The organism is Amycolatopsis sp. NPDC114478 (assembly GCF_055633805.1).
The window spans coordinates 110797-164227 of the sequence record NZ_JBVKDO010000014.1 but is presented as its reverse complement, the minus strand read 5'-3'; the positions used below and the strand labels follow the sequence as shown (position 1 = coordinate 164227).

The following is a 53431-nucleotide window of genomic DNA, read 5'->3' as shown; positions in this document are numbered from 1 at the left end:
GACCTGATGGGGCGCAAGAAGACCTTCCTGACGTTCGCGCTGCTCTCGGCCGCGCTGATCGTCGCGTACACGCAGATCCCCAAGGGCGCCAACGGGCTCGTGCTCGTCCTCGGCTTCCCGCTCGGCTTCTCGATGTCCGCGATCTTCAGTGGTTTCGGGGCGTACCTCGCCGAGCTGTACCCGACGGCGCTGCGCGGGACGGGACAGGGCTTCACCTACAACTTCGGCCGCGCGGTCGGCGCGATCTTCCCGACCGTCGTGGGCTTCCTCGGCGCGGGCGGCGCGATCGTGTTCGGCGCGCTCGGCTACGGCATCGCCGTACTCGCACTGCTGGGGCTTCCGGAGACCCGGGGCATCGAACTCGTTGACTGAGGGGGAACTCATGACGACCTTCGACGAGCCGGCCACGTACACGCCCGCGCAAGCGCGAGCGGCGTTCCGCACCGGCACCGCCCGCCCCACCACGGGCTGGGCCAGCGGCTTCACCCAGACCAACCTGATCGCCGTGCCCGAGGACTGGGCCTACGACGTCCTGCTGTTCTGCACCCGCAACCCGCAGCCGTGCCCGCTGCTCGACGTCACCGACCCCGGCGACCCGGCCACCCGCCTCGCCGACGGCGCGGACCTGCGCACCGACCTGCCGCGCTACCGGATCTGGCAGAACGGCGTGCTGGCCGGCGAGGTGTCGGACGCGACCGGCCTCTGGCGCAGCGACATGGTCGCGTTCTCGATCGGCTGCAGCTTCACGTTCGAGACGGCGCTGGCCGCCGAGGGCGTCCCGCTGCGGCACGTCGACCAGGGCCGCAACGTCGCGATGTACGTGACGAACCGGCAGTGCGAACCCGCCGGGCGGCTGTTCGGCCCGATGGTCGTGTCGATGCGGCAGATCCCCGAAGACCGCGTCGACGACGCCGTCCGGATCACCCGCGCGATGCCGGCCGTGCACGGCGCGCCCGTGCACATCGGCGACCCGCGCGCGCTGGGGATCGAAGACCTCTCCCGGCCGGACTTCGGCGACCCGGTGGACGCGGAGCCGGGGGACGTCCCGGTGTTCTGGGCCTGCGGCGTCACCCCGCAGGCGGCGCTGATGGCGTCGCGGCCCCCCTTTGCGATCACCCACGCGCCGGGGTACATGTTCATCACGGACCGGCTCGACAGCGAATACCGGGTGGGCTGAAATGGATCTGAACAGCGATCTCGGCGAGGGCTTCGGCGCCTGGAAGATGGGCGACGACGAAGCCATGCTCGACATCGTGACCAGCGCGAACGTCGCGTGCGGCTTCCACGCCGGCGACCCGTCGGTGATGCGGCGGGTGTGCGACCTGGCGGCCGAACGCGGCGTCGCGATCGGGGCGCACGTGGGGTACCACGACCTGGCCGGGTTCGGCCGGCGCGCGCTCGACATCGCACCGGACGACCTGGCGAACGAGGTGCTCTACCAGATCGGCGCGCTGGACGCGTTCGCCCGCGCGGCGGGCAGCCGCGTGACGTACGTGAAGCCGCACGGCGCGCTGTACAACACCGCGGCGGTGGACGTCGAGCAGGCGGCGGCGATCGTCGACGGCCTGCGCCGGTACGACCCCGCGCTCGCGCTGCTCTGCCTGCCGAACTCGGAAATGCAGCGGCAGGCGGAAAAAGCGGGTGTGGTGGCGTACGCGGAGGCGTTCGCCGACCGGGCGTACACCGCCGACGGCAAGCTCGTCTCGCGCAAGGAGCCGGGCGCGGTGCTGCACGACGGTTCGGCGGTGGCGGAGCGCGCGGTGGGAATGGCCACCGGCGGCGGCGTCGTGACGGCGGACGGCGGGCAGCTCGACCTGCTCCCGGACTCCTTGTGCGTGCACGGGGACACGCCGGGCGCGGTCGACCTCGCCCGGCGGATCCGCGAGGGCCTGACCGCCGCGGACGTCCCGCTGACCGCGTTCACCGGATGACCGTCCGGCTGCTGCCGTGCGGGCGGCGCGCGGTACTGGTGGAGCTCGACGACGTGCTCGGCTTCCAAGCGGCGTTGACGCGGTTGTCCTTGGCCGGCGTCGAGGAGCTGGTCCCGGCGGCCCGGACGTTGCTGGTCCGCTTCGACCCCGCGGTGACGGACGCGGACCGGCTCAGCGCGGCGCTGCGTGAAGTGTCCCCTGTGGACACTGCGGTGTCCGCATCGGCCGAAGTGGTCGTCCCGGTGGTGTACGACGGCGAGGACCTCGCCGATGTCGCGGCCGAAGCGGGCTTGTCCGTCGACACGCTGATTTCCCGGCACAGCGCGGGTTCGTACGTCTCGGCGTTCTGCGGGTTCGCGCCCGGCTTCGCGTACCTGTCCGGTTTGGACCCGGCGCTGCACGTTTCGCGCAGGTCGACGCCCCGGACGCGGATCCCGGCGGGCTCGGTGGCGATCGCCGGCGAGTACAGCGCGGTCTACCCGAGCGCGTCGCCGGGTGGCTGGCGGCTGCTCGGCCGGACGAACGTGCCGGTGTGGGACGTCGAACGCGACCCGCCGAACCTGCTGCCGCCGGGCACGCGCGTGCGGTTCGAGGCGGTGCGGTCGTGAAGCTCGAAGTGGTGCGGCCCGGGTTTTCGACGACGGTGCAGGACCTCGGCCGCCCCGGCCACGCGGCGCTCGGCGTCTCCCGCTCCGGCGCCGCCGACCGCGCGTCGTTCGAGCTGGCCAACCGGCTCGTCGGCAACCCGTCGGACGCCGCGGCGCTGGAGGTGACGCTGGGCGGTCTGGTGCTGCGCGCGTCGAGCGTCACGACGGTGGCGGTGACCGGAGCTTTGTGCGCGGTCTCGCCGGGCGGCATGAACGGCCCGATCACGCTGCGGCCGGGCGACGAACTGGTGCTGGGCATGGCGTCGGCGGGCTTGCGCTGCTACGTCGCGGTGCGCGGCGGCATCGACGTCCCACCGGTGCTCGGTTCACGCTCGACGGACACCCTCGGAAAGCTCGGCCCACCGCCGCTCGCGGCCGGGATGCTGCTCCCGGTCGGCACTCCCGGGGCTTTCCCCGTGGTCGACTTGGCCCCGCGCCCGGCTTTGCCCTCATCGCCCGTCCTGCGCGTGACGCCGGGACCGCGTCGCGACTGGTTCGCCGCCCCGGACGAGCTGCTGTCCACTTTGTACACGGTCTCGCCGGACTCGGACCGGGTCGGCATCCGGCTCACCGGACGACCTTTGCAGCGCGCCCGCGTGGGTGAACTGCCGTCCGAGGCGTGCGTCCCGGGATCGCTGCAGGTACCGCCGTCGGGCCGCCCGATCCTGTTCCACGCGGACTCCCCGACGACGGGCGGCTACCCGGTGATCGCGGTCGTCGAGGAGGCCGACCTGGACGTCGCCGCTCAGCTGCGTCCGGGCCAGACTGTCCGCTTCACTTGGTCGTGACCACCAGCCAGGCCACGTTGGTGAGGACGATCGCGAGCCACAGCGGCCAGGTGCGCGTGCGCGGCAGGTGTCCCGGCTCCGCCAGGTAGGCGTCCAGGGCCTCCGCGACCCGGTCGTCGATCTCGTCGCGCAACCGCGCGTCCAGCTCAGACATGCGCCGGGACCGCCGGGCGCGGCATCGCCACCGACAGGCACGCCAGCGCCAGCGGGACCTCCAAACCGGCCATGAGCAGCGAGAACACGACGTCGTCGCCGGCCGTCACGACGTCGAACCAAGCGTCGGCCAGCAGCAGCGTCGCCGTGCCGATCGCCGCGAACGGCGTCCGCGGGTCACTGCGGCCGAGCAGCCACGCGGTGGCCAGCAGCCCGAGCGCCTCCGCCGCGTCTAAGCCCGTCCAGGCCAGCCGCCAGTTCCGCGCCTCCACGACGTCCGGCAGCGTCATCCCCAGTACCGCGATCCACGGCAGCAGGCACAGACCCGCCACCCAAAACAGTCTCTTCATCAGAACCCCCGATCTCCCGATCCAAGGTAGCCGATTGCAGAGATTCTTTGCAAACAGTCTCTGTAGTACGCTCCGGGCATGGTCGACCGTCCCGAACGCCGCGTCCTCACGGGCGCGGACCTCAAGGCCTTCTACAAGGCGCTGGCCAACCCCGTGCGCCGCGACATCCTGTCCTACCTGGGCAAACACGGCGAAGCGAACTCGACGAGCGTCGCGAAAGCACTCGGCGAGAGCACCGGGACGACCTCCTACCACCTCCGCCGGCTCGCCGACCTCGACCTGATCGCGGAGATCGAGGAGCGCTCGACCGGCCGCGAACGCTGGTGGCGGTCGCTGATGAAGGACATCTACACCCCGCCGGGCCTGGAGATGACGCCGGACGAGCGCGAGGCCGCGCACAAGCTCGGCGCGCTCAAGATGAGCCACGACCTCGGCCTGGTCACGCGGGCGTACGCGGGCTACGACAGCGCCGACGGCTGGAACCAGATCTACCGCGGCGGCCTGAACCTGACGAAGGAGCAGGTCGCGTCGTTCGTCGAGGAGTACCAGAACCTGCTCTGGAAGTACGTCACGGAGCCGGGCCACCACCCGCCGGGCTCGCGCGCGGTCGCCGTCCGGCTGATCGTCGTCCCGGAGGAAGAAGAGTCCACAGAGGACTAGAGACCCGAGACGCGCAGCGTGATGTTCAGCCGTCCGGTCAGGCCGAGCGCCGGGTCCGCCGTGCCCGGCAGCGTCTTCGGCACCCCGTGGTAGGCGAGCCGGGACGGGCCGCCGAACACGAACACGTCCCCCGAGCGCAGCTCGACGTCGGTGTACGGCCGGCCGCGGGTCTCGGTGTTGCCGAAGCGGAACACGCATGCGTCACCGAGGCTGAACGAAACCACCGGTGCCAGGCTGCGCTCGTCCTTGTCCTGGTGCAGGCCCATCTTCGCGGCGGCGTCGTAGAAGTTGATCAGCGCGATGTCCGGTGCGTAGTCCTCGGCGGCTTCGCCGTACGCGTCCGCCAGCGCGCGGCGGCCGAGGTCGCCGAGCCAGTCCGGGAACGGCAGCACCGGCGTCCCCTCGCCGGTCGTGCGCGAGTAGCCGTACGGGTACCAGTGCCAGCCGAGGCAGACGGACTTCACCGACATCACGCCGCCGTTGGGCAGCCGGGTGTGGCGGTAGCCCGCGAAGCCGCGGCAGGCCGCGACGAGCTCGCGCTGTTCGTCGAAGCCGAGCCAGTCGGGCACGTGGACGGCACCGGGCGCGAGTTCGGCGCGCGGGCGCGGCAGGAGGGCGTCCATCACCTCGATTGTGCCGGAGACTCCCGCCGGGCACGTTCGGTGATTGTCGAAGGCACGATTCGGTGACCGCGGAACGTCACGCCCCCGACAGTGAACAGCCGCAGGAGTCGCCCGAATGAACCAACCGGGCGCTCCTGCGGCCGAATCCCCTCGCGTTGGGCCACCATGCGCTAGACGTTCCCACACCTGAATGTCACAAGGCCAGCGTGGATCAGCTACGAACCGGTCACTTGACCTGGGCGCCGCGGATCAGTCACGAAACGTCACGACGGTGACGCCCGCGCGCGCCGGCACGGGGTCGTTCATCGCGGCCAGCGCGGCCGGGACGTCGTCGAGGCCGATCCGCTGCCCGATGAGCGCGGCGAGGTCGATGCCGGCCGTCTCGACGACGCGCAGCAGCTCCGGGTACTCGTGCGCCTGCAGGCCGTGGATGCCGACGAGCTCCAGCTCGCCGCCGATGACCCGGTGCATCGGGATCGGCGCGACGCCCTGCGCGGGCGGCATCAGCCCGGCCTGGACGTGCCGGCCGCGCTTGCGGAGGCTGCCCACCGACGCCGCGCAGGTGGACGGCGCGCCGAGGCAGTCCAGCGACACGTGCGTGCCGCCCCCGGTCAGCTCGCGGACGTGCTCGGCGACGACTTCCGGGCCGTCGAACGCCGTCGAGTCGACGGTGATGGCCGCACCCGACTTCGCGGCGAGCTGCAGCGCCGACGGCGAGACGTCGACGGCAACGACTTTCGCGCCAGCCGCGACGGCCAGCAGCACGGCGGAGATGCCGACGCCGCCGCAGCCGTACACCGAAACCCACTGCCCGGCGGTGACCCGGCCTTGCCGCAGCACCGCGCGGAACGCCGTCCCGAAGCGGCAGCCGAGCGCGGCGGCTTCGGCGGCGCCGAGCGAGTCCGGCAGCGCGACGAGGTTCGTCTCGGCGTGCTCGATGGCGACGCGCTCGGCGAAGGAACCCCAGTGCGTCGCGCCGGGCTGGAACTCGCGGTCGCAGATCTGCTGGTCGCCGCGGGCGCACTGGGGGCAGGTGCCGCAGGCGCAGACGAACGGCACGGTGACGCGCGCGCCGAGCTCCCAGCCGCGCACGCCTTCGCCGAGCGCGACGACCCGGCCGGCGAGCTCGTGCCCGGCGACGTGCGGCAGCGTCACCGCGGTGTCGTGGCCCTGCCACGTGTGCCAGTCGCTGCGGCAGACACCGGTGGCGTCGACCTCGAGCACCGCGCCACCGGGCGGCGCCACCGGCTCGGGCACGTCCCGCACGACCGGCGGGACGCCGAACTCCTCCATCACGACAGCTCGCATGACCACGAGCCTACGTGCTCAGGTGAGCGGATTTCCGTTGGTACCGCAGAGAGACTTATTCAACCGTCGCCCGGCGCAAGCGCACCTGACCTTGCACGGCGCGCGCCCCGTAGCGCCGGCCTAGCCCGAATAAGCCTCTCAATTGAGCGCGGGCGGCTGCGCGTGGAACCGGGTTCTGCCGCGCGGCGGGCCGAGGAGCCTGCTGAGCGAGCCGTCCGGCACGTTCAGGATGTCCTCGAGATTCCGCAACGCCTGCAACGATTCCGGCCGCTCGGGCCGGCACCGCCCGGACTGCCAGTGGCTGAGGGTGGCCAGGCTGACCGTGGTTCCCCTGCCGCGCAAGCGATAGCGGATCCGGTCGAGGCCGAGGCCGCGGGCCCTGATCGCCGCGCGCAGCGCGACGTCGAACGGCCCGGCGGCCAGGAGGTGACCCAGTTCCGCCTGTTCCCCCCGGTCGATGGTGCGAGTTCGCTGACCGGTCATCACAACGCTCCGAAGCACTCCCGAGTACGAAAATTGGAGCGTAGGCCCAGCTTCGCAAGATCGGAAGGGCCCTCACCCACCTGCGAGCCGCACCTGCGCGGCGATCTCGGCGAACGGTTCCGCGTAGCCCGAGTTGATCGTGACGTAGGAAATCCCCCACCGCTCCCGCCAGCCGAGAAGCCTTTCCACCGCTTGACCTGGATCAGCGGGCAGCACGGTGACGGCACCGCCGGCGGCGAGCTCCGGGACGTCGACCCCGGCCCACCGCGCGATCCCGGGCGACGGCGCGTCCCCGACGGCCATCAGGTTCAGCCCGAGCTCGATGTCCGGCAACCGTTCTTCAGCAAGCTTACGGAATCGATCCACAATGGACTCGGCCTCGGCTTCGGTGGTTTGCGGCCGCCAGGTGAAGGTCAAGGTGTCCGCTTCTTGCGCGGCGAGCGCCAGCATTTTCGGTCCTCCGCCGGCGAGCACCAGCCGAGGCCGGTCCGCGGTCTCCTTGAGGACGGCGATCGTCTCGGCCATCCGTGTGATGCGCTCACCCGGTCCGCCGAACTCCCGGCCGAGGCTTTGGGTGTGCGCTTCGGCCCCGGGCCGCCCGACACCGAGCCCGAGTTCGAAGCGACCACCGGTCTGCTGGTGCAGGGTCCGCGCCTGCCAGGCGAGCGCTTTGGCGTCCCGGAACGGATCGGCGAGCACGAAGGTCCCTAGCGTGACGTCCAGGGTGACCGCGGCGGCGGCCCCGAGCAGGACGAAGGGATCGGCGGTGCCGACGGGATCGGTGGCGAGCAAGGTGTCGAAGCCGAGCTTCTCGACCCGCTCGGCCTGAGCGGTCCACGAGGTGAGATCGGCGGCATAACCGGCGACGACGCCGAAGCGGAAGGGTTTCATGCAGCCATGGTCGCGGCGGCGGGGCCGTCACCACATCCGCTTCACGACGTCACTCGGGCGTACGCCCCTCAGCGCAGGGTGACCGACAGGGCCTGCGCGATCTCCTTGCCGATGGCGTGCGTCGCCGCGTCCGGCGGGGAGCCCACCTTCACCACCATCGGTCCGCCGAACGGCTGGCGCTCGACGACCTCGATGCGTTCGCCCAGGTTGATCGCGTGTTCCGTCAAGTACCTCAGCAGCTCCGGGTCCGTGTCCCACACCCGGACGATCTCGCCCACCGCGCCCGGCTCGAGGTCGTCCAGGATCCGGACCGACAGCTCCTCCACGCTGCCGTCCGGGGCCGGGATCGGGTCGCCGTGGGGGTCGCGGACCGGGTTGCCCAGCTTCGCCGCGATGCGCTCGACCAGCCGGTCCGACACCGCGTGCTCCAGCGCGTCCGCCTCCGCGTGGACCTCGTCCCACGTGTAGCCGAGCTCGGACACCAGGTACGTCTCGATCAGCCGGTGGCGCCGCAGCACCGAGCGCGCCAGGAGACGGCCGTCGGCGGTCAGCTCGATCCCGCGGTACGGCATGTGCGTGACCAAGCCCAGCTGGGACAGCTTCGTGACCATCCCCGACGCCGAGGACGGGCTGACCTCCAGCCGGCCGGCGAGCGACGTGTTCGTGACCGCCTCACCCCGCTCGACCAGGCCGTAGATCACCCGGACGTAGTCCTCGACCGACGAGGACCTCCGGACCGAACCATCTCCCATGCCGCATACGATACGGGGCGGGGTTCTTTCTCGTGAAAGTTCACGGCCGCCAGCGGTAGCGGACCCAGCCCGGCACCGGCTCGGCGCCGAGCTGGGCGTAGAACGCCGCGCCTTTTTCGTTGCCCTCCTGCATGTCCCACTCGACGCGGCCGCTCGTGCGGTTGCGCAGCTCGTCGAGCAGCTCGCTGCCGAGCCCGAAGCGCCGGTGGGCGGGACGGACGAACAGGTCGTCCAGCCAGATCCCCGGCCGGGCCTCCCACGTGGAGAAGTTCCAGCTGCAGAAGGCGAAGCCGGCGACCGTGCCGGGCTCGCCGGGCGGGGTCGCGATCAGCACCCACGCCTTCGGGTCCGGCCCGAACAGGTGACCGCTCATCTCCGCGCGGTCGAGCTTCAGGTCGTGGTTGTCCTCGTAGACGGCGTGCTCCTCGATGAGCGCGCAGATCTCTTCGATGTCTTCGAAGACGGCGTCGCGGACGGGCATCTCGCCTCCCTTTTCTGTCGGTGGTGGTCGTTATGGTCGGACGCGGAGGTGGTCGATGTCGCCGGAGGAGAAGTTCGAGGACCTGGTCGACGAGTTCACCGGACGCCCGGGCATCACGCCACCCGGCGCGACCGGCGGGTTCGGGCGCACGGCGCTGCGTGCGCACGGCCGGATCTTCGCGATGTTCGTGCGCGGGCAGCTGGTGCTGAAACTTCCGCGGGCGCGGGTCGACGCGCTGGTCGAGGGTGGGCACGGGGTGCGCTTCGACGCCAACAAGGGCACCCCGATGAAGGAGTGGCTGGCGCTGGACACGGCGTCGGCGCAGCCCTGGTCCGCGCTGGCGGAAGAAGCACTCGAGTTCGTGGGGAGGAAGTGAGCCATCACGCTTGATAACGCAGTTCGCCGCCGACGGCGGTGCCTTGCACGCTGAGTCCTTCACCAGCGAGGTCGTCCAAAGCGGACTCGTCCAGGGGCGAACCGGACAGCACGGCGAAGTCGGCGAGCTTCCCGGGTTCGAGCGTGCCCAGGTCACGCTCGGCGAAGGTCGCGTACGCCGAGCCGAACGTGTACGCGCGCAACGCCTGCTCCGGCGTCAACGCCTCTTCGGGTGCGAAGGGCGCGCCTGACGCCGTGCGCCGACGCACCATGTCGGCCAGCGCGAGCAGCGGCGCGCCGTTCACGACGGGCCGGTCCGAGGACGCGGGAAGCACGCAACCCGCGTCGAGGACGCTTCTCAGCCGGTAGCACCACGGGACGCGCGCTTCGCCGAGCGCGGCGCGCATGCCGTCGCCGAGCTCGTTGACGAACCGCCCCTGCGGTGACGGGATGAGCCCGAGGGAAGCGAGCCGGGACAGCTCCGCGGGCTGCAGCACCGCGCAGTGCTCGATGCGGTGCCGGTGGTCCGTACGCGGCGAAGCGGCCAACGCGGCTTCGTACGCGTCGAGGACGACGGTGATCGCGCGGTCGCCGATCGCGTGCGTCGCGATCTGCCAGCCGGCGTCGTGGGCGCGGCGGATCGTGCGCGCGAGCTCGTCCTCGGGCACCTGGAAGTAGCCGCGGTTGTCCGGCTCTCCGTCGAAGGGGTCGTGCATCGCGCAGGTGCGCCCGACCAGGGAGCCGTCGGCGAACAACTTCATCGGGCCGACGCGCAGCCACTCGTCGCCGAGGCCGGTGCGCAGGCCGAGGTCGAGGCCGAAGCCGGCGTCGTCGGGCAGGTCGTGCAGCACGCTCGCGGCGACCATCACCGTGCTGCGCACGCGCAGCACGCCCTGGTCGCGCGCCTGCTGGTAGGCGGCCAGCTCGGCGGGTGTCTCGCCGACCAGTCCACCGCCGATCCCGGCCTCCTGGACGCTGGTGATGCCCTCCGAGAGGTACTGCTCGGACGCCCGGCCGAGCCCGCGCACGACCCGCGAAACCGGCGTCGGGTACGTCAGCGGGCGCAGCAGCAGCTGGGCCTGCTCGCGCAGCAGGCCGGTCGGCGAGCCGTCCGGCGAGAGCACGACGTCCCCGCCGACCGGGACGTGCGCCAGGTCGAGCTGGTCGAGCACGGCCGAGTTCACCACGGTCATGTGCCCGGACGTGTGCTTGAGCCGCACGAGCATGCCCGGCGCCGCGCGGTCGAGGCCGTGCCGGTCGGGATGGCCGCCGGCGAGCTTGTTCTGGTCGTACCCGCTGCCGATCACCCAGCTCCCGGGCGGCAGCGTCGCGGCGCGCGCGGCGACGGCGTCGTAGACCTCCTCGACGCTGCGGCAGCCGCTGAGCGGGACGTCGTCGAGGCCCATCCCGAACCACGCCATGTGGTTGTGCGCGTCGTGGAAGCCGGGCACGACGAACCCGCCGGCGAGATCGACCCGCGAGCGCGCCGAAAGCGAGAGAGCGTCGTCCCCCCAGGCGACGACCCGGCCGTGCAGGACGGCGAGCGCGCTGGTGATGCCCGCGCCCGTCCACACCGTGGCGTTCTCGTAGATCGTGTCGACCCGCATAAATCCAGAGGCTATCGATCGATCGATCGAACGTCTAGCATCGCCCTCATGCCCACCGTGGACTTCGCCGTCGAGGACGGCATCGCGCACATCCGGCTGAACCGGCCCGAGCGGCTGAACGCGGTCGCCGCCGTGCTGGTCGACGACTTCCTCGCCGCCCTCGACGCCGCCGCCCGCAGCGACGCCCGCGTCGTCGTGCTGTCCGGGAACGGCCGGGCCTTCTGCGCCGGCCACGACCTCAAGGAACCCACCCCCGCGGGTGATTCGCGGACGCGGCTGGACCGGCTCCAGGACGTCACGCGGCGGCTGCGCGGGCTGCGCCAGCCGGTCATCGCGGCGGTGCACGGCTACGCGATCGGCGCCGGCGCGGAGTTCGCGCTCGGCTGCGACCTGATCCTGGCCGCCGAAGACGCCGTCTTCGCGTTCCCCGAGGTCTCGCTGGGCCTGAGCGTCACCGGCGCGGCGTCGCGGCTGCTCCCGCTGCTCGTCGGCCCGCTGAAGGCGAAGGAGCTCCTGCTGCTCGGCGAGCGCTTCGACGGCCGCAAGGCCGCCGAGCTGGGCATGGTCAACGCCGCCGTCCCCGCCGAGCAGCTCCAGGCCGAGGCGCTGAGCTGGGCCAAGCGGATCGCCGGGCACCCGGCCGCGGCCGCGGCGATGGCCAAGCGCGTCCTCGACGCGAGCACCGACCTCGAACCGGCCCTCGAGCTGGAGGTCAGCCACGCCCTGATCACCGAAACCTCGGCCGCGGTCGCGGCGTCGACGGAAGCCTTCCGGAGCCGGGCGTGACGCCGCTCGCCGAGATCGGGACCCTCGCGCAGCTCGTCACGCGGGCCGCCGCGCTGTGGCCGGACCGCACGGCGTGGGTGTTCGACGAAACCGGCCGCCGCTTCACCTTCGCCGACGTCGACCGCGAAAGCTCACGGATCGCCGCGGCGCTCGCCGAGCGCGGCATCGGCCCCGGCAACCGGGTCGCGGTGATGCTGCGCAACCAGCCCGAATTCCCGCTGACCTGGCTGGCGCTGGCCAAGATCGGCGCGCAGCTGGTGCCGGTCAACACGAACTACCAGGAGTTCGACGGCGCCCACGTCCTCCGCCACTCCGGCGCGAAACTGGCCGTCGCGGCCCCGGAGTACACCGATCTCCTGGGCCGGATCGGGCTGACCGACGTCATCACGCCGGACGAGCTCCGCGCCGACGCCGAGCCGCCGGAGTTCACCCCGGTGCCCGAGCTGCCGGTCAACATCCAGTACACCTCGGGCACGACCGGCGCACCCAAGGGCTGCGTCCTGCCGAACCGGTACTGGACGACCCTCGCGGTGAGCCTGGCCACCGACTTCCCCGCCGTCGGCGAGGACGACGTCGTGCTGACCGCGCAGCCGTTCCACTACATCGATCCACAGTGGAACGTCGCGTTGGGACTCGCCGCCGGCGCCACCCTCGTCGTGCTGGACCGCTTCCACCCCAGCACGTTCTGGGCGAAGGTCCGCGAGCACGGCGTCACCTGGTTCTACTGCCTCGGCCTGATGCCGACGCTGCTGCTGCGCCAGGAACCGTCCGAAGCCGACCGCGACCACCGCGTGCGCGCGATCTGCGCGTCCGCGATCCCGCACGAGCTGCACGCCGAACTCGAACAGCGGTGGGGCGTGCCGTGGTACGAGGCGTTCGGGATGACCGAGACCGGCGGCGACATCCGGATGACGGCGGGCGACCACGACGAGACCGTCGGCACCGGCTGCATCGGCCGGCCGAGCCGCGACCGCGAGGCGATGATCGCCGGCGCCGACGGGAAGCCGCTGCCGCGCGGGGAAACCGGCGAGCTGCTGATCCGCGGGATCGGCCTGATGCACGGCTACCACGACGACCCGGCCGCGACCGCGAAGGCGTTCGAGAACGGCTGGTTCCACACCGGCGACCTCGCGCGGATGGACGACGCCGGCCGCGTCTACTACGTCGGGCGCACCAAGGACATGATCCGCCGCAGCGGCGAGAACGTCTCCGCGGACGAGGTCGAGCGCGCGCTGCTGCTGCACCCCTCGGTCAAGCTGGCCGCGGTCGTCGCGGTGCCCGACGAGCTGCGCGGCGAGGAGATCAAGGCGTACGTCGTCTGCGACGGCGGGCGCCCGGAACCGGCCGCCCTGGTCGCGTTCTGCTCGGAAAAGCTGGCGTACTTCAAGGTTCCGCGGTTCTGGGCGTTCGCCGACGAGCTGCCGATGACGCCGTCGGAGCGCGTCGCGAAGGGCGAGCTGCGGAAGGTGGCCGACCCGCGCGCCGGGTCGTGGGACGCGAAGGCGGCGGCATGGCTGTGACCAGCCGGGAGCGCGTCCGCGCGGCGGCGGTGAAGCTGTTCGCCACCAAGGGTTTCCACGGCACCGGCATCCGCGATCTGGCGCAGGAGGCCGAACTCTCGTCGGCGAGCCTGTACCACTACATGGGCACCAAGGAGGATCTGCTCGCGGAGATCATGCACACGGCGCTGAACCGCCTGCTGGACGCGGCCCGCGAGGCGACGGCCGGCAGCGCGGACCCGGTGCACCGGCTGCGCACGCTGGTCGCGTTGCACGTCCTCGCGCACGCGGTCGGCCCGGCGGAAACCCGCGTGGTGGACAACGAAGTCGACGTGCTGTCGCCGTCGGCGCGCGAGCCGGTGGTGGCGCTGCGGGACGCGTACGAACACCTGTGGGCGGCGGCGATCGAAGAAGGGGTCGCGGCCGGGGTGTTCCACACCGAACACCCGGCGGTGACCCGGCTCGCACTGCTGGAGATGTGCAGCGGCGTGGCCCGCTGGTACTCGCCGTCGGGGCCGCTGGCGCTGGACCAGCTCGCCGAGCACTACGCGGAGCTGGTCTCGCGGGCCCTGGGCTGCACCGCACCGCCGGGTGTGGCCGACTTGCGACGCTGCCGGGAAATCGTCGCGAAAGAGTGGGGCATGTCCGTTTAGCGGCGCTTTTACCTGTGTACGCCTTGCCCAGACGGCGTGCGTGGGGGACGCTCGAAGGGTGACTGAGGAAACGATCCAACTGGAACTGGACGACTCGGGTCTCGCGCCGGGCCTCCCGGCGCCGGCACACCCCCGCGATCAGGTGCAGGATGTCCCCTATCGCCCCGTCGAGTTCCGTGATGACGATCTCCCCACCGCCTTGGAGCGGTGCTCGAAGTGGCTACGGCAGGCACAGGAGTGGCTGGGCGAACCCCTCGACGTCCTGGCCATCCACCTCGACTACGACGACCGCCAGGGTTCGCCGTACTACGACGTGAAGCTCCTGTGCAACGAAGAGGACCTGGCCGGCGTCCCGATCGCCATTCGCAACAAGCAGTAATCAGCAAGCAGTACGCAGCCGAACAGCCGTCAAGGCCGCCGGAGAGGGCGGCCTTGACGGCTTCACGCGTTTCGGGGGGCCTCAGCCCAGGACGCCGCCGACCTTCACGTGCCCCTTGAGCAGGTTGCGCGCGATCGTGCGGCGCTGGATCTCGTCGGTGCCTTCGTAGATGCGCAGCAGCCGCAGCTCGCGGTACCACCGCTCGATCGGCAGCTCCCGCGTGTAGCCCATACCGCCGTGGATCTGCAGGACGCGGTCGACGATCTCGTTGGCCTTCTGGCCGCCGTACAGCTTCGCCATCGACTGCGCGTGCCGCGAGTCGATGCCCTGGTCCACCTGCCAGGCCGCGTTGAGCACCAGCCACCGCAGCGCCTCGAGCTCGACACCGGAGTCGGCGATCATCCACTGGATGGCCTGGCGTTCGGCGATCTTCTGCCCGAACGTCTCCCGCGTGTTGGCGTGCTCGATGGCCATCGAGATCAGCCGCTCGCACGAACCGATCGCGCGCGCCGGCAGGAGGTAGCGGCCCTGCCCGATCCACTGCATCGCGAGCTCGAACCCGCGGCCCTCTTCACCGAGGATCTGCGTCTCCGGGACGCGGACGTCCTGGAAGATCAGCGACGCCGGGCCCCACTCGCCCATGGTGTCGATGTACTCGGACTTCCAGCCGGCCTCGCGGTCGACGAGGAAGCACGTGACGCCGCCGTTCGCGCCCTTCTCCGGGTCGGTGATCGCGAAGACCATGGTGAAGTCGGCTTCGTTGCCGCCGGTGATGAACGTCTTCTCGCCGTTGATGATCCAGTCGGTGCCGTCCTTGCGGGCGGTGGTCCGGATGGCCTTGGCGTCCGACCCGGCGCCCGGCTCGGTGATCGCGAAGCAGGACTTGCGCTCGCCCGAGATGGTCGGCAGCAGGTAGGTCTGCTTCTGCTCCTCGTTGGCGTGGAACAGGATGTTGTCCGCGGCGCCGCCGAAGCGGAACGGCACGAAGGTCCGGCCGAGCTCGGCCTCCAGCAGCGCGGCCATCACGGCGGACAGGCCCATGCCGCCGTACTCCTCGGGCGTGAAGACGCCCCAGAAGCCGGACTCCTTCGCCTTCAGCTGGAGGTCCTTCAGCTCCTCGCCGGTGAGGCCGGGCTGGTGGGCGCGCTCACGCCGCAGGACCTCCTGCTCGAGCGGGATCAGCTCCCGCTGGACGAACGTGCGGACCCAGTCGCGCACTTCCCGTTCTTCGGTGCTGAGAGAAAAGTCCATGGGTGAGCTGCTCCTCCGACACTGGCTAAGCGCTTGCTTAGTCCAGGGTACCTCCTGGGAGCGTGATTACCCCAGACCTCTCCCCGAATTCGTGACAACCGCCGCGGCGCCCGGGAGGATCGGAGGCGTGATGGAGATCGTGGTCCGCTGGTCGTCCCCGCTGCCCGCCGAAGAACGCTTCCTGCGTCTGCTGGACGACGTCGAGCAGGGCCGGTTCGAGGCGTACCGGCAGGACGCCGACAAGCGCCGGTTCCTCACCGGCCGCGTGCTGGCGAAGACGGTGGCGGCCGAGTGGCTCGGGGTCCCGGTGGATTCGGTGAAGTTCGACGCGACCTGCGAAGACTGCGGCAAGCAGCACGGCCGGCCGCACGTCCCGGGCGCGGACCTGACCCTGTCGATCTCGCACTCGGGCGACCTGATCGGTGTCGCGGCGACCCCGTCGGTCCCGGTGGGCCTGGACGTCGAGACGGCGACCCGCAAGGCCGACGACGGCCTGATCGAGTACGCGCTGAGCCCGGCCGAGGCGGCCCACCTGACCGGCCTGACCGACGCGGAGAAGGCGAACGCGTTCTTCGTCTACTGGACGCGCAAGGAAGCGGTGATGAAGGCCACCGGCAAGGGCCTGCGCATCCCGCTGAAGAGCATCACGTTCTCCCGCTTCGACGAGCCGGCGAGGCTGGTGGAGTCGGGCGACCCGGCGCTGGAGCCGGCCCGCACGCGCTTGGTGGACCTGAAGGCCGCGGACGGCTACCGCGCGGCCATCGCCGTCCTGACCACCGACGAGCTGTCGGTGACCGAGGAGCTCTGGGCCCCCTAGACGCTGTCCTCCAGGCCCATCGCGGCCAGCAGCGTGCGGAACTTGGCCGTCGTCTCGTCGAGCTCCGCCCGCGGGTCCGACGCCGGGACGATGCCGCCGCCCGCGTACAGCCGCATCGACGTCGACGCGATCTCGGCGCAGCGGATCGCCACCGCCCACTCGCCGTCGCCCGCCGCGTCGACCCAGCCGACCGCTCCCGCGTAGTAGTCGCGGTCGAACGGCTCCAGCTCCTGGACCAGCTCGCGCGCACCCTCGGTCGGGGTGCCGCAGATCGCCGGCGTCGGGTGCAGGGCCGCCGCGAGGTCCAGTGCCGTGACGTCCGGGTCGGCCAGCTCGCCCGTGATCGGCGTGCGCAGGTGCCAGATCGCCGGCGTCGTGACCAGCTCCGGCTCGGCCGGGACGTCCAGGGTCCGGCAGAACGGCCGCAGCGCCTCGACGAGGTAGTCGATCACCACCGCGTGCTCCAGCTGGTCCTTGCGGGACGTCCGCAGCGCCTCGCCGTTGGCGCGGTCGGCCGCCGGGTCGGCCGACCGCGGCATCGAGCCCGCGTGCGGCGACGAGAACACCGTGCGGCCGGTCCGGCGCAGCAGCAGCTCGGGCGTGGCGCCGACGAGCGTACGGCCACCGGGCACCTCGGCCGCGTACGTGAAGTGCCGGGGGTTGCCGACCGCGAGGTTGCGCACGACGCGCTCGGCGGACACCGGCGCGGCGAACTCGAGGTCGAGAGCCCGGGCCAAGACGGCTTTGCGCAGGTCACGCTCACCCAGCGCGGAGACCGCGGACCGGACGGAAGCCATGTGCCGCTCGGGCGAGGGCACCGCGCGCACCCGCACGGGCGCCGGCAGGACCTCACGCGAAAGCGAAGGCGCGCCCTCGGAGCGGTGGACGGTCCGGGGCACGACGAGGTGGCCCGGCACCTTCGTGTCGGGCCCGGTGTCGAACGGGAGCACACCCACGGCCAGCGGGGCTCCGGTCGAGGCCAGGACGCCGGGGATCGCCGCGGCGAGCTGCCGCGGGTCCGTGTCCGTGACGGTCCGGAGCACGCCCTGCGCGAGGAGTGCGCGCTGGGCCGTCGTGAAGAGGAAGTCGCCTCGCTGGTAGCGGGCGGCGAGGTCAGCCGGGGTCGCCGGGTCAGGAGAACTCACAAGACCTAGCGTCCCAGGCTTCGGGAGATCCGCGAGGGGAGTGTCACGAGCGACACTCCCCTCGCGGGAGCTCCGGGGTGACGAGCTACTTGAGCGCGTCGATGAGCGCCTCGCGCTGGCGCTCGCCCAGGCCGGCGGCCCGCCGGTCCGGGTCGATGCCGGCCTGCTCGAGCAGGGCGGCGACCTTCACCGCGCCGAGGCCGGGGACGGCCTTCAGCAGCTGGGTGACCTTCGTCTTCCCGATGGTCTTGTTCTCCTTGGCCTGCTTGAGCACCTTTTCGATGCTCTCCTTGCCGGACTTGATCGACGCGAGCAGTTCCGAACGCGCCTTGCGAGCCTCGGCGGCCTTGGCCAAGGCGTCAGCGCGCTGCTCCGGAGTCAACGTAGGCAGAGCCAACGTAGTGTCCTTTCCTCTCAGGTCTCCGCTTTCGCGGCCGACAGCTTTTCTGAGTGCTTGCTCCTGCAAGCGCTGCTCAGCCGTCTCTTGCCACGGCCCCAGTAAACGCCACCGGCTTCGCGGCCGTGCAACCGACACGCACTTATTACCCCCGGAGGTGATACCGGGCAACCCGCTCCGGCCTGCGGAAACGCTCCCAAGAAGTGGCCGGAGTGGCCAGACTCACCCGGAAGTGAAGCCTCCGTTACGGCGTGCATTTCCTCGCCTATAAGGAAAAGCGTAAAAATTGATGATCTTGATCATCGTCCGGTCGTCCCCCGATCGCGCGACGACCGTGACCGAACGGAGCCGTTGTTGACCATGCCCGCTTCACCCGATCCGCACTAGAGTCGGCGCAACCCCAGTCCACCGGCGAACGACCCCCGGGAGCGACCATGTTGAGCACCATGCAGGACGGCCAGCTGTCGCTGGCGAACCTGCTCCGCCACGGCACGTCGGTGCACTCGGCGAGCGAAGTCATCACCTGGACCGGTTCAGAAGCCCGGCGCGAGACCTACGGCGAACTCGGCCGCAACGCCGCCCGCCTCGCGAACGCGCTCCGGAGCCTCGGCGTCACGGGCGACCAGCGCGTCGGCACGTTCATGTGGAACAACGCCGAGCACCTGGCCGCCTACCTGGCCGTCCCGGCGATGGGCGCCGTGCTGCACACCCTGAACATCCGCCTGTTCCCCGAGCAGCTGACCTTCGTCGCCAACCACGCCGAGGACCAGGTCGTCATCGTCGACGGCACGCTGGTCCCGCTGCTGGCGAAGCAGCTGCCGGAGTTCAAGACCGTCCGGCACGTCATCGTGGCCAACGGCGACGCGGCGTCGCTTCAAGCCCCGGACGGCATTCAGGTGCACGCCTACGCCGACCTGCTGGCCGGCCAGCCGGACACCTTCGACTGGCCCGACGTGGACGAGCGCTCGGCCGCCGCGATGTGCTACACCTCGGGCACGACGGGTGACCCCAAGGGCGTCGCCTACTCGCACCGCTCGATCTGGCTGCACTCGATGCAGGTCTGCATGAGCGACAGCATGAACCTCGCGCAGAGCGACACGGCGCTGGCGATCGTGCCGATGTTCCACGCGATGGCGTGGGGCCTGCCGTACGCGGCGCTGATGGTCGGCGCGTCCCTGCTGATGCCGGACCGGTTCCTCCAGCCGGCGCCGATCTCGGCGATGCTGGCCGCCGTGAAGCCGACGTTCGCCGGCGCCGTCCCGACCGTCTGGCAGGGCCTGCTCGCCCACCTCGACGCGAACCCGCAGGACATCTCCCACCTGCGCGAGGTCGTCGTCGGCGGGTCGGCCGTGCCGCCGTCGCTGATGCACGCGTTCGAGGAGAAGCACAAGGTGTCGATCCTGCACGCCTGGGGCATGACCGAGACGTCGCCGCTGGGCAGCGTCGCCCGCCCGCCGGCCGGCGCGACCGGCGAGGAAGCCTGGAAGTACCGCTACACGCAGGGCCGCTTCCCGGCGTCCGTGCGCGCCCGGCTGATCGACGACGACGGCTCCGTGCTGCCCTGGGACAACGAGGCCGTCGGCGAGCTCGAGGTCCAGGGCCCGTGGATCGCCGGCTCCTACTACGGCGGCGCGGAGATCGACCCGGACAAGTTCCACGACGGCTGGCTGCGCACCGGCGACGTCGGCAAGGTCAGCGCGGACGGCTACCTGACGCTGACCGACCGCGCCAAGGACGTCATCAAGTCCGGTGGCGAGTGGATCTCCTCGGTCGACCTGGAGAACCAGGTCATGGGCCACCCGGCGGTCGCCGAGGCCGCGGTCGTCGGCATCCCCGACGAGAAGTGGGACGAGCGGCCGCTGGTCGCCGTCGTGCTCAAGGAGGGCCAGACGGCCACGCCCGAGGAGCTGCGCGACTTCCTCTCCGACAAGGTCGCGAAGTGGCAGCTGCCGGAGAACTGGACGTTCGTGGACGAAGTGCCCAAGACGAGCGTCGGCAAGTTCGACAAGAAGCGCATCCGCGCGTCCTACTCCGAGGGAAAGCTCGACATCGCCCAGCTCTAACGGGTAAATCTCCGGCGAGTCTGCACGCTCGGGACGGCCACCATGGGGGAACCTACCTCCCTCATGGTGGCCTTCAGAGCACGTCGGAGGGGTTCTGGGGATGCATAACAGGCGCAATTTTCTCGCGCTCGCGGGGCTGGGCGCGGTCGTCACGGCCTGCGGGTCGAACACCGGGCGGCAGGGCACGCCGCCGCCGTCGACGGCCTACTCGGCGGGGCCGCCGCCGTCCGACGCGCCGAAGGTCACGCTCCAGCAGTGGTACCACGCGTACGGCGAGGACGGCGTCCAGGAAGCGGTCAAGCGGTACGCCGCCAGTTACCCGGGCGCGAGCGTGAACGTCCAGTGGAACCCGGGCGACTACGACTCGAAGATCGTCACCGCGCTGCAGAACAGCGCGGTCCCGGACGTCTTCGAGGCCCAGGTCAAGATCGACTGGGTGCGGCAGAACCAGGTCGTGTCGCTCGACGACGTCATCGCGCCGGTCCGGACCGACTTCAGCCCGGCCTTGCTGGCCGCGCAGACCGTCGAGGGCAAGGTCTACGGCATCCCGCAGGCCGTGGACACGCAGGTGCTCTTCTACCGCAAGAGCCTGCTGCAGGCCGCGGGCGTCCAGCCGCCGCAGACGGTCGACGAGCTGATCGACGCGGCCGCGAAGCTGACGAAGGACGGCGTCAAGGGCTTCTTCGCCGGCAACGACGGCGGCGTCGCCGTCCTCACCGGGCCGCTGCTGTGGTCGGCCGGCCTCGACTACCTCAAGAACGGCAACCGCGAGGTCGGCTTCGACGACCCGCGCGCGGCGACCGCGCTCGCGAAGCTGCACACCTTGAACGCCAACGGTTCCCTGCTGCTCGGCGCACCGGCGGACTGGTCGGACCCCGGCGCGTTCGTCGACGGGCTCGCCGCGATGCAGTGGACCGGCCTGTGGAACGTGCCGAAGATCCGGCAGGCGTTCGACGACGACTTCGGCGTCCTGCCGTTCCCCCGGCTCGACGCGACGGGCGCGCCGTCGGTGCCGGTCGGCGCGTACGGCGCGATGGTCAACGCCAAGAGCGCGCACGTCGCCGAGGCCAAGGCGTTCGTGAAGTGGCTGTGGATCGACAAGACCGACGACCAGCTGGAGTTCGCGACCAAGTTCGGCTTCCACGTCCCGGCGCGCCAGAGCCTGGTCGGCCAGGCGAACAGCCTCGCGACGGGGCCGGCCGCGGACGCCGCCCGGTTCGTCCGGGAGAACGGCCACCTCGTCGGCGGTCCGGTGTGGACGCAGCAGGCGAACACCGCGTTGTCCGACGCGGTCGCGAAGATCGCGAAGGAGGGGGCGGACCCGGTCGAGCAGACCAAGACGGCGGTCGGAGTCGCTCAGGCTGAGCTGAAGCGCCTGTTCGGATGAAGCGGCGGGATGCCCGCGCGTTCTGGCTGTTCGTCGGGCCGTTCCTGATCGGGCTGGCGGTCTTCGCGTACCTGCCGATCGGCTGGAGCGCGTACCTGTCCTTCTTCGACGCGCGCAACACGGTGGCCCCGACCGAGTTCGTCGGGCTGGACAACTACGGGCACATGCTGACCGACGAGCCGTTCCTGTCGAGCCTGGGGACGTTCAGCGTGTTCGCGGTGTTCATCGTGCCGCTGACGTTCGCGCTGTCGCTGGCGCTCGCCCTCGGCGTCAACCGGCTGCGGTTCGCGCGGGCGTTCTTCCGGTCGGTGTTCTTCCTGCCGTTCGCGTGCTCGTACGTCGTGGCGTCGCTGATCTGGAAGACGTCGCTGTTCTCCGGGGTCCGCTACGGACTGGCGAACAGCGTGCTGTCCCTCTTCGGCGCCGACCCGGTCGCCTGGACGGGGACGGTCGACCCGCCGCTGTACTGGATCGTCCTGGTGACGGCGCGGCTGTGGCTGCAGCTCGGGTTCTACATGATCCTGTTCATCGCGGCGCTGCAACGGATCCCGAGGCACCTGTACGAGGCCGCGTGGCTCGACGGCGCGAAGCCGGGCTGGCAGGTGTTCCGGTACATCACGCTCCCCCAGCTGCGCGCGACGGCGGTGGCGGTGCTCCTGCTCAACCTGATCAACGCGTACCAGGCGTTCGACGAGTTCTACAACATCATGGGGGACGCCCGGGGCTACCCGCCGTTCGCGCGGCCACCGCTGGTGTACCTGTACTACACGTCGCTGGGGTCGGGCGGCCAGGACCTGGGCCGCGGCAGTGCGGGCGCGGTGATCCTCGCGCTGCTCATCGCCCTGGTGACGTTGCTGCAGGGTCGCGTCTTCCGCTTCGGGCGGGTGTCGTGAAGGCGGTCCTGCGCTGGACGGCGCTCGTCGTCGCGGCGGTGCTGTTCCTGCTGCCGTTCTACCTGCTGGTGCGCAACGGCCTGGCGTCCCGGGCGGAGATCACCGCGCCCGGCTGGACGTTCTTCCCGTCCACAGTGCACTGGGAGAACTTCTCGACGCTGTTTTCGCTCACGGACGTCCCCTTCGCGCGCAGCCTGCTGAACTCGGCGATCGTGGCGGTCCTGCAGACCCTGGGCCTGCTGGTGATCTGCTCACTGGCGGGCTACGGCCTGGCCCGGATCCCGTACCGGCACTCGCGGTTCGTGTTCTACGCGGTGCTGGCGACGCTGATGATCCCGACGTCGGTGACGTTCGTGCCGAGCTTCGTGGTGGTCTCGTCGCTGGGCTGGCTGTCGGACTTCCGCGGGCTGGTGATCCCGGGCCTGTTCAGCGCGTTCAGCGTGTTCCTCTTCCGGCAGTACTTCCTGGACTTCCCGCGCGAACTGGAGGAAGCCGGCCGGGTCGACGGGCTCAGTCGCTGGGGCGTCTTCTGGCGGATCGTCGTCCCGAACTCGAAGGGGTTCTTCGCGGCGATCGCGGTGATCACGGTGATCGGCAGCTGGAACGCGTTCCTGTGGCCGCTGATCATCGCGCAGTCGCCGGACTCGTGGACGGTCCAGGTGGCGCTGTCCGGGTTGCTGACGGCGCAGAACCCCCAGCTGAACCTGCTGTTCCTCGCGGCGGCGGTGTCGATCCTGCCGATCGTGCTGCTGTTCGCGTTCCTGCAGCGGTACCTGGTCCGCGGGGTGACGGAGTCGGGTCTGACGGGCTGAGTAACGTGCGGCACCGTCCAGGCGACTTCGCCGGTGACGGACAGAAGTGGGTGCCCTGTGACCAGTTACGACCCTTACCAGCCGGATCAGCCGCAGTTCCCGCCCCCGGCCGATCCCGTTTACCCGCCTTCGGCGCCGCAGTACGCGGTCCAGCCGTACGTGACGCAGCCGCAGCCGTACCCGGGGTACGCCCCCCAGCCCGGCTATGGGGCGTACCCGGGGTACCAGCCGTTGACGACCAGCGGAATGGCGGTGGCGGGCATGGTCGTCGGCATCGTCGCGCTGGTCACGTTCTGGATCCCGTTCGTCGACCTGGTCCTCGGGTTCCTGGCGATCGGCCTGTCGTGGGGCGGGATGATGCAGGCGAACCGGCCCGGCTACACCGGCAAGGGCATGGGCATCGCGGGCCTGATCTGCGGGATCATCGCGGTGATCCCGGCGCTGATCGTGATGCTGTTCTTTTTCGGCCTGTTCGCCGCCGGGACCGCGTGCGGGATCAGCTGCTGACCGATCCGGCGCCCGAAATCCCCACGACGTTCGGCGGTACTCCCCGCACCGAGGCCTGTGACAGGGTGGATTGAACTGTCACGGTGAATGTTTTTCACGTTCACCCCGCGTCCACCCACGTCCGGCACGGTGCTGGGCAACCGAGAAGACTGGGGAGCGAACAACCATGGCCGAACTCACCCGGCGCGCCGTCACGACCGCGGGCGCCGCCGGTCTCGGACTGCTGCTGTGCACGCCCACCGCGAACGCCCTCGACCGCGCGCTGCGGCTCACGAGCACGCGCTCGGTCACCACATCCGGCACCACGCTCGAGCAGGTCGCCACCGCCGTCACCGCCGGGCCGGCCTACACCCGGCTCCAGGGCGGGCCCGGCTGGCCGCTCGTCGTCCGCAGCGACCTCGCGACGCCGAAGACCGGGCGCGACGACCGCCGCCGCGCGCTCAGCGCGTTCGTGCAGTTCACCGACCTGCACATCACCGACACCGAGAGCCCCGCGCGCTTCGAGTACCTGCACCCGTTCATCGGCTCGGCGCACCGGCCGCAGGAGGCGCTCGGCACCGTCGCGACGAGCGCGCTCGTCGAGCGCGTCAACAGCGTGCGGCAGGGGCCGTTCACCGGCCGGCCGTTCGACCTCATGGTCACCACCGGCGACAACACCGACAACCACGAGCTGATCGAGCTCGACTGGTTCCTCAAGGTCCTCAACGGCGGCAGCGTCACGCCGAACTCCGGCGACCCGAACGCCTACGAGGGCGTCCAGAACTCCGGCAACCACGAGTTCTGGAACCCGGGTACGCCGGGCAGCGACGACTACTCCGCCAAGGGCTTCCCGCAGATCCCCGGCCTGCTCGAAGCCGGCATCAAGCCGTTCACCGCGCCCGGCCTCGACGTCCCGTGGTTCTGCACCTTCGGCAACCACGACGACAGCATCGTCGGCTCGCTGCCGGCGCAGATCCCCGGCATCGACGCCTGGTACACCGGCCGGTACAAGGTCATCGGCAAGGACGAGAGCACCGCGAAGAAGCTCGCCGACGCCATCAAGAAGCCCGGCTCGAGCGTGCCGGTCGCCGAGCTGTTCGGTGGCTCGGGCACGATCCGCGAGGTCACGCCGGACGTGCGGCGCCGTCCGTTCGACACCGGCGAGTTCGTCCGCGCCCACCTCGACTCCGCCAACACCGGCCCCGGCCCGGTCGGGCACGGCTTCTCGACCGCCAACGCCGACGGCAAGAACGTCTACTACACGTTCCGGATCGCGCCGGGCATCACCGGGATCAGCCTCGACACGACGACCGACGCCGGGTTCGCCGACGGCTCGATCGGCCTCGCGCAGTTCAACTGGGTCGAGGCGACGCTGAAGCGGAACAGCTCGACGTACTACGACTTCTTCGGCCGCAAGGTCACCCACGCCGTCACCGACGAGCTGTTCCTGCTGTTCAGCCACCACACCAGCGGCACGATGACCAACCTGCTGCCGGACTCGCGCCACCTGCTCGACCCGCGTCTCAACGGCGACGCGTTCGTCGGGCTGCTCAAGCGGTTCCCGAACGTGCTGGCCTGGGTCAACGGCCACACGCACCTCAACAAGATCACGCCGCACGCGGGGAACACGCCGCAGCAGGGCTTCTGGGAGATCAACACGGCGTCGCACATCGACTTCCCGCAGCACGCGCGGATCGTCGAGGTCGCGGACAACGCCGACGGCACGTTGTCGCTGTTCACGACGCTGATCGAGGCCGAAGCGCCGTACGCCGTGGACTACGGCGCCCGGACGCCGCAAGCGCTTGCGTCGCTGTACCGCGAGCTGTCGTACAACGACATCCACACCAACCTCGGCCGCGTCGGGGATCCCGCGGACCACAACACGGAGCTGCTGCTCGTCAACCCGCTGAGCTGAGCGCGTTACCTCCGGCGTAATCGCCCTCGGGCCGGGCGTGCGGCAAGGTGACCGCATGACCGATCCCGAGGGCACGCGGCTCTTCCACCGTTCCATGCCGTTCTCCGAGCGCCTCGGCGTCGAGGTGCTGGAGCACGGGCGTGAGCTCGTCCGCAGCCGGCTGAAGTGGGACGAGAGCCTCTGCACGCTCGGCGGCGCGCTGCACGGGGGCGCGCTCATGGCGCTGGCCGACTCGACCGGCGCCGTGTGCGCGTTCCTCAACCTGCCCGAGGGCGGCCAGGGCACGACGACCGTCGAGTCGAAGACGAACTTCCTGCGTGCGGTGCGTTCGGGCTACGCCGTTGCGTCGTCCAGACCACTGCACGCCGGGCGCAAGTTCGTCGTGGTGGAGACCGAGATCCACGACGACGACGGCAGGTTGGTCGCGAAAGTGACACAGACGCAGGCCGTCCTCTAGGTACCTGTTTACAGACCCGGCCGGACCGGCGAAAATCCCTGGCTACTGGGTGGGTCTATCAGGGAGCCGGGATGCGCGTACGCAAGTTGTTCACCTTATTGTCAGTGGTTGTGTTGACCGCTGTAACCGCGCAAGTGGCCGAGGCCGCGCCCGCCCGGCCCCACGACGACGAGGCGATCGACTACCACGAGTGGAACGGCGGGCGCTTCCACGAAGGCGACTTCGCCGGGCTCGCGCTGACCCGCGACGGCCTGCGCATCACGCGCCCGGTCGGCACGGTCGAGCACACCGAGCCGGAGCTGGGCACGACGAGAACGTACGAGTACGGCCGGTGGACGTCGCCGGAGTACCGCGAGGGCTTCGGCGCGACGCAGCTGGTCGCGTCCTGGAACGCGCAGACGCCGGCGAAGACTTGGCTGCAGGTCGAGGCGCGCGGCCGGACGTCGGCCGGCACCGAAACCGCGTGGTACGTGATGGGCCGCTGGGCCAGCGGCGACGCCGACATCCTGCGCACCAGCGTCGACGGCCAGGACGACGCGAACGCCCTGGTCGACGTCGACACGTTGGAGATGAAGACGGGCGTGACGCTGAAGTCGTACCAGCTGCGGATCGACCTCTACCGCGAAGCCGGGTCGCACGCGACGCCGTCGGTGACGTCGCTGGGCGCGATGACCTCGGCGGTGCCGGACCGCTTCGACGTGCAGACGACGAAGCCGGGCCGTGCCACCGGGATCGAGCTGAAGGTGCCGGCCTACGCGCAGAACCTCCACAAGGGACAGTTCCCGCAGTACGGCGGTGGCGGCGAAGCCTGGTGCAGCCCGACGTCGACCGAGATGGTGGCCGAGTACTGGGGCAAGAAGCCGTCGGCGGCGGAGATGTCCTGGATCCCGGCGGACTACGTCGACCCGTCGGTGGCGTTCGCGGCGCGCTACACCTACGACCACGCGTACGACGGCACAGGCAACTGGCCGTTCAACACGGCGTACGCGGCGTCGCGCGGCCTTCGCGGTCACATCACGCGGCTGCACTCGCTGAACGAGCTCGAGAACTACATCGCCCGCGGGATCCCGGTGATCACGTCCCAGTCGTTCCTGGCGTCGGAACTGGACGGCGCGGGCTACGGGACGTCGGGGCACATCATGGTGGTCGTCGGCTTCACGAAGGACGGCGACGTGATCGCGAACGACCCGGCGTCGAGCAGCAACGACCGCGTGCGCAACGTGTACAAGCGCGACCAGTTCGAGAAGATCTGGCAGCGGACCAAGCGCTACCGCGCGGACGGGTCCGTGGCGAGCGGCCCGGGCGGCGTCGCGTACATCATCACGCCGGCCTGACCGGATCGGCGGGGCGCCGGGCGGCGCCCCGCCGCGCCTCACCAGGTCTTGCCGGCCTGCTCCCGGATCGCGCGGTTGATCCGGTTGAAGAAGCCGGTCAGCGCGATGTGCAGGACGATCGCCGACAGCTGCTTCTCGTCGAAGTGCCCGGCGGCGGCCGCCCAGATCTCGTCGGTCACGCCCGGCTGGCCGTCCTCGATCCGCGTCGCCGCTTCGGTCAGCGCGAGCGCGGCCCGCTCCGGCTCGGTGAAGAACGGCGTCTCGCGCCAGGTGACGACGCTGTGCAGCCGTTCTTCGGTCTCGCCGTGCTTCTTCGCCGACTGGACACCCCCGTAGACGCACGGCGCGCAGCTGTTGATCTGGCTGGCCCGCAGGTGGACCAGCTCGAGCAGCAGCGGGTCGACGCCGGCGCCGTACACGACCTTGAGCAGCTGCTGGACCGCTCCGGTCACCTCGGGGCTGCTGGTGCTCTCGAGCCGTGCTTCCATCGTTCCTCCTGTTGTTACCTGTGGTGCTTCGGATCCGTCATCCCCATGACGGAGCGGAACCGAGGAAGGTAACGACATGCCCGACACGATGACCGAGGTCTTCGAGGCGCAGCGCGACCGGCTGCGCGCGGTGGCCCACCGCGTGCTGGGTTCGCACGCCGACGCCGAGGACGTGGTCCAGGAGGCGTGGCTGCGGCTGTCCCGCCAGGACGCCGAGACGATCGACAACCTCGACGGCTGGCTCACGACGGTGGTCGGCCGGATCAGCCTGGACGTGCTGCGCTCGCGCCGGTCCCGGCCCGAGGCGCCGTACGACGAGATCGTCGTGGCGGTCGACGAAAGCCCGGCCCCCGACGACGACGCCGAGCTGGCGGACTCGGTCGGGCTCGCGCTGCTGGTGGTGCTGGAGTCCCTCGCGCCGGGCGAGCGGCTGGCGTTCGTGCTGCACGACCTGTTCGCGGTGCCGTTCGAGGAGATCGGCCGCATCCTCGGCAAGTCCCCGGGCGCGACGAAGATGCTGGCGAGCCGCGCGCGCAAGAAGGTCCGGACGCCGGCGGGTCCTTCCGGTGCGGGGAGGTCGCAGCGCCAGGTGGTGGACGCGTTCTTGAGGGCGGCCCGCGACGGCGATTTCGAGGAACTGCTGCGGGTCCTGGACCCGGACGTCCGCTTGACGGTCGACACCCCGGACGGCGTGGTGGTGGTCCTGGGAGCGACGAACGTGGCGGCGGGAGCGCGCATCGGAGCGGCAGCGGGCGGCCAGGAGGTCCTGGTCGGCGGCCTGCCGGGCGTGGTGGCGTGGCACCCGGACGGGACACCGATGTCGGTGGTGGCGTTCACGGTGGTGGGCGGCCGGATCACGGGTATCGCGGGAGTCGCCGACCCGGCGCGGCTGGCGTCGATGGAGCTGCCCGAGCCGCCCGGAACTGTCGGTACCGCCCGCTAAGCTGGAAGACGGGGGCCGGAGGCCCGTGCCAGACTGCCGTAACCATGCGCCCCCTGCTCTTCCTCGACGTCGACGGCCCGCTGATCCCGTTCGGGCGCGGTTCCGGCGAGTACGCGCACTTCACGGACGCCGACCTGGACAACCCCCTGCTGTCCCGGGTCGACCCGGGCCTCGGCCCGCGGCTGCTGGCGCTCGGGTGCGACCTGGTCTGGGCCACGACGTGGCTGGACGACGCCAACGAAGCCGTCGCTCCGCTGCTGGGCCTGCCGCCGCTGCCCGTGCTCGATTTCCCCGAGGAAGACACCGGACCGGGGCCGCACTGGAAGACCACGCGGATCGTCGAGCACGCGGCGGGCCGCCCGTTCGCCTGGGTCGACGACGAAACCACCGACGCCGACCGGACGTGGGTCGCGCGCCACCACCCGGGACCGGCTCTGGTGCACACCGTCGCCGCAAGCACGGGGCTCACCGGCCACGACTTCGAAACCCTCGCCGACTGGTTCGCCACAGTTGCGTAACGCGCAACATGTTGCGCACAAACCACCAAGACTCACTCATGCGGATGTCGCCATCTCCGCGTGATCCGTGATTAGCTGCGGGCAGAGCCAGCAAAGCCGGAAGGTGGATTCGCATGCCGTACGAGGTCCAGGGGGTCGTTTCGCGGGCGAAGGGCGAGCCCGTCTCGCTGGAAACCGTCCTCGTGCCCGATCCCGGGCCCGGCGAGGCCGTCGTGAACGTGCAGGCCTGCGGGGTCTGCCACACCGACCTGCACTACCGCGAGGGCGGGATCAACGACGAGTTCCCGTTCCTGCTCGGCCACGAGGCCGCCGGGGTCGTCGAGGCCGTCGGCGAGGGCGTCACCGACGTCGCGCCCGGCGACTACGTCATCCTCAACTGGCGCGCCGTCTGCGGCACCTGCCGGGCCTGCAAGCGCGGGAAGCCGTGGTACTGCTTCTCGACCTTCAACGCGGCGCAGCCCATGACCCTCCAGGACGGCACCAAGCTCTCGGCCGCCCTCGGCATCGGCGCCTTCCTCGAGAAGACCCTCGTCCACAGCGGACAGTGCACGAAGGTGAACCGCGAGGCCGAGCCCGCGGTGGCCGGGCTGCTCGGCTGCGGCGTGATGGCCGGACTCGGAGCCGCCATCAATACCGGCGCTGTAACGCGGGGTGACTCGGTGGCCGTCATCGGCTGTGGTGGGGTCGGGGACGCCGCCATCGCCGGCGCGAAGCTGGCGGGCGCCACGACGATCGTCGCGATCGACATGGACGACCGGAAGCTGGACTGGGCCAAGGACTTCGGCGCGACGCACACCGTCAACAGCAAGGGCCTCTCCGAAGAGGCGGTCGTCGAGGCCATGCAGGACGCCACGAACAGCTTCGGCCCGGACGTCGTGATCGACGCCGTCGGACGGCCGGAGACCTGGCGGCAGGCCTTCTACGGGCGCGACCTGGCCGGCACCGTCGTGCTGGTCGGCGTCCCGACGCCGGAGATGCGCCTGAACGACCTGCCGCTGATCGACTTCTTCTCGCGCGGCGGCTCGCTCAAGTCGTCCTGGTACGGCGACTGCCTGCCGAGCCGGGACTTCCCGATGCTCGTCGACCTCTACCTGCAGGGCCGGCTGCCGCTCGACAAGTTCGTCACCGAGCGGATCGGCGTCGACGGCGTCGAGCAGGCCTTCGAGCGCATGCACCACGGTGACGTCCTGCGCAGCGTGGTGACGTTCTGACTCTCTTCAGCGACGCGGACTACCCGGCCGACCCCTACCCGGGGACCCGGCCGGGCTTCTCGTTCGTGCACGAAAACGGGGCCGGGTACCCGCTGGACACCGCGCCGGCGGGCTGGCGCGACCGGCAGGCCGTGCTCGCCTACGGCTCCAACGCCAACCCGTCGAAGATCAGCTGGATGCGCGCCGAGCTCGGGCTCGAGGGCCCGGTCGTCGTCGCGCACGCCCGCTGCGACGGCCTCGCCGCCGTGTGGGCGTCGGGGCTGCGCTACCGCGACGGCCAGCGCCCGGCGACGCTCACCGCACTGCCCGGTGTCGAGGAGCACGCCGTCTGGTTCGTGACGCCGGAGCAGCTCGTGGTGCTGGACCGCTGCGAAGGCCGCGGCAACCGCTACCACCTGGTCCGGCTCACCGAGCCGGACATCACCCTGGAGGACGGCAGCCGCGTCACCGACGTGCTGGCCTACATCGGCGCGGTGCCGATCCGCTACCCGCTGCTGGTCGACGGGAAGCCGGTGCGCACGGCCGACGTCGCGCAGGCGCAGGCCGTCGAGCTGGACGGCGTCCCGGCCGATGGCCCCGGCGTCGCCTGCGAAGTCGTCGAGCCGCCGGACGGGCGCACCTTCCCCTAGACCAGCTTGCCCGGGTTGAGGATCCCGGTCGGGTCCACTGTGGACTTGGCCGCGCGCAGCACTTCGACGCCCAGCGAGCCGATCTCCGCCCGCAAGTACGGCGCGTGGTCGACGCCGACGGCGTGGTGGTGCGAAATGGTGCCCAGGCCGACGATCGCCTCGCAGGCCGCCGCCTTCGCGCGCTGCCACTGACCGACCGGGTCGGTCTCGTCGCGAGCCGTCAGTACCGTGAAGTAGAGCGACGCGCCCGTCTCGTACGCGTGCGAGATGTGGCACATCACGATCGCGCGGCCCAGCGACGCGGTCAGCGCCGCGCGGACGTCGTCACGGAGTTCGTCCACATTGGACCAGTAAGCGGCGGTTTCCAGCGTCTCGACGCAGACACCTTGATCCAGCAGGGCATCCCGCTGCCGCGGCCCGGCGAACCGGCCGTGGCGCCACGACTCGCCGAGCGCCTTGCCGACGCGCACCGCACCCGCGGCCTTCAGCCGGCGCGTCGTCTCGCGGCGGCGCAGCGCCACGTCGCGCGCGGTGCCTTCCCAGCCCACGATGAGGAAACACGGGTGCGGCACCCCGCGCGCGGCGAGGTACCGGCGCAGCGCCGCCGTCTTGAGGCCGGCGTTCAACACCAGCGAAACCCCGGTTTCGTCCACATCGGACAGCCGGGTGACGTCGGCGAGCGCGTGGTGCTGCGCGAGGTCGCGGACGGCCTCGCGGCCCGCTTCCCAGCCGGGCAGGGCGTAGCCCTCGTACCGGCGGACCGGCGGCGCGGGGCGGACCCGCAGCGACACCTCCGTGATCACGCCGAGGGTGCCCTCGCTGCCGATCGCGAGCTGGCGCAGGTCCGGCCCGGCCGCCGACGCCGGTGCGACGCCGAGCTTCCACTCGCCGCGCGGGGTGGCCAGCCGCACGCCGGTGACCATGTCCTCGAACCGGCCGTAGCCCGACGACGCCTGCCCGGCCGAGCGCGTCGCCGCGAAGCCACCGATGGTGGCGCGCTCGAACGACTGCGGGATGTGCCCGAGCGTCAGGCCGTGCTCGCCGAGGAGGCGCTCGGCCTCGGGACCGCGGACGCCGGCCTGCAGGACGGCGATGCGCGACTCGGCGTCGACCGACACCAGCGCGTCGAGCCGGACGAGGTCGAGCGCGATCACCGACGCCTTGTCGCCGCGCAGGGCCGCGACGCCGCCGACGACCGAGGTGCCGCCGCCGAAGGGCACGACCCCGACGTCGTGGGTCACGCAGACGTCGAGCACTTCCTGGACTTCGTCCGGGCTCGCGGGCAGCACGACCGCGTCCGGCACCGGGAAGTCCGCGCCGGGCGAACGGCGGCGCAGCAGGTCGAGGTAGGACAGGCCGGTCGCGCGCGCCAGCCGCGCCGCGGCGTCGCCCAGCACGTTCTCCGCGCCGACCACTTTCGACAACGCGGTGACAGCAGATTCGTCCAGTTTCGGTGACGGTATTTCCACCGGCAAATTCCCGGCCGGGGCAGCACCGGGACCCGCCTGGCCTATACGCTGTTCAAGCCACTTGGCCGCCCGCGCGGGCAGCCGGGCGGCGTCGGCGGCTTCCGGGGTCCAGGACCGTCGAAGGCGGTGGTCAATGAGCGCGTTCACCGATACAGTGTGACACATGGACGTGAAACGTCACACCACTTCGACCGCGGGCTCGTCCGCGCTCGCGGACACCCGCAACCGCCAGACGGCGACGCGCGTGGCCGATGACGTGCTGCTCGACGCCGCGCGCTCGTGCGTGCTGGCCGTCGGTGTGCGCCGCACCACACTCGCCGAAATCGCCCGCACCGCGCGCGTCAGCCGGATGACGGTCTACCGCCGCTTCCCCGACGTCCGCAGCGTGCTCGCGGCGCTGATGACCCGGGAGTTCAGCGGGCTGCTGCGCACGGCGAGCGAGCGCGGCGCCGACGCCGGGAACAGCCGCGAGCGGCTCGTGCTCATCGCGGCGGCCGGCGTCCGCGCGCTGTCGGCCGACCCGCTGTTCCGCACGCTGCTCGACGTCGACCCCGAGCTGGTGCTCCCGTACATCGTGGAGCGGCTGGGCGCGACGCAGAAGTTCGCCGAGCAGGCGCTGCACGGGCTCCTGGAGGCCGGCCACCAGGACGGCTCGATCCGGCGCGCGCCGGTCGCGGTGCAGTCCCGGTCGGTCCTGCTGGTGGTCCAGTCCTTCGCGTTCTCGCTGCGGCCGGCGACGGCGGACGTCGGCGAGGCGGCGCTGCTGGCGGAGTTAACCCACGTGCTCGACGCGGCGCTGAAGCCGTGACGTCCGGCTCGCTCAACGCGCGGCGCCGCGAACACGAGCTCGCGGAGCTGGCGGCGGGCGAGCGGGTCGACATCGTCGTGGTCGGCGGCGGCGTCACCGGAACCGGCATCGCCCTCGACGCGGCTTCCCGCGGATTGTCGGTGGCACTGGTCGAGGCACACGACCTGGCGTTCGGGACGTCCCGCTGGTCGTCGAAGCTCGTCCACGGCGGCTTGCGGTACCTGGCGCACGGCGAGCTGGGCCTGGCGCACGAGAGCGCGGTCGAGCGCGGCATCCTGATGACGCGCACGGCCCCGCACCTCACGCGCGCGATGCCGCAGCTGTTCCCGTTGTACCCCAGCACATCCCGGGCCCAGCAGGCTCTCGTAGCCGCCGGCCTGCGGGCCGGGGACGCCCTCCGCCGAGCGGCGCGGACGCCGTCATCGGTGCTGCCGCGACCGCGGTCGATCCCCACCGCCGAGGCGTTGGCGCTGGCGCCCGGGTTGTCCCCGCGCGGTTTGCGCGGCGCACTGCTGGCCTACGACGGCGCGTTGGTCGACGACGCCCGGCTGGTGGTGTCCCTGGCCCGGACGGCGGCGTCGTTCGGGGCCCGGATCTTGACGCGGTTGTCGGCGACATCCCTGACGGCGGACCGGGTGTCGGTGGTCGACGGCGTTTCGGGTTCCACTGTGGACATCCACGCGCGCCAGGTGATCAACGCGGCCGGGGTGTGGGCGAGCACGCTGACGGGCGCGGTCCGGCTGCGGCCGTCACTGGGATCGCACCTGGTACTGGCGCCGGGAACGGTCCCGATGGGCACGACGTCGGTGAACATCGGCGTGCCGGGCGAGACGAACCGGTTCGTGTTCCTGCTCCCCCAGCCGGACGGCCGCGTCTACTTGGGACTGACGGACGAGCCGGTTCCCGGCCCGATCCCGGACGTCCCGGTGGTCCCCGAGTCCGATGTGGACTTCCTGCTGTCAATGGCTTCCTCGGTGCTGGCCCGGCCGCTGACCCGCGACGACGTGGCCGGGTCGTACGCCGGGCTGCGGCCATTGGTCGAGGGCGGCGGGCGGTCGGCGGACCTGTCCCGGAAGCACGCCGTCCTGGCGGGTTCGGACGGGCTGCTGACCGTGGTCGGCGGCAAGCTGACGACGTACCGCCGAATGGCGGAGGACGCGGTCGACGCGGCGGTGAAGCTGGCCGGCCTCAGCGCGTCGCCGTGCCGGACCGCCCGCCTGCCACTGCTCGGCGCGGCACCGAGGTCGAGTCTGTCCCTTGTGGACGCTTCGCCGCGACTGGTGGCCCGCTACGGGACGGAAGCGCCGCGGGTAGCGGCACTGGGCGAGCTGGACGCGGAGTTCGCGGCCCCGGTGGCACCGGGGACGGACATCACGGCGGCCGAGGTGGTGTGGGCGGTCCGCAACGAAGGGGCGCTCGACGTGGCGGACGTACTGGAACGCCGGACACGGCTGGCACTGATCCCGTCGGACGCGGAAGCCGCGCGGGCGCGGGTGGCGGAGCTTGTCGACAAGTCGCTCGCCGGCTTGGCCTGAGCCGCCGCCCCACCGACACGCCCCCGCTGGCACACCCCGCCCCGCCGGCACGCCCCACCGACACGCCCCGCCCTTCCCTAGGGGGCCGTGCCCACGTCCAGTCTACCGGCGACCACCGACAGTAAACTCTCCTCAAGCGCCGGGGCAGCCACCTATCCACATCACAGCCACCCTGTGGACACCACTTGATGTGCAATTAACTTGACGACCCGTTGGGTTTTTGCAACAGTACGTTCATGAGTCCGGTCAGGCGCGGCAAGGAGCTGCCGATCTACAACCGGCTCCCCGTGCTCCGGGCCGAGCGCGGGCTGAGCCGCGCCGCGCTCGCCACCGCCGTCGACGTCAACCCGCAGACCATCGGCGCGCTCGAGCGGGGGGACCACTATCCGAGCCTGGACCTGGCCTTCCGGATCTGCGCGGTGTTCGACCTGCCGGTCGAAGCGGTGTTCAGCCGCGAGCCGTTCACGCCGTTGTCCACCCAGGTCTACCGCGAGGGGGGAGCATGACCACGAAACTCGCCGCCTACTGGGAACGCCAGCTGGACAAGATGGACCAACGGGAGCTCCGGCACGCCAAGAGGATGCCCGGCTGGCGCACCCGGAAGCACCGCCGGGCCCTCGCCGTCGTCGTGGCGGCCGCCGACCTCGGCCTGGTCGCCGCGGCGTCGATCTTCACGACCGGCGGCGACTGGGTCTACGGCGCCGTCTGGATGAGCAGCATGCTCGTCGGCGCCGGTTCGTTCGTGCTGCTGCGGATCCTCACCGGCCGGATGAGCGGGGGCTTCTCGCGGCTGCTGGACGAACGTGAGCGCGAATGGCGCCACCGCGTCACCTACATCGGCTTCCAGATCCTGTGCTACCTGATGATCGCCGCGATGATCTACAGCATCGTGGTGGCGGACACCGAAGACGGCGGCTTCCGCGGCGCGATGATGCTGTCCGCGCTGCTGGTCACCGGCACCACCATCCCGACGATCATCCTGGGCTGGGCGCTGCCGGACGACGACCCCGAGGACTTCGAAGAGGGGAACGCATGAAGGGGACACTGGAGATCGACGGGATCTCCAAGCGCTACGGCGCCAAGGTCGCGCTGGACGGCGTCACGTTCGACGTCCGCGCCGGGGAGCTGTTCGGCTTCGTCGGCAGCAACGGCGCCGGCAAGACCACCACCATGCGGATCGCGCTCGGCGTGCTGGCCGCCGACGGCGGCGAGGTGCGCTTCGACGGCGAACCGATCACCCACGAAACCCGCACCCACATCGGCTACATGCCCGAAGAACGCGGGCTCTACCCGAAGATGAAGGTCCTGGAGCAGCTCGTCTACCTGGCCGAGCTGCACGGCCTCACCGCGAACGAGGCCCACCGCAACGCCGAGACCTGGATCGGCAGGCTCGGGCTGACCGAGCGGCGCAAGGACGAGGTGCAGAAGCTCAGCCTCGGCAACCAGCAGCGCGTCCAGCTGGCCGCCGCGCTGGTGCACGACCCGGCCGTGCTGGTGCTCGACGAGCCGTTCTCCGGCCTCGACCCGCTCGCCGTCGACGTCATGAGCGCCGTGCTGCGCGAGAAGGCCGCGGCCGGCGTGCCGGTCGTGTTCTCCAGCCACCAGCTCGACCTCGTCGAGCGGCTGTGCGACCGGGTCGGGATCATCCGCGGCGGCCGGATGGTCGCGGTCGGCACGGTCGACGAGCTGACGGCGGGCGCGAGCAGCAAGCTCGTCGTCACCGCGCCCGCCGCGCCCGAAGGCTGGGCCGCGGGCCTGCCCGGCGTGCGCGTCCTGGAGAACCACGGCGCCACCGCGGTCCTCGACCTCGACCCGAGCGCCGACGACCAGGCCGTGCTCGCCGCCGCGCTGGCGACCGGGCCGGTCACCGAGTTCAGCCGCCGGCGCCGGTCGCTGACCGAGCTGTTCCGCGACGCTGTCTCAGAAGAGGGGGTTCGGCGATGAAGAAGCTCAGCGGCCGGCGGGCTGTCTGGCTGGTGATGAAGCGCGAGCTGAACACCCGCCTGCGCACGCGCTCGTTCGTCATCGGCACCGTGGTGCTGCTCGTGCTGCTGCTGGGGTACGTCGGGTTCCAGACGTCGCTGGCGGGCTCGGCGGACAAGAGCACGGTCGGGCTCACCGGCCAGGCGACCGGGATCGCGCAGCAGCTGCAGGTCGCGGCGGTGCAGTCCGGGCGGCACATCGACACGGTCACCGTCACCGACCCGGCCGAGGGCCGAGCGAAGGTCGAGGGCGGCGACCTCGACGCGCTCGTCTCGGGCAGCGCGGCGAAGCTGACCGCCACCTACAAGTCCTCTTTGGACGATCAGCTCCGCAGGGTGCTTGACCAGGTGGCGCAGCAGCAGGTCCTCGACGGCGTGCTGTCGTCCGCGCAGCTCGAGCCGGCCCAGGTGATGGCCCAGGTCGACGGCACGCACGTGCACGACGACCCGATCTCGCCGGAACCCGCGGACCACACGCAACGGCTCATCGTCGGCCTGATCGTCGCGTTCCTGCTCTACCTCAGCATCATCACCTACGGGATGATGGTCGCCCAGGGCGTCGTCGAGGAGAAGTCGAGCCGGGTCGTGGAGATCCTGCTCGCGAGCGTGCGGCCGTGGCAGCTGCTGCTGGGCAAGGTGATCGGGCTCGGCCTGGTCGGGCTGACGCAGCTGGTGATCCTCGGCGCGGCCGGGCTCGCCGCCGCGTCGGCGACCGGGGTGTTCTCCCTGTCCGGCTTCGCCACCGGCACGCTGCTGTGGGGCCTGCTCTGGTACCTGCTCGGCTTCCTGCTGTACGCCACGATCTACGGCGCGCTCGGGTCGCTCGTCTCCCGGCAGGAGGACACGCAGTCGGTCGTCTCGCCGCTCAACATCATCCTCATCGCCGGGTTCATCGCCGGGATCAACCTGCTGCTGCGGGACCCGTCCGGCTCGGGAACCAAGGTGCTGTCGCTGATCCCGTTGCTCTCGCCGATCCTGATGCCGGCCCGGATCTCGACCGGCGCGGCGGCGGGCTGGGAGATCGCGCTGTCGCTCGGGCTGACCGTCGCGCTGGTCGCGCTGCTGACCTGGCTGGGCGGCAAGATCTACGGCAACAGCGTGCTGCGCATCGGCAGCCGCATCAAGCTGTCGGAGGCGTTGCGCGGCTGATCACGACGTGATCTTGCCGTACCGCTCCAAGGACACCTGGCGCTCGTGGGCGTGGTCGACCATGGGTTCCGGGTAGTCCTTGGGGCGGTCTTTCAGCTTGTGGACGGCCTTCCCCTCGACCGAGCGCAGCTCCGGCACGTACTTGCGGACGTAGTCGCCGTCCGGGTCGAACTTCTCCCCCTGCATCGTCGGGTTGAAGATCCGGAAGTACGGCGCCGCGTCGGTGCCGCAGCCGGCGACCCACTGCCAGTTCAGCTGGTTCGAGGCGAGGTCGCCGTCGACGAGGTGCTTCATGAAGTGCCGCGCGCCGAGCCACCACGGCAGGTGCAGGTCCTTCACCAGGAAGCTCGCGACGACCATCCGCACGCGGTTGTGCATCCAGCTCTCGGCCAGCAGCTGCCGCATCCCGGCGTCGACGATCGGGTAGCCGGTCTTGCCCGCGCACCAGCGCTCGAAGGCCTCGGGGTCGTTGTCGTGCAACATGGCGTCGAAGCGCTTGTCGTAGTTCTCCCGCGCGGTTTCCGGGCGGTTCCACAGGACGTCGGCGTGGAACTCGCGCCAGCAGATCTCGCTGCGCAGCGACTTCGCGCCGACGCGGTCGTCACCCGCCAAGTCGGCCAGGATGGTCCGCGGGTGGATGCACCCCCAGCGCAGGTACGGCGAAAGCCGGGTCGTGCCCGCGCGGTCCGGCCGGTCGCGGTCGGCGTCGTACGTCTCGATCGGGCCGTCGAGGAAGTCGTGCCAGACGTCCAGCGCGGCCTGCTCGCCCGGCTCGGGCAGAGCCGCGGAAACCTTGGGCGGCTTGGGGATCTTCAGCGACTTCGGCGGTTCGACCCAGTCCACAAGGGACGGTCCGGTGTCGGCCGGCGAATGCCAGCCGCGCGCGGTCCAGGCGCGGTAGAACGGCGTGAAGACGCGGTAGGGGTCGCCGTCGGGCTTGGTGACGCGCCCCGGCGTCACGGCGTACGGCGAGCCCGTCTCGACCCAGTCGATGTCGTGCTCCGCCAACGCCTTCGCGACCTCGGCGTCCCGCCGACGGCCGTACGGGCCGGTGTCGGCGCTGACGTGCACCGCGGCCGCGCCGATCTTCTTCGCCGCGCGGACGACCTCCACCGCCGGCTCGCCGCGGACCAGCATCAGCCGGCCGCCGAGCTGCTCGTCCAGCTTCTCGAGGCACCCGTAGAGGAACGCCTCCCGCGGCGCGCCGCCCGGCTTCAGCAGTGCCTCGTCGAGGACGTACAGCGCGAGGACGTGCTTGCTGTGCTTCGACGCCTCGAGCAGGGCGGCGTGGTCACCCAGCCGCAGGTCGCGGCGGAACCACAGGACGACGGGTGCTTCGCGAGTCACGACGGACAACGATAAGCGCCCCGCCGTGCGGGTGCACGACGGGGCGTTCATCGATCAGCTGAAAAACTCAGCGCTCCGACATCGGGGTGTAGTCCCGCGAAGCGTGGCCGGTGTAGATCTGCCGCGGGCGGCCGATCTTGGTGGCCGGGTCGTTGATCATCTCGCGCCAGTGCGCGATCCAGCCCGGGAGCCGGCCGAGCGCGAACAGCACCGTGAAGAACTTCGTCGGGAAGCCCAGCGCCCGGTAGATCAGGCCGGTGTAGAAGTCCACGTTCGGGTACAGCTTGCGCTCGATGAAGTAGTCGTCCGAAAGGGCGGTCTCTTCGAGCTTCTTGGCGATCTCGAGCAGCTGGTCGCCGCCCTTGAGCTTGCCGAGGATCTCGTCGGCGGTGTTCTTGATGATCTTCGCGCGCGGGTCGTAGTTCTTGTAGACCCGGTGCCCGAAGCCCATCAGCTTCACGCCCTTTTCCTTGTTCTTCACCCGCTCGACGAACTTGGCGACGTCGCCGCCGTCGTTCTTGATGCCCTCGAGCATGTCGAGCACCGCGGCGTTCGCACCGCCGTGCAGCGGGCCGAACAGCGCGTTGATGCCGGCCGAGATCGAGGCGAACAGGTTCGCCTCGGACGAGCCGACCAGGCGCACGGTCGAGGTCGAGCAGTTCTGCTCGTGGTCGGCGTGCAGGATGAACAGCAGGTCGAGCGCCTTCGCGACGTCCGGGTCGACCTCGTACGGCTCGGCCGGGAAGCCGAACGTCATGCGCAGGAAGTTCTCGACCAGGCCGAGCGAGTTGTCCGGGTACAGCAGCGGCTGGCCCACGGACTTCTTGTACGCGTAGGCGGCCAGGGTCGGCACCTTCGCGAGCAGGCGGATGGTCGACAGCTCGACGTTCGGCTCGTCGAACGGGTCGAGCGAGTCCTGGTAGAAGGTCGACAGGGCCGACACCGCGCTGGAGAGCACCGGCATCGGGTGGGCGTCGCGCGGGAAGCCGCTGAAGAACGCCTTGAGGTCTTCGTGCAGCAGCGTGTGGCGCTGGATCTTCTCGGTGAAGTCGGCCAGCTGGGTCTCGGTCGGCAGCTCGCCGTAGATCAGGAGGTAGGAGACCTCCACGAAGGTCGACTTCTCGGCCAGCTGCTCGATCGGGTAGCCCCGGTAGCGGAGGATCCCGGCGTCACCGTCGATGTAGGCGATGGCGGACGACGCGGCGCCGGTGTTGACGAACCCGGGGTCGTAGGTGATGTACCCCGTCTGCGCCAGCAGCTTCCCCAGTTCGATCCCGGGCGCGCCCTCGACCGGGTGGACGATCTTGAACTCGTGCTCGCCACTCGGCAGGGTCAGCTTCGCGGTTTCGCCGCCGGACTGCCCCGCAGTCGTCGCGTCGGACATGCAAGTCCCTCTCACGTTCGGCACGGGTCGGCGGCGCCTGCGGGTTCCACAGGTAGCCACGTGTTCACGCGAGGAAACACTGGCGCCTCGCTGCACACCGCCCCGCTGGGGTATGAAGAATGCCCCTCAACGTTAGTCGAGAAACGTGCGTTCGCGCAGCGGTGGCGTTGCTCCTGGGTGCCCCTTTGGGACCAGGTTCACACGGCGGCCGCCATATCGGCGGACGTGGGCGGCTCGGCACCGCTGCGCGAAACCGTGATGGATGCCGCTTTCGCCGCGAATTCGAGGGCTTCGCGCCACGCGCCCGCGTCGAGAGATGCCAGGTCGGTGACGTCGTGGGTGTGCAGCCAGGCCAGCAGCGCGCCCTGGACGGTGTCGCCGGCGCCGATGGTGTCGACGACGGTCACCTTGCGCGACGGGACGTGGGCCAGCTCACCTGCGGCGGTGATCACCGCGACGCCGTCTGCCCCGCGGGTGAGCACCACGGCGTCCACACCGGACTCGACCCACGTCTTCGCGGCGGCGACCGGGTCGGTGCCGCCGGTGAGCCACGCGGCGTCGTCGTCGGAGATCTTGAGCAGGCGAACGTCCGGCAGCCAGGAGGTGAACCGGGCGCGGTAGGCGGCCGGGTCGGTGATCAGCGCCTCGCGGATGTTCGGGTCGAGGACGGTCAGCACGCCGCGCGCGGCCTCACGCCGCAGCATCGCCTCGTAGGCCGACGCGCCGGGCTCGAGGACCATCCCGAGGGTGCCGAGCGAGAGCGCGGTCACGTTCTCCGGAAGCGGTCCCGGGTCGGCGACGAGCCGGTCCGCGGTGCCTTCGACGTAGAACGTGTAGCGCGCGGCGCCCTTCGCGTCGAGCGCGACGACGGCGAGCGTCGTCGGCTCGTCGCCGCGCTGCAGCAACGACGTGTCGACGTCGGAAGCGTGCAGGCGCTCGACCATCGCGTCGCCGAAGCGGTCGGTGGACACGCGCGAGAGGAACGCCGCCGGCACGCCGAGGCGCCCGGCCGCCAGCGCGACGTTGTACGGCCCACCGCCGAGCCGCGGCAGCAGCGCGCGCAGCCCACCGTCCACAGTGGAATCCAGGGGGTCACCGGGGACCAGGTCGACCAGAGCTTCTCCGCCTACGACGATCACGCCGGGAGTTTAATGGAGTTCCGGCTGACAATTCCTGTCCGCTATTTGTTCAGCCCGCCGAGCAGCAGTTCACCCAGAGCGGTGAAGGCTTCGGCGTCGGAGACGTCGATCCGCCGGCCGAGCACCCCGGTCTGGATGCCTTCGATGATCAGGTTCGCCATCTCGGCGACGAGCCGGGCGTGGACGTCGCGGAAGACGCCGTCGGCGACGCCCTTGTCGATGAACTGCCGGAGCCGCTGCGCCGCGAACCGGCTGTTGACCTGGTAGGCGTCGCGGGCCGGGGCGAACTCGGCGAGGTCGCGCATGAACTCCGGCGACGCCCGGTTCAGGTGCTCGGCGACACCGGCCAGGTACTCCCCGATGAGCTTGCGGGCGTCGTCGATCCCGGCGACGCGCTCCTCGATCCGCTCGCCGGCGCCCCGGAAGAAGTGGGTGACGACCTTGACGGCGAGCTGCTCCTTGCTGGGCGCGAGCGCGTAGAGCGTCGACTTCGAGCAGCGCAGGCGCCCGGCGAGGTCGTCGAGGGTGAAGTCCGCGAAGCCCTCGGCGAGGAAGAGCGCCTCGAGGTCACCGAGCAGGGCGCGCTGGCGCGCGGTCGGCCGGCGGCGGGGTTCGGGGGGCATCGGCTCACTATCTCCTACGTCTTCCGGGTACCCCAGGCCTGTCGTACTGTACTCTAAACGAGCCCACAGTACTGTTTTCAGTACCGCTTTGGAGGACACCGATGCCCGCCGAACGCCTGCTGCCGGATTCGGACGCCGAAGACCTGGTCGCGCTGGCCAGGGAGATCGCGCGCGACGAGTTCGCACCCCGCGCGGCGGCGGCCGAGGAAGCGGAGCAGTTCCCGCGCGAGCAGTTCCGCCTGCTGGGCAAGTCCGGTCTGCTGGGGCTGCCGTACCCGGAGCGCTGGGGCGGCGGCGAAGTGTCGTACGAGGTGTACCTGCAGGTCCTGGAGGAGATCGCGGCGGCCTGGATGACGGTCGGCGTCGGCCTGTCGGTGCACACGATGTCCTCCTACGCGCTGGCGGAGTACGGCACGGACTCCCAGCGCGCCGAGTGGCTGCCGGAGATGCTCGAAGGTTCGCTGCTGGGCGCGTACGCGCTGTCGGAGACGCAGGCGGGCTCGGACGCGGCCGCTTTGTCGACCCGCGCGCGTCTCGACGGTGCGGACTACGTCGTCAACGGCACGAAGGCGTGGATCACGCACGCCGGGGTGGCGGACTTCTACACGACGATGGTCCGGACGGGCGCGGAAGAGATCTCCTGCCTGCTGGTGCCCGCCGCCACCGACGGGCTCTCGGCGGCTCCTCGCGAGCGGAAGATGGGACTCACCGGGTCGCCGACGGCCCAGCTGATCTTCGACGGCGCCCGGGTGCCTTCGTCGCGGCTGCTGGGTGCCCCCGGTGACGGTCTCCGGATCGCGCTGGCGTCGTTGAGTTCGGGCCGGCTCGGGATCGCGGCGTGCGCGGTCGGCTTGGCGCAGGCGGCGCTGGACGAGGCGGTGGCGTACGCGAAGGGCCGGTCCCAGTTCGGCCGTCCGATCATCGACTTCCAGGGGGTGGAGTTCCTCCTGGCCGACATGGCGGCGATCGTCGAGTCCTCGCGAGCCTGCTACCTGGAGGCAGCCCGCCGACGTGACCGCGGGCTGCCGTTCCAGCGGCAGGCGTCGATCGCGAAGCTGGTCGCGACCGACGGCGCGATGAAGGTGACCACGGACGCGGTCCAGGTCCTCGGCGGGGCCGGGTACACGCGGGACTTCCCGGCGGAACGCTACATGCGCGAAGCGAAGGTGCCGCAGATCTTCGAAGGGACGAACCAGATCCAGCGGCTGGTCATCGCCCGTGAGCTGAAGAAGGCCTGAGGCTCGTTTCCCAGACGCGCATCGTCCACCCCCCTTTCCTTTTCCCGCACGGGTGCGGCCGGCGGTGAGCCGGCCGCACCCGCGCCCCCTCGGTCCGGTCGGGCTATCGGTTGTCGCCGTCCTGCGGGACCGACGCCGGAACGGACGGGCTCACCCGGGCGATGTCGCCGCTGAGCACCCACGCGCGCTGACTGGGCGCGAAGCGGGGTGAAAGCAGGCCGTCGTTGATCTCCCGGGTCACCGCGACGCGGTTGTAGGCGGTCGCGGGCAGGAACAGCCGGTCGTTGGACTGGCCGCCGTCGGACGTGCCCTCGAGGTCCGCTTCGACGGCGTCGACGATGCCGTCGTGGTTGCCGTCGACCCGCGCGACCTCGGCCGCGTAGGCGTCGAAGATCCGCTGGCTCAGGCTGTGCTCGTACGGCTCGAAGGACGCGGTCCGCAGGTAGACGTCCAGCATCACTTCGTTGCCCAGCCCGCTCGGGATGAACCGGAGCCGCTTCTCCTTGTGGTCGTCGTTGTTCGGCATCGGGCGGTCCGGGTCGTCCGGGCTGGTGTTGAGCAGCCGGTCCGGGTCACGCGGGATGTTCGGGTTGTCGCCGTCGACCTGCGGCTTGTTCTTCACACCCGACGGGCCCGAGCCCGGCACGATCGACGACAGCGCGCCGATCCTGCCCTTCTCGAACGTGCCCGGCATCCCGCCGGTGAACGGCAGCTCGTACGCGGGCGGCACCCAGTTCGTGTACTGGTTGAGCTCCCAGTACGAGTGGAGGTCGCTCTGCTGCGTGGCGTTGTAGGCGCCCAGCGACAGCTGGATCGGCACGAGGTTGGACACCTTGTCCGGCCAGTGGTCGGTTGCGGACGGCTCGCGCGGCGCCTTGCCGTCCGTGGTGAAGACGGCGCCCGGCTTGTTGTGGTAGTCCCCCACCTTCGCCAGCGCCGCGGCATCCGCGGCGGTGATCGTCCCGAAGGCGGCGTGCCCGTCGGTGCGCGGAGCGGCGACGGCCGGCACCGTCACGTCGTGGATCATCCAGCCCTCGTACCAGCCGGACTCGTTGTTGATGACGAACAGCCCCGAGATGTCGGTGAACATGTCGACGAACGAACCGGGGTCGTTCGGGTCGGTCGGCAGGCCGGGCTTGGGCTCGACGACCACCCGCAGCCCGCCCAGCGTGGGCAGGTCGTGGTTCGGCCCGGTGGCCGTCGGCGCGACGCCGTCGTTGATCCCCGGAATGGTCGTGGTGAACACGTTCGGTTGGAAATTCTTCGTGTCCAGCAGGTAGTACTGGAATAACTGACTCGGCGTCGGCGCTTCGGAAAACGCGGTCATCGGCGGAAAGGTCGACGGCCGCCCGGCCAGCAACGCCAGGCGATCTTTCAGCGGTTGCGGCAGAAAACGGATGTCACCCCGGTCGGTGAAACCGCCTCCCTGCTGCGTAACGGCTTCGGCTCCGCCGGACAACGCGGCGGTCGCCCCCAGCGTCAATGCCGCGGCCACCGCGGTCACGGCCTTGCGCTTGCTCATCATGATTGCTCCTCGCATGAAACGGGCAGTCCCCGCGCTCGCCGGCAGGGGCGCGGAGGAGAAATCAAGGTGGCCCCTCACCGAAAGGTATGCACCCGGGTTACATCGCGGGGTATGGTCGGCGACATCGGAACCGGCGATGTGGAGTCCCGATGGAGGGGAAGTCCGAACCGGACTGGGAAACCGTTTACCGAGAGAATGTCGTATGGGTTTACCGGCTGATGCTGAAAAAGGTGGGAAACCCCGCAGACGCCGAGGATCTCACCGGCGAAGTGTTCCTCGCCGTGTTGAAACCGTTGCGCGCGAGCGCGAGCGCGCCCGAGGTCCGCGCTTACCTGCTGGCGACCGCGCGCACCGTGCTCGCCGCGCATTGGCGGCGCTTGTTCGGGCGCGAGATCACCACGATCGGCCTCGACGAAACAGCGGAAATACCCGATCGCGGCCATCGGACGGCGAACGGCCCGGCCGTTCCGGCGACGGACCGGCGGGTCGCCGCGATACTCGCCGAATTGCCCGAGCGCGCGCGGAAAGTCCTGCAATTACGATTCCTGGAGTCCTACTCACTGCAAGACGCCGCCGAGGAGCTGGGCGTCAGCCTGGCCAACGTCAAGGTGATCCAGCACCGGGCCCTGCGGCTCGCCGCGCAAGCGGCGGCACGGATCGAGGAGCGGGCATGAACGACGTGGACCGCTTCGCCGACAGCCTCCTTGGGCAGCGCACGCCGGAGCCGTTCCGGCCGGACGACGAGCAGGTGGCCCAGATGCGCGCGGCCATCGAGCTGCAGGCGGCCCGGCTCCGCGCGGCGGAAGCGCTGCCGGACGAGGACTTCGTCGCCCGCCTCGGCCGCGAACTGGCGGCCGAGCGCACGCCGCCGTCGGCCACGCCGTTGCGCCGGCGCCGCGTGGTCCGGACGGCCGGGATCGCCGCCGCCTCGCTCGCGGCGGGCGTCGGGATCGACCGCCTGGTCCGCGCCCCGGCGACTCCGCAGGAGCAGGACCCGGGCGAGTGGCGGACGGTGGCGGCGAGCAAGGACGTCCCGGAGGGCGGCCTGCGCGAGTTCGAGCTGGACACCGTGACCGGCTTCGTCCAACGGACTCCGGAGGGCCTGCGAGCCGTGTCCTCGACGTGCACCCACCTGGGCTGCCGCCTGCGCCTGGCGAACCCCGAACGTCAGCTGGTCTGCCCGTGCCACGGCGCGACCTTCGCGTTGACCGGCGAGATCGTGCGCTACGACCTCCCGGTCGAGATCCCGCCGCTGCCGGTGTTCGAAGCCCGCGAACAGGACGGTGACATCCAGATCTACACGCCCTTCAAGCGGGCGTAGCCGATTGAGCGAAAGGTGTCACACGCTCGGTACAGATAGCGTTACTCATGGTTGAACCTGAGCGTGAGACATGCCTGCTGACGATCGAGGAGTACGCGGCACTCGGTGAAACCGACACCGGTTTCACCGAACTCGTGGAGGGTCGCGTCGTGATGTCACCGAGCCTCAGCAGGCGCCACAACAAGGCCGCTTACCTGCTGGGCCGACAGCTGGAATCGCAGCTACCAGCCGAACTCGACTTCACGCTGGACATCGACGTGGACCTGGGTTTGGCACCGCGTGGTGAACCGGGTTTCTCGCGTCGCCCCGACTTGCTGATCACCTACCGCGGGGCGCGTGCTCGCGTGGATCGGGAAGACAGCATGTACCGCGCCGACGAAGTGGTTCTGGTCGTCGAGATCGTGTCGCCGGGCTCGAAACGCACCGACTACCACGTCAAGCACGACGAGTACGCCGACGCCGGGATCCCGCACTACTGGATCGTCGACATCTCCGAGCCGGTTTCCCTGGTCGCCTGCCACCAGGCCGGCGAATTCGGCTATCAGGACGCTTCCGCGGTCACCGGGACCTTCACCACCGACGTCCCGTTCCCGGTCAAGATCGACCTCGACGCGCTGCTCGATTGATCGGACAGCACGCCGGAACCGCCCGGTTACCGGCGTGCCGTCCGAAACTCAGCGGGACTCGCGGTAGCGGCGGTCCTTCGACACGCCCTCGCCCAGGGTCTCGTCGAAGTGGTACACCTCGTCGCCCCGGACGAACACGCGCAGCGCCCGATTCATCACATCGAGTGGGTCGCCGGACCACAGCACCACGTCCGCGTCCAGGCCCGGCTTCAGCGAGCCGATCTGCTCGTCCAGGCCCAGCATCGACGCCGGGTTGACGGTCAGCGACCGCAGCGCCGTCGCCGGGTCGAGGCCGTCCTTGACCGCCAGGGCCGCCTGGTAGACCAGGAAGTTGATCGGGATCACCGGGTGGTCGGTCGTGATCGCGATCTTCACGCCGGCGCGGGCCAGGATGCCCGCCGACCGCAGCGTCCGGTTGCGCAGCTCGACCTTGGACTTCGTCGTGAACAGCGGCCCGAGGATGACCGGCACGTCCCGCTCGGCCAGCAGGTCGGCGATCAGGTGGCCCTCGGTGCCGTGGTTGATGACCAGCTTGTAGCCGAACTCGTCGGCCAGCCGCAGCGCCGTCACGATGTCGTCCGCGCGGTGGACGTGCTGGTCCCAGTACAGCTCGCCGTCGAGGACCTTCGACAGCGTCTCCAGCGTCAGGTCGACCTCGTGCGGCTTGCCCTCGGACTCGGCGTGCGCGCGCTTCGCCTGGTAGTTGCGGGCCTTGGTGAAGGCCTCGCGCAGGATCGCCGCGACGCCCAGGCGAGTCGACGGCGTCTGCTTCTTGTCGCCGTACACGCGCTTCGGGTTCTCGCCGAGCGCGCTCTTCACGCTGACGTGCTCCGCGAAGACCATGTCGAGGATGCTGCGGCCCCAGGTCTTGACGCCGATCGTCTGGCCACCGATCGGGTTGCCCGACCCGGGCTTGATGACGACGCTCGTGACGCCGCCGGCCAGGGCGTCGTCGAAGCCGGGCTCGTACGGGTCGATGCCGTCGATGGCGCGGAAGCGGGCGCCGTTCGGGTCGGTCATCTCGTTGGTGTCGTTGCCGGCCCAGCCTTCGCCGTCCTCGTGGACGCCGAGGTGGGCGTGGGCGTCGATGAAGCCGGGCAGCACCCAGGTGCCGGCCGCGTCGACCAGTTCGGCGTCTTCCGGGATGTCGACATCGGCCTCGGTCCCGATCGCGACGATCTTGCCGCCGTCGATCAGAACGGTGCCGCCGTCGATGGGATCACCCTCGATGGGGACGACATAGCCCCCGACAATTGCCTTCGCCATAGTTCGCCACGCTAACGAACTCGGCTGGGCGGGCGACAGCGGGGCTCAGCTCGCCAGCAGATCGAACCCGAACCCGGCGACGACCAGCAGTACCCCGATGACGCGCAGCGACCGATCGGGCTGGGGTCCGCGCAGCAGCACCAGCGGCGGCCAGACGCGCTGATCCGCGCCACCCCGATGATGTCGATGATCGCCACCAGGGCGCCGATGAACTGCCCCAGCTTGCCGAGCCGGCCCCACCACAGCACCGGAATGCCCCAGAGCCAGGGCCCGACACCGACTGCACCGAAGCAGCCTACGGAACGCGGGCCTTCTCCAAGTGCACCAGTTCGTGGTTGTTCTCCGGCGTCCGATGCGTCTCCCGGTACCCGTTCTTGGCGTACAACGCCAGCGGCCCAACGCTCTTCGACCCCGTGAAGAGGCGAAACAGCGTCACCTCCGCAGGCGCCGAAGACTCCGCGAACCGCAGCAGCGACCCACCCAGCCCGAACCCCTGCCGGTCCGGCGCCACGACCAGGCGGCCGATCACCGCCACCGGACCGGTCACCGTCAACCGGACCGACGCCACCAGGCGCCCCGACTCCCGGATCCCCCACGACAGGCCGGTCAGGGCCGCCCGCGTCTGCTCCAACGTCTCCAGCAGCGGTGGCAGGTCCCAGTCGTCGTGGGCGCGGGCCTCCGTCACGTACGCCGCTCGTTGCAGCGTCAGCACTTCGCCCGCGTCCGCCACCCCCAGCCGGTTCACTGGACGCGGATGCCCCAGCTGCCCGACCACGACGACGCCGGCTCCAGCTCGATCAGGTCCGTGCCCGTGTTGAGCGCGTCCGCCGGGCAGGTCATCGGCTCGATCGCGACCGCGCGGCCGCGGCCGACCAGGTCGTCCGGGGTGAACACCTGCACCCAGCGGAAGTCCGGGCCGGTCCAGACGACCAGCTGCTGCTCCTCGTGGGACAGCACGAAGTGGTGCTGGCCGTCCGCGGCCGCCGACAGCGAGCCGAACGCCGTGTCCAGGTCGACGCCCGCCAGCACCCGCCCGGAGCGGAAGTCGTACTCCGTGCCCTCGACGTCCTGCTCCGGCGCGTACGGCATCTGCTCGTCACCGAGGTAGGGCCGCACGCGGCTCGCCGGCAGCGTCAGGGTCAGCTCGTCGGTCGGGACGTCGCCGATCCGGAAGTACGGGTGCGTGCCGACGCCGACGCCGATCGGCTGCTCGCCCTCGTTGCGGATCTCGTGGGTGATGGTCAGCTCGCGCGGCGCGAGCTCGTACGTCACGGTCGCCCGCAGCGGCACCGGCCAGCCGGGCTGCACCTCGACGTCGACGGCCAGGGTGATCGACGACTCGGCGTGCTCCACCAGCTCCCACTCGAGGTGGCGGGTCAGGCCGTGGATCGCGTTGCCGCGCGCCTCCTCGGTGATCTCGAGCTGCTGCTCCTCGCCCTGGAACGTCCACTTGCCGGCCTTCGTCCGGTTCGGCCAGGGCAGCAGCACCTGCCCGGCGCCCTTCGGCGGCTTCTCGTCTTCGGGGAACTCCTCGACGTACGGCACTCCGCCGACTTCGAACGCGCGCAGGCCCGCGCCGATCTCGGTGACGACGGCGCGCGCGTTGCCGCGGGTGATCTCGAACTGCTGACCGGTCGGGTTGCCCATGCGGACGACCTTACCGATCCAGAATGTAACTAGACCGGTCGTCATAGTTTGAGCTACAGTCGGCGCCATGGTCCGTCGCACCGACACGCGGCAGCGGATGCTCGACACCGCCGCCGACCTGTTCCAGACCCAGGGCTACCACGCCACCGGCCTCACCCAGCTGACGACGGCCGGGGGCGCCCCGAAGGGTTCGCTCTACTTCCACTTCCCCGGCGGCAAGGAGCAGCTCGCCGCCGAAGCCGTCCGACTGTCGGGCGAACGCACCGGCGCGATGCTCGAGGCGATCCTCCGGGACGCGCCCGACGCGCCGACCGCGATCGACCGGGCCGTCGAGGCACTGGCGGCTTTCCTGACCGGATCGGACTTCCAGCGCGGGTGTCCACTCGCGACGGTCGCGCTGGACGCCGCCGCGGAGAGCGAACCGATCCGCGAAGCCTGTGTGGACGGCTATTCGTCGTGGCACGGAATCCTGCGTGAATACCTTGCGCGGCAACAGCTTTCCGCCGAGCGCGCGGACGAGCTGGCCACCGTCGTGCTCGCCGCGATCGAAGGCGGCCTGCTGCTGGCCCGCACCCGCCGCGACCCGGCGCCGCTGCGCGCCGTCGCCAACCACCTGCACGCCACCCTCGAACGGGAGTTCTCCTGATGCGCGTCCACCACCTGAACTGCGGCACCATGCGCCCGCTCGGCGGCAAGCTGATCGACGGGCGGCCGGGCCTGTTCCGGCGCGCCACCATGGTCTGCCACTGCCTGCTGCTGGAGACGGACACGGGTCTCGTGCTCGTCGAGACCGGCATGGGCACGCCGGCCGCCGTCGACCGGGAGGCCTGGCTGGGCGCGGGTTTCGTCCGCCAGTCCAACCCGGTCGCCGACCCGGCGCGGACCGCGATCGCCCAGATCCGCGCGCTCGGGTTCGACCCGGCGGACGTCCGCGACATCGTCCTGACCCACCTCGACCTCGACCACGCCGGCGGGCTCATCGACTTCCCGTGGGCTCGCGCGCACGTCTACGCCGAAGAGCTGCGGGCGTTCACCGAACCGCGTGACGCCGCCGAACGCGGCCGCTACCGCCGAATCCAGTTCGCGCACGGTCCACAGTGGACGTCCTATGCGGACACCGGCGAACCGTGGTTCGGCTTCGACGCCGTCCGGCAGCTGGACGGGCTGCCGCCGGAGATCCTGCTGGTCCCGCTGTCCGGGCACACGCGCGGGCACGCCGGGATCGCCGTCGACACCGGCGCCGGCTGGCTGCTCAACGCCGGTGACTCGTACTTCTTCCACGGCCAAGTGGCCGCCGACCCGCACTGCCCGCCGGGCCTGAAGTGGTTCGAGGGCCACATGGAGACGGTCAAGCGCGCCAGGCTGGACAATCACCGCCGCCTGCGCCAGCTTGTTCAGGAGCACGGCGACGAGGTGAGCGTCTTCGCCGCGCACGACGAGACCGAGTTCGTCCGGCTGAGCTCCAGGAGCAAAGTATGAAGGTGCACCACCTGAACTGCGGATCGATGCGCCCGGCGGGTGGCAAGCTGCTCGACGGCGAGCCCGGCCTGCTGCGGCGCGCGGAGCTGGTCGCCCACTGCCTGCTGATCGAGACCGGCGACGGGCTGGTGCTGGTCGACACCGGGTTCGGCACCCAGGGCGTGGCCAAGCCGGGCGAGTGGCTCGGCCGGCCGTTCCTGACGATGGTCGGCGCCAAGCCCACGGCCGCCGAGACGGCCGTCGCGCAGATCCGCGCGCTCGGCCTGGACCCGGCCGACGTCCGGCACATCGTGATGACGCACCTCGACGTCGACCACGCGGGCGGACTGGCGGACTTCCCCAACGCCGTCGTGCACGTCCGGGCGGAGGAGCACCGCGCGGCGACGTCGCCGGCGAACGCGGCGGAGAAGAACCGCTACCGCGCCGCGCAGTTCGCGCACCGCCCGCTGTGGAGCACCTACGACGAGACGGGCGAGCCGTGGTTCGGCTTCGAGGCGGTCCGCTCGCTGAAGGGCTTGCCGGAGGAGATCCTGCTGGTCCCGCTGACGGGCCACACGCGCGGCCACACGGGCGTCGCGGTCGACACCGGCGACGGCTGGCTCCTGCACGCCGGCGACGCGTACTTCTTCCACGGCCAGCTGGACCCGGTCGCGCCGCACTGCCCGCCGGGCCTGACGGCGTTCCAGAACATCGTCCAGACCCTGCGCCGGCCGCGGCTGGAGAACCTGGCGCGGCTGCACGAGCTGGCGCGCGACCACCAGAACGAGGTCACGGTGTTCTCCGCGCACAGCCCGGTCGAACTGGCGGCGCTGCGCCGCTGATCGATGGTGGCCGCGCCGACGACGGCGTGCGGGAGCGACCCGGCGCCGCTCGACGTCGTCGGAGCGGCAGCTCGTCGGCTGGGCTTGATCAGCTCGCGTCGAGGGCCGTCTTGACCAGCGGGGCCATCTGCGCCGGCGTCATCTTGGCCGGGCCGGTGTAGTTGACGAGCACGGGCGTGCCCGACACCAGCGCGGCCGAGGCGAGCGTCGCCGTCTTCTGCTCGTCGACGTAGTAGACGGCGCCGTCCGGGAAGCCGGCGACGTCCTGCGCGCCGGCCTTCGCCTTCTTGATGGACGCGACCATGTCGGCCGGCTTCGCCTGGCGGCCCTCGTAGCGAGTCACGGCGAGCGCGCCCGCGCCCTTGCCGTTCAGCTGGTACTCGCAGCTGCGGGCCTTGCCGCCGTTGGCCGCGTTGTCCTGCACCGGGCCTGCGACCGCCTGGAGGTTGTCCAGCAACAGGGCCTTCGACACGGCGGCGGCGGGCAGCAGCTTGCACGGGTCGAGCGACGCGGCGGCCGCGTTCGAACTCGGCTTCGGCGCTGCGGACGGCTTCGACGACGACGGCGCCTTCGACGGCTCGTCGCCCGAGGAGCAGGCGGTCAACGCGGCAAAAGCGACCAAAACGACGGCGAGAGTACGCATATCCGGCACCCTAGCCCGAACGGCCTAAGCCGTAGGAGCCCGGTACCGCCAGAACGCCGGGAGCAGGAACATCGACGCGCACACGGAGACGATCACCAGCACGCCGCCGACGGACGCGGCGGCCGCGGTGCCGAACGCGGCCGCGCCCCAGCCGTGCACGAGGTCGGCGACCCGCGGGCCGCCGGCGACCACGACGGTGAAGACGCCCTGGAGCCGGCCGCGCATCTCGTCGGTGGTCGCGACCTGCAGGATCGCCATCCGGTAGACGGCGCTGACCATGTCCGCCGCGCCGGCGGCGGCCATGAAGACGACCGCGA

The 53431-nt window shown here is 70.8% G+C and carries 61 protein-coding genes (2 of these 61 running past the window's edge); 37 read left to right on the top strand and 24 right to left on the bottom strand.

Translation table 11 applies throughout. The annotated features are described in order from the left end of the window. The 5 genes in view from ACZ7OH_RS33435 to ACZ7OH_RS33415 are tightly spaced (at most 10 nt apart) and all read left to right on the top strand, a layout consistent with a single transcriptional unit that may run on beyond the window. A protein-coding gene (locus ACZ7OH_RS33435) for an MFS transporter (protein ID WP_470284476.1) crosses the window boundary here: on the top strand, positions 1–372 show its end. The gene continues 873 nt to the left of window position 1, outside the view; only the last 372 of its 1245 coding nucleotides appear in the window; its start codon lies off the left edge, out of view; it ends in the stop codon at positions 370–372. A 10-nt stretch (positions 373–382) separates the two neighbouring features. Continuing rightward, positions 383–1177 (top strand): putative hydro-lyase, encoded by a 795-nt coding sequence (locus tag ACZ7OH_RS33430; protein WP_470284475.1) that lies wholly within the window; start codon positions 383–385, stop codon positions 1175–1177. 1 nt (position 1178) lies between these two features. Further along, a complete protein-coding gene (locus ACZ7OH_RS33425) occupies positions 1179–1931 on the top strand; it encodes a LamB/YcsF family protein (protein WP_400895446.1) in 753 nt (250 codons plus the stop codon). Beyond that, positions 1928–2539, top strand: coding sequence for a 5-oxoprolinase subunit B family protein (locus ACZ7OH_RS33420; protein WP_470284474.1), 612 nt, complete (start codon positions 1928–1930; stop codon positions 2537–2539). The genes ACZ7OH_RS33425 and ACZ7OH_RS33420 overlap by 4 nt, the downstream gene beginning before the upstream one ends. Next, positions 2536–3366 carry a 5-oxoprolinase subunit C family protein gene (locus ACZ7OH_RS33415; RefSeq protein WP_470284473.1) on the top strand — a complete coding sequence of 277 codons (831 nt, stop codon included), beginning with the start codon at positions 2536–2538 and terminating at the stop codon, positions 3364–3366. Before ACZ7OH_RS33420 ends, ACZ7OH_RS33415 begins: the two co-directional genes overlap by 4 nt. Here ACZ7OH_RS33415 and ACZ7OH_RS33410 read toward each other — a convergent pair. Next, complete coding sequence (locus ACZ7OH_RS33410; RefSeq protein ID WP_470284472.1) at positions 3353–3520, bottom strand: hypothetical protein; 168 nt, start codon at positions 3518–3520, stop codon at positions 3353–3355. The genes ACZ7OH_RS33415 and ACZ7OH_RS33410 overlap by 14 nt on opposite strands. Further along, positions 3513–3869 carry a hypothetical protein gene (locus ACZ7OH_RS33405; protein WP_470284471.1) on the bottom strand — a complete coding sequence of 119 codons (357 nt, stop codon included), beginning with the start codon at positions 3867–3869 and terminating at the stop codon, positions 3513–3515. Before ACZ7OH_RS33405 ends, ACZ7OH_RS33410 begins: the two co-directional genes overlap by 8 nt. A 78-nt stretch (positions 3870–3947) precedes the next feature. Between ACZ7OH_RS33405 and ACZ7OH_RS33400 the strand changes: the two genes are divergently transcribed. After that, positions 3948–4529 (top strand): ArsR/SmtB family transcription factor, encoded by a 582-nt coding sequence (locus ACZ7OH_RS33400; RefSeq protein WP_470284470.1) that lies wholly within the window; start codon positions 3948–3950, stop codon positions 4527–4529. Here the strand turns inward: ACZ7OH_RS33400 and ACZ7OH_RS33395 are convergent. The 6 genes from ACZ7OH_RS33395 to ACZ7OH_RS33370 all read right to left on the bottom strand — a co-directional run bounded on the left by ACZ7OH_RS33395 (position 4526) and on the right by ACZ7OH_RS33370 (position 9067). Beyond that, on the bottom strand, positions 4526–5152 hold the full coding sequence (locus ACZ7OH_RS33395) for an alpha-ketoglutarate-dependent dioxygenase AlkB family protein (protein ID WP_470284469.1): 627 nt from the start codon (positions 5150–5152) through the stop codon (positions 4526–4528). The genes ACZ7OH_RS33400 and ACZ7OH_RS33395 overlap by 4 nt on opposite strands. A 249-nt stretch (positions 5153–5401) precedes the next feature. Further along, positions 5402–6460 (bottom strand): zinc-binding dehydrogenase, encoded by a 1059-nt coding sequence (locus ACZ7OH_RS33390; protein ID WP_470284468.1) that lies wholly within the window; start codon positions 6458–6460, stop codon positions 5402–5404. A gap of 138 nt (positions 6461–6598) precedes the next feature. Next, a complete protein-coding gene (locus ACZ7OH_RS33385; RefSeq protein WP_470284467.1) occupies positions 6599–6943 on the bottom strand; it encodes a transcriptional regulator in 345 nt (114 codons plus the stop codon). A 72-nt stretch (positions 6944–7015) separates the two neighbouring features. Further along, positions 7016–7834, bottom strand: coding sequence for an LLM class flavin-dependent oxidoreductase (locus ACZ7OH_RS33380; protein WP_470284466.1), 819 nt, complete (start codon positions 7832–7834; stop codon positions 7016–7018). 68 nt (positions 7835–7902) lie between these two features. Continuing rightward, positions 7903–8586 (bottom strand): metal-dependent transcriptional regulator, encoded by a 684-nt coding sequence (locus tag ACZ7OH_RS33375; RefSeq protein WP_400895472.1) that lies wholly within the window; start codon positions 8584–8586, stop codon positions 7903–7905. Positions 8587–8626: 40 nt separating this feature from the next. After that, complete coding sequence (locus ACZ7OH_RS33370; RefSeq protein ID WP_470284465.1) at positions 8627–9067, bottom strand: GNAT family N-acetyltransferase; 441 nt, start codon at positions 9065–9067, stop codon at positions 8627–8629. Between the two features lie 55 nt (positions 9068–9122). On the opposite strand from ACZ7OH_RS33370, the gene ACZ7OH_RS33365 reads away from it, so the two are divergent. Then, entirely contained in the window at positions 9123–9443 is a 321-nt protein-coding gene (locus ACZ7OH_RS33365) for a hypothetical protein (RefSeq protein ID WP_470284464.1), read from the top strand. A gap of 4 nt (positions 9444–9447) precedes the next feature. On the opposite strand, the gene ACZ7OH_RS33360 is transcribed toward ACZ7OH_RS33365, so the two are convergent. Further along, positions 9448–11049 carry an amidohydrolase gene (locus ACZ7OH_RS33360; RefSeq protein ID WP_470284463.1) on the bottom strand — a complete coding sequence of 534 codons (1602 nt, stop codon included), beginning with the start codon at positions 11047–11049 and terminating at the stop codon, positions 9448–9450. Between the two features lie 48 nt (positions 11050–11097). On the opposite strand from ACZ7OH_RS33360, the gene ACZ7OH_RS33355 reads away from it, so the two are divergent. From ACZ7OH_RS33355 to ACZ7OH_RS33340, 4 genes are read left to right on the top strand one after another with little or no spacing between them, the layout of a single operon-like run. Further along, a complete protein-coding gene (locus ACZ7OH_RS33355) occupies positions 11098–11835 on the top strand; it encodes an enoyl-CoA hydratase/isomerase family protein (RefSeq protein ID WP_470284462.1) in 738 nt (245 codons plus the stop codon). Next, positions 11832–13355, top strand: a complete 1524-nt coding sequence (locus ACZ7OH_RS33350) for an ATP-dependent acyl-CoA ligase (RefSeq protein ID WP_470284461.1) — start codon at positions 11832–11834, stop codon at positions 13353–13355. Before ACZ7OH_RS33355 ends, ACZ7OH_RS33350 begins: the two co-directional genes overlap by 4 nt. Continuing rightward, complete coding sequence (locus ACZ7OH_RS33345) at positions 13352–13987, top strand: TetR/AcrR family transcriptional regulator (RefSeq protein WP_470284579.1); 636 nt, start codon at positions 13352–13354, stop codon at positions 13985–13987. Before ACZ7OH_RS33350 ends, ACZ7OH_RS33345 begins: the two co-directional genes overlap by 4 nt. A 58-nt stretch (positions 13988–14045) precedes the next feature. Next, the gene (locus ACZ7OH_RS33340; protein WP_284742934.1) at positions 14046–14366 is read left to right on the top strand and encodes a hypothetical protein; all 321 of its coding nucleotides are present in this window, start codon (positions 14046–14048) and stop codon (positions 14364–14366) included. A gap of 81 nt (positions 14367–14447) precedes the next feature. Here the strand turns inward: ACZ7OH_RS33340 and ACZ7OH_RS33335 are convergent, their stop codons facing one another. Beyond that, positions 14448–15617 (bottom strand): acyl-CoA dehydrogenase family protein, encoded by a 1170-nt coding sequence (locus ACZ7OH_RS33335; RefSeq protein WP_086856274.1) that lies wholly within the window; start codon positions 15615–15617, stop codon positions 14448–14450. A gap of 130 nt (positions 15618–15747) precedes the next feature. Between ACZ7OH_RS33335 and ACZ7OH_RS33330 the strand changes: the two genes are divergently transcribed. Then, a complete protein-coding gene (locus ACZ7OH_RS33330) occupies positions 15748–16434 on the top strand; it encodes a 4'-phosphopantetheinyl transferase family protein (protein WP_470284578.1) in 687 nt (228 codons plus the stop codon). On the opposite strand, the gene ACZ7OH_RS33325 is transcribed toward ACZ7OH_RS33330, so the two are convergent. Both ACZ7OH_RS33325 and mihF read right to left on the bottom strand, forming a co-directional pair. Beyond that, the gene (locus ACZ7OH_RS33325; protein ID WP_470284460.1) at positions 16431–17579 is read right to left on the bottom strand and encodes an isochorismate synthase; all 1149 of its coding nucleotides are present in this window, start codon (positions 17577–17579) and stop codon (positions 16431–16433) included. The two genes, ACZ7OH_RS33330 and ACZ7OH_RS33325, sit on opposite strands and share 4 nt — an antisense overlap. 85 nt (positions 17580–17664) lie before the next feature. Next, positions 17665–17976, bottom strand: coding sequence for an integration host factor, actinobacterial type (gene mihF / locus ACZ7OH_RS33320; protein WP_026468624.1), 312 nt, complete (start codon positions 17974–17976; stop codon positions 17665–17667). Between the two features lie 434 nt (positions 17977–18410). On the opposite strand from mihF, the gene ACZ7OH_RS33315 reads away from it, so the two are divergent. The 8 genes from ACZ7OH_RS33315 to ACZ7OH_RS33280 all read left to right on the top strand — a co-directional run bounded on the left by ACZ7OH_RS33315 (position 18411) and on the right by ACZ7OH_RS33280 (position 27323). Beyond that, positions 18411–20039 carry a long-chain fatty acid--CoA ligase gene (locus ACZ7OH_RS33315; RefSeq protein ID WP_470284459.1) on the top strand — a complete coding sequence of 543 codons (1629 nt, stop codon included), beginning with the start codon at positions 18411–18413 and terminating at the stop codon, positions 20037–20039. Between the two features lie 100 nt (positions 20040–20139). Next, on the top strand, positions 20140–21426 hold the full coding sequence (locus ACZ7OH_RS33310) for an ABC transporter substrate-binding protein (RefSeq protein WP_470284458.1): 1287 nt from the start codon (positions 20140–20142) through the stop codon (positions 21424–21426). Continuing rightward, entirely contained in the window at positions 21423–22319 is an 897-nt protein-coding gene (locus ACZ7OH_RS33305) for a carbohydrate ABC transporter permease (protein ID WP_470284457.1), read from the top strand. The genes ACZ7OH_RS33310 and ACZ7OH_RS33305 overlap by 4 nt, the downstream gene beginning before the upstream one ends. After that, positions 22316–23131, top strand: a complete 816-nt coding sequence (locus ACZ7OH_RS33300) for a carbohydrate ABC transporter permease (protein WP_470284456.1) — start codon at positions 22316–22318, stop codon at positions 23129–23131. Before ACZ7OH_RS33305 ends, ACZ7OH_RS33300 begins: the two co-directional genes overlap by 4 nt. Positions 23132–23188: 57 nt before the next feature. Then, positions 23189–23638 carry a DUF4190 domain-containing protein gene (locus ACZ7OH_RS33295; protein WP_470284455.1) on the top strand — a complete coding sequence of 150 codons (450 nt, stop codon included), beginning with the start codon at positions 23189–23191 and terminating at the stop codon, positions 23636–23638. Positions 23639–23804: 166 nt separating this feature from the next. After that, on the top strand, positions 23805–25532 hold the full coding sequence (locus ACZ7OH_RS33290; protein ID WP_470284454.1) for a TIGR03767 family metallophosphoesterase: 1728 nt from the start codon (positions 23805–23807) through the stop codon (positions 25530–25532). 55 nt (positions 25533–25587) lie between these two features. Further along, a complete protein-coding gene (locus ACZ7OH_RS33285; protein ID WP_470284453.1) occupies positions 25588–25989 on the top strand; it encodes a PaaI family thioesterase in 402 nt (133 codons plus the stop codon). 71 nt (positions 25990–26060) lie between these two features. After that, positions 26061–27323: a peptidase C39 family protein gene (locus tag ACZ7OH_RS33280; RefSeq protein WP_470284452.1), complete on the top strand. Its 1263-nt coding sequence runs from the start codon at positions 26061–26063 to the stop codon at positions 27321–27323. Between the two features lie 38 nt (positions 27324–27361). Here the strand turns inward: ACZ7OH_RS33280 and ACZ7OH_RS33275 are convergent, their stop codons facing one another. Further along, positions 27362–27811: a carboxymuconolactone decarboxylase family protein gene (locus ACZ7OH_RS33275; RefSeq protein ID WP_470284451.1), complete on the bottom strand. Its 450-nt coding sequence runs from the start codon at positions 27809–27811 to the stop codon at positions 27362–27364. Between the two features lie 76 nt (positions 27812–27887). Between ACZ7OH_RS33275 and ACZ7OH_RS33270 the strand changes: the two genes are divergently transcribed. From ACZ7OH_RS33270 to ACZ7OH_RS33255, 4 genes are all read left to right on the top strand, one after another. Continuing rightward, positions 27888–28754, top strand: a complete 867-nt coding sequence (locus ACZ7OH_RS33270; RefSeq protein WP_470284450.1) for a sigma-70 family RNA polymerase sigma factor — start codon at positions 27888–27890, stop codon at positions 28752–28754. A 44-nt stretch (positions 28755–28798) separates the two neighbouring features. Next, entirely contained in the window at positions 28799–29272 is a 474-nt protein-coding gene (locus ACZ7OH_RS33265) for an HAD domain-containing protein (protein ID WP_470284449.1), read from the top strand. A gap of 113 nt (positions 29273–29385) precedes the next feature. Beyond that, the gene (locus ACZ7OH_RS33260) at positions 29386–30483 is read left to right on the top strand and encodes an S-(hydroxymethyl)mycothiol dehydrogenase (protein ID WP_470284448.1); all 1098 of its coding nucleotides are present in this window, start codon (positions 29386–29388) and stop codon (positions 30481–30483) included. A 65-nt stretch (positions 30484–30548) separates the two neighbouring features. Next, a complete protein-coding gene (locus tag ACZ7OH_RS33255; protein ID WP_470284447.1) occupies positions 30549–31112 on the top strand; it encodes a gamma-glutamylcyclotransferase family protein in 564 nt (187 codons plus the stop codon). Here the strand turns inward: ACZ7OH_RS33255 and ACZ7OH_RS33250 are convergent. Then, entirely contained in the window at positions 31109–32728 is a 1620-nt protein-coding gene (locus ACZ7OH_RS33250) for an FAD-binding oxidoreductase (protein WP_470284446.1), read from the bottom strand. The two genes, ACZ7OH_RS33255 and ACZ7OH_RS33250, sit on opposite strands and share 4 nt — an antisense overlap. A 97-nt stretch (positions 32729–32825) precedes the next feature. On the opposite strand from ACZ7OH_RS33250, the gene ACZ7OH_RS33245 reads away from it, so the two are divergent. The 6 genes from ACZ7OH_RS33245 to ACZ7OH_RS33220 all read left to right on the top strand — a co-directional run bounded on the left by ACZ7OH_RS33245 (position 32826) and on the right by ACZ7OH_RS33220 (position 38055). After that, positions 32826–33389 (top strand): TetR/AcrR family transcriptional regulator, encoded by a 564-nt coding sequence (locus ACZ7OH_RS33245; RefSeq protein WP_470284577.1) that lies wholly within the window; start codon positions 32826–32828, stop codon positions 33387–33389. Further along, positions 33386–34924 (top strand): glycerol-3-phosphate dehydrogenase/oxidase, encoded by a 1539-nt coding sequence (locus tag ACZ7OH_RS33240; protein ID WP_470284445.1) that lies wholly within the window; start codon positions 33386–33388, stop codon positions 34922–34924. The genes ACZ7OH_RS33245 and ACZ7OH_RS33240 overlap by 4 nt, the downstream gene beginning before the upstream one ends. Before the next feature lie 236 nt (positions 34925–35160). Next, on the top strand, positions 35161–35430 hold the full coding sequence (locus ACZ7OH_RS33235; RefSeq protein WP_400895525.1) for a helix-turn-helix transcriptional regulator: 270 nt from the start codon (positions 35161–35163) through the stop codon (positions 35428–35430). Further along, positions 35427–35960, top strand: a complete 534-nt coding sequence (locus tag ACZ7OH_RS33230; RefSeq protein ID WP_470284444.1) for a hypothetical protein — start codon at positions 35427–35429, stop codon at positions 35958–35960. The genes ACZ7OH_RS33235 and ACZ7OH_RS33230 overlap by 4 nt, the downstream gene beginning before the upstream one ends. Beyond that, positions 35957–36868, top strand: a complete 912-nt coding sequence (locus ACZ7OH_RS33225; RefSeq protein WP_470284443.1) for an ABC transporter ATP-binding protein — start codon at positions 35957–35959, stop codon at positions 36866–36868. The genes ACZ7OH_RS33230 and ACZ7OH_RS33225 overlap by 4 nt, the downstream gene beginning before the upstream one ends. Then, on the top strand, positions 36865–38055 hold the full coding sequence (locus ACZ7OH_RS33220; RefSeq protein WP_470284442.1) for an ABC transporter permease: 1191 nt from the start codon (positions 36865–36867) through the stop codon (positions 38053–38055). The genes ACZ7OH_RS33225 and ACZ7OH_RS33220 overlap by 4 nt, the downstream gene beginning before the upstream one ends. On the opposite strand, the gene ACZ7OH_RS33215 is transcribed toward ACZ7OH_RS33220, so the two are convergent. The 4 genes from ACZ7OH_RS33215 to ACZ7OH_RS33200 form a co-directional block, all read right to left on the bottom strand. After that, positions 38056–39402: a cryptochrome/photolyase family protein gene (locus ACZ7OH_RS33215; protein ID WP_470284441.1), complete on the bottom strand. Its 1347-nt coding sequence runs from the start codon at positions 39400–39402 to the stop codon at positions 38056–38058. Between the two features lie 67 nt (positions 39403–39469). Next, positions 39470–40786, bottom strand: a complete 1317-nt coding sequence (locus tag ACZ7OH_RS33210) for a citrate synthase (RefSeq protein WP_470284440.1) — start codon at positions 40784–40786, stop codon at positions 39470–39472. A 197-nt stretch (positions 40787–40983) separates the two neighbouring features. Then, complete coding sequence (locus ACZ7OH_RS33205) at positions 40984–41925, bottom strand: carbohydrate kinase family protein (protein WP_470284439.1); 942 nt, start codon at positions 41923–41925, stop codon at positions 40984–40986. A 41-nt stretch (positions 41926–41966) separates the two neighbouring features. Further along, positions 41967–42548, bottom strand: a complete 582-nt coding sequence (locus ACZ7OH_RS33200) for a TetR/AcrR family transcriptional regulator (protein WP_470284438.1) — start codon at positions 42546–42548, stop codon at positions 41967–41969. A gap of 101 nt (positions 42549–42649) precedes the next feature. On the opposite strand from ACZ7OH_RS33200, the gene ACZ7OH_RS33195 reads away from it, so the two are divergent. Beyond that, entirely contained in the window at positions 42650–43786 is a 1137-nt protein-coding gene (locus tag ACZ7OH_RS33195) for an acyl-CoA dehydrogenase family protein (protein ID WP_470284437.1), read from the top strand. Between the two features lie 103 nt (positions 43787–43889). Here the strand turns inward: ACZ7OH_RS33195 and ACZ7OH_RS33190 are convergent, their stop codons facing one another. Continuing rightward, positions 43890–45308 (bottom strand): hypothetical protein, encoded by a 1419-nt coding sequence (locus tag ACZ7OH_RS33190; RefSeq protein ID WP_470284436.1) that lies wholly within the window; start codon positions 45306–45308, stop codon positions 43890–43892. 152 nt (positions 45309–45460) lie between these two features. Between ACZ7OH_RS33190 and ACZ7OH_RS33185 the strand changes: the two genes are divergently transcribed. Genes ACZ7OH_RS33185 through ACZ7OH_RS33175 form a run of 3 tightly spaced genes read left to right on the top strand, consistent with a single transcriptional unit; the run spans position 45461 to position 47258 of the window. Then, the gene (locus ACZ7OH_RS33185; RefSeq protein ID WP_470284435.1) at positions 45461–45985 is read left to right on the top strand and encodes an RNA polymerase sigma factor; all 525 of its coding nucleotides are present in this window, start codon (positions 45461–45463) and stop codon (positions 45983–45985) included. After that, positions 45982–46632 carry a Rieske (2Fe-2S) protein gene (locus tag ACZ7OH_RS33180; protein ID WP_470284434.1) on the top strand — a complete coding sequence of 217 codons (651 nt, stop codon included), beginning with the start codon at positions 45982–45984 and terminating at the stop codon, positions 46630–46632. Before ACZ7OH_RS33185 ends, ACZ7OH_RS33180 begins: the two co-directional genes overlap by 4 nt. A 47-nt stretch (positions 46633–46679) precedes the next feature. After that, positions 46680–47258, top strand: a complete 579-nt coding sequence (locus tag ACZ7OH_RS33175; RefSeq protein WP_470284433.1) for a Uma2 family endonuclease — start codon at positions 46680–46682, stop codon at positions 47256–47258. 48 nt (positions 47259–47306) lie between these two features. Here ACZ7OH_RS33175 and ACZ7OH_RS33170 read toward each other — a convergent pair whose 3' ends face one another. The 3 genes from ACZ7OH_RS33170 to ACZ7OH_RS33160 all read right to left on the bottom strand — a co-directional run bounded on the left by ACZ7OH_RS33170 (position 47307) and on the right by ACZ7OH_RS33160 (position 50171). After that, positions 47307–48524, bottom strand: coding sequence for an amidohydrolase (locus tag ACZ7OH_RS33170; protein ID WP_470284432.1), 1218 nt, complete (start codon positions 48522–48524; stop codon positions 47307–47309). 295 nt (positions 48525–48819) lie between these two features. After that, complete coding sequence (locus tag ACZ7OH_RS33165) at positions 48820–49299, bottom strand: GNAT family N-acetyltransferase (RefSeq protein ID WP_470284431.1); 480 nt, start codon at positions 49297–49299, stop codon at positions 48820–48822. Further along, positions 49266–50171, bottom strand: a complete 906-nt coding sequence (locus ACZ7OH_RS33160) for an aldose 1-epimerase family protein (protein ID WP_470284430.1) — start codon at positions 50169–50171, stop codon at positions 49266–49268. The genes ACZ7OH_RS33165 and ACZ7OH_RS33160 overlap by 34 nt, the downstream gene beginning before the upstream one ends. A 67-nt stretch (positions 50172–50238) precedes the next feature. Between ACZ7OH_RS33160 and ACZ7OH_RS33155 the strand changes: the two genes are divergently transcribed. From ACZ7OH_RS33155 to ACZ7OH_RS33145, 3 genes are read left to right on the top strand one after another with little or no spacing between them, the layout of a single operon-like run. Further along, on the top strand, positions 50239–50817 hold the full coding sequence (locus tag ACZ7OH_RS33155; protein ID WP_470284429.1) for a TetR/AcrR family transcriptional regulator: 579 nt from the start codon (positions 50239–50241) through the stop codon (positions 50815–50817). Beyond that, positions 50817–51650, top strand: coding sequence for an MBL fold metallo-hydrolase (locus ACZ7OH_RS33150; protein ID WP_470284428.1), 834 nt, complete (start codon positions 50817–50819; stop codon positions 51648–51650). The genes ACZ7OH_RS33155 and ACZ7OH_RS33150 overlap by 1 nt, the downstream gene beginning before the upstream one ends. Beyond that, entirely contained in the window at positions 51647–52471 is an 825-nt protein-coding gene (locus ACZ7OH_RS33145; protein ID WP_470284427.1) for an MBL fold metallo-hydrolase, read from the top strand. The genes ACZ7OH_RS33150 and ACZ7OH_RS33145 overlap by 4 nt, the downstream gene beginning before the upstream one ends. Before the next feature lie 88 nt (positions 52472–52559). Here the strand turns inward: ACZ7OH_RS33145 and ACZ7OH_RS33140 are convergent, their stop codons facing one another. Then, a complete protein-coding gene (locus ACZ7OH_RS33140) occupies positions 52560–53114 on the bottom strand; it encodes a DUF3558 family protein (protein WP_470284426.1) in 555 nt (184 codons plus the stop codon). A 24-nt stretch (positions 53115–53138) separates the two neighbouring features. Next, positions 53139–53431, bottom strand: the 3' end of a protein-coding gene (locus ACZ7OH_RS33135) for an MFS transporter (protein WP_470284576.1). Its footprint extends 955 nt past the window's final position; only the last 293 of its 1248 coding nucleotides appear in the window; its start codon lies off the right edge, out of view; its stop codon occupies positions 53139–53141.

Bases quoted from the DNA above. Each gene is read 5' to 3' on its own strand.
- ACZ7OH_RS33430 (WP_470284475.1), top strand. From the start codon at position 383: ATGACGACCTTCGACGAGCCGGCCACGTACACGCCCGCGCAAGCGCGA.
- ACZ7OH_RS33425 (WP_400895446.1), top strand. From the start codon at position 1,179: ATGGATCTGAACAGCGATCTCGGCGAGGGCTTCGGCGCCTGGAAGATG.
- ACZ7OH_RS33420 (WP_470284474.1), top strand. From the start codon at position 1,928: ATGACCGTCCGGCTGCTGCCGTGCGGGCGGCGCGCGGTACTGGTGGAG.
- ACZ7OH_RS33410 (WP_470284472.1), bottom strand. From the start codon at position 3,520: ATGTCTGAGCTGGACGCGCGGTTGCGCGACGAGATCGACGACCGGGTC.
- ACZ7OH_RS33405 (WP_470284471.1), bottom strand. From the start codon at position 3,869: ATGAAGAGACTGTTTTGGGTGGCGGGTCTGTGCCTGCTGCCGTGGATC.
- ACZ7OH_RS33400 (WP_470284470.1), top strand. From the start codon at position 3,948: ATGGTCGACCGTCCCGAACGCCGCGTCCTCACGGGCGCGGACCTCAAG.
- ACZ7OH_RS33395 (WP_470284469.1), bottom strand. From the start codon at position 5,152: ATGGACGCCCTCCTGCCGCGCCCGCGCGCCGAACTCGCGCCCGGTGCC.
- ACZ7OH_RS33390 (WP_470284468.1), bottom strand. From the start codon at position 6,460: ATGCGAGCTGTCGTGATGGAGGAGTTCGGCGTCCCGCCGGTCGTGCGG.
- ACZ7OH_RS33385 (WP_470284467.1), bottom strand. From the start codon at position 6,943: ATGACCGGTCAGCGAACTCGCACCATCGACCGGGGGGAACAGGCGGAA.
- ACZ7OH_RS33380 (WP_470284466.1), bottom strand. From the start codon at position 7,834: ATGAAACCCTTCCGCTTCGGCGTCGTCGCCGGTTATGCCGCCGATCTC.
- ACZ7OH_RS33375 (WP_400895472.1), bottom strand. From the start codon at position 8,586: ATGGGAGATGGTTCGGTCCGGAGGTCCTCGTCGGTCGAGGACTACGTC.
- ACZ7OH_RS33370 (WP_470284465.1), bottom strand. From the start codon at position 9,067: ATGCCCGTCCGCGACGCCGTCTTCGAAGACATCGAAGAGATCTGCGCG.
- ACZ7OH_RS33365 (WP_470284464.1), top strand. From the start codon at position 9,123: ATGTCGCCGGAGGAGAAGTTCGAGGACCTGGTCGACGAGTTCACCGGA.
- ACZ7OH_RS33360 (WP_470284463.1), bottom strand. From the start codon at position 11,049: ATGCGGGTCGACACGATCTACGAGAACGCCACGGTGTGGACGGGCGCG.
- ACZ7OH_RS33355 (WP_470284462.1), top strand. From the start codon at position 11,098: ATGCCCACCGTGGACTTCGCCGTCGAGGACGGCATCGCGCACATCCGG.
- ACZ7OH_RS33335 (WP_086856274.1), bottom strand. From the start codon at position 15,617: ATGGACTTTTCTCTCAGCACCGAAGAACGGGAAGTGCGCGACTGGGTC.
- ACZ7OH_RS33330 (WP_470284578.1), top strand. From the start codon at position 15,748: ATGGAGATCGTGGTCCGCTGGTCGTCCCCGCTGCCCGCCGAAGAACGC.
- ACZ7OH_RS33315 (WP_470284459.1), top strand. From the start codon at position 18,411: ATGTTGAGCACCATGCAGGACGGCCAGCTGTCGCTGGCGAACCTGCTC.
- ACZ7OH_RS33310 (WP_470284458.1), top strand. From the start codon at position 20,140: ATGCATAACAGGCGCAATTTTCTCGCGCTCGCGGGGCTGGGCGCGGTC.
- ACZ7OH_RS33305 (WP_470284457.1), top strand. From the start codon at position 21,423: ATGAAGCGGCGGGATGCCCGCGCGTTCTGGCTGTTCGTCGGGCCGTTC.
- ACZ7OH_RS33290 (WP_470284454.1), top strand. From the start codon at position 23,805: ATGGCCGAACTCACCCGGCGCGCCGTCACGACCGCGGGCGCCGCCGGT.
- ACZ7OH_RS33285 (WP_470284453.1), top strand. From the start codon at position 25,588: ATGACCGATCCCGAGGGCACGCGGCTCTTCCACCGTTCCATGCCGTTC.
- ACZ7OH_RS33280 (WP_470284452.1), top strand. From the start codon at position 26,061: ATGCGCGTACGCAAGTTGTTCACCTTATTGTCAGTGGTTGTGTTGACC.
- ACZ7OH_RS33275 (WP_470284451.1), bottom strand. From the start codon at position 27,811: ATGGAAGCACGGCTCGAGAGCACCAGCAGCCCCGAGGTGACCGGAGCG.
- ACZ7OH_RS33270 (WP_470284450.1), top strand. From the start codon at position 27,888: ATGCCCGACACGATGACCGAGGTCTTCGAGGCGCAGCGCGACCGGCTG.
- ACZ7OH_RS33265 (WP_470284449.1), top strand. From the start codon at position 28,799: ATGCGCCCCCTGCTCTTCCTCGACGTCGACGGCCCGCTGATCCCGTTC.
- ACZ7OH_RS33260 (WP_470284448.1), top strand. From the start codon at position 29,386: ATGCCGTACGAGGTCCAGGGGGTCGTTTCGCGGGCGAAGGGCGAGCCC.
- ACZ7OH_RS33235 (WP_400895525.1), top strand. From the start codon at position 35,161: ATGAGTCCGGTCAGGCGCGGCAAGGAGCTGCCGATCTACAACCGGCTC.
- ACZ7OH_RS33230 (WP_470284444.1), top strand. From the start codon at position 35,427: ATGACCACGAAACTCGCCGCCTACTGGGAACGCCAGCTGGACAAGATG.
- ACZ7OH_RS33225 (WP_470284443.1), top strand. From the start codon at position 35,957: ATGAAGGGGACACTGGAGATCGACGGGATCTCCAAGCGCTACGGCGCC.
- ACZ7OH_RS33220 (WP_470284442.1), top strand. From the start codon at position 36,865: ATGAAGAAGCTCAGCGGCCGGCGGGCTGTCTGGCTGGTGATGAAGCGC.
- ACZ7OH_RS33210 (WP_470284440.1), bottom strand. From the start codon at position 40,786: ATGTCCGACGCGACGACTGCGGGGCAGTCCGGCGGCGAAACCGCGAAG.
- ACZ7OH_RS33200 (WP_470284438.1), bottom strand. From the start codon at position 42,548: ATGCCCCCCGAACCCCGCCGCCGGCCGACCGCGCGCCAGCGCGCCCTG.
- ACZ7OH_RS33195 (WP_470284437.1), top strand. From the start codon at position 42,650: ATGCCCGCCGAACGCCTGCTGCCGGATTCGGACGCCGAAGACCTGGTC.
- ACZ7OH_RS33190 (WP_470284436.1), bottom strand. From the start codon at position 45,308: ATGAGCAAGCGCAAGGCCGTGACCGCGGTGGCCGCGGCATTGACGCTG.
- ACZ7OH_RS33185 (WP_470284435.1), top strand. From the start codon at position 45,461: ATGGAGGGGAAGTCCGAACCGGACTGGGAAACCGTTTACCGAGAGAAT.
- ACZ7OH_RS33180 (WP_470284434.1), top strand. From the start codon at position 45,982: ATGAACGACGTGGACCGCTTCGCCGACAGCCTCCTTGGGCAGCGCACG.
- ACZ7OH_RS33175 (WP_470284433.1), top strand. From the start codon at position 46,680: ATGGTTGAACCTGAGCGTGAGACATGCCTGCTGACGATCGAGGAGTAC.
- ACZ7OH_RS33170 (WP_470284432.1), bottom strand. From the start codon at position 48,524: ATGGCGAAGGCAATTGTCGGGGGCTATGTCGTCCCCATCGAGGGTGAT.
- ACZ7OH_RS33160 (WP_470284430.1), bottom strand. From the start codon at position 50,171: ATGGGCAACCCGACCGGTCAGCAGTTCGAGATCACCCGCGGCAACGCG.
- ACZ7OH_RS33155 (WP_470284429.1), top strand. From the start codon at position 50,239: ATGGTCCGTCGCACCGACACGCGGCAGCGGATGCTCGACACCGCCGCC.
- ACZ7OH_RS33150 (WP_470284428.1), top strand. From the start codon at position 50,817: ATGCGCGTCCACCACCTGAACTGCGGCACCATGCGCCCGCTCGGCGGC.
- ACZ7OH_RS33145 (WP_470284427.1), top strand. From the start codon at position 51,647: ATGAAGGTGCACCACCTGAACTGCGGATCGATGCGCCCGGCGGGTGGC.
- ACZ7OH_RS33140 (WP_470284426.1), bottom strand. From the start codon at position 53,114: ATGCGTACTCTCGCCGTCGTTTTGGTCGCTTTTGCCGCGTTGACCGCC.